A 57671-nucleotide genomic window follows, 5' to 3' on the forward strand; every position below is an offset into this window, starting at 1 on the left:
TAGCACCGGTATGATCCGAAGCAATTTCAGATGCTCCCACTTCGCCGCCTCCGCCGTCCATGTCGCCTCCGCCACTTTCTTCGGCGCCACCACTAGCACCTTATTGACCGCGAAACGGTTATACTTCAAGTCATTGATTGCGGTCAGGGTGATGACCGTTTTTCCTAACCTAAGCCCATATCCAAAAACAGCCCTAAAGCCTCGTCCGTTATAAGACGATTGATGCAATAACGTTGATAGCTGAATGGAATGAACTTCATTTGGCATCACCTCTCTTCCCGATAACCGGCAAGCAACTCATCCACCTGCTCCAGGCTGTCGATCACCCGCACGTCGCAGCCCAGCGCGCGGAGGCGCTGATGCTGCGCCAGTTGCAGTGGCGTCGGTTTCCGGCCGGGCGCCTTCAGCTCGACAAACACCACCCTGCCGCCGGGCAGCAGGACCAACCTGTCAGGTACTCCCGCATTGCCAGGGGAGACGAACTTATACGCCCGCCCTCCCAGCGTTTTCACGCGGTCACGTAAATAGGCCTCGATATCGCGCTCACGCATGCCGCTTACCTGTGACTTGTATGCCAAAGAAACCACACCCTTTCACATTGCCGCCGTGTTGCCCCGTTCCGCCACGGTGGGTTGCTGTCGTTATAAAACCATGCGATGTAAACTACGTTTTTGTCGAACCTGGAACTCTGTGCTTCTTGTGTCAACCTTACCCCGTTGCGAAGAAAGACCTCACACAGCCACTGCGGAGACGCATCCCTGCGAGAGGCTAGCGTTTCGTACCGCCGGTTGAAAAGTTCAGCCGTCCCGTCTTGAAATACCCGAACACCGTATGGCAATTCCGATCGAAGGAACTCAATCCTGTCACTCCTTCGCATTGTGAACACCTCCGTGCAACAAAGTCACAACACATTTACGCGTGTATAAAGATCTTTCAATTAAAGGCTGTAAAGGATTTTAAAGATATTTCTATATTCTATACGTCTTTAATTTTTGTATCTCTATAGATAAGATGTTGTCTTTGTGTCTTATAGCCTATAAAGGCTTGATATATAAGGGTTTTTAGCGCAACATTCCATGCAACATTCCTGGAACATTCCTTTCAGGATGTTGTGTTTCCAGCATTTTCAAATGTTGCGCGTAGTGGTAAAACGACGCCGCTCCCTCGTGCGTCACTGCTTATGGAGGCAACACCTACGGCCCGTCTGAATCCTCGTTGCCTACCGTAGTCCGCTCCGAATTTCATGGGCTCCGCCCTGGTCCATCCGGGTATTTGTTGCAAGGCATCGTTGATTCGCTTAGCGTCCGCCTTGGTCATGGTGCGACGTTCACCAAGGCATTCACGCCAGATCTCCAACGCGCATACGCGATCACGCGGCACCAGCTTTGTGTTACTGGTCTGCATTTGACCGTTCCAAAACATCATTCGGCGTCCGAAGTCCCAAGACAGCCAATTTTCCGGGATAAGCCGTTCAATGAACTCTTCAATCTGTCCGCGAAGCGGGTCAGACTCCATGTGCGATTCTCGGCGCCGATTGGCTTCGTCCTCCATCTCGTCAGAAAGATAGACCGGTTCACCCAAACGCCACCGCATGACCGCCTCAGCCCATATCTGGTCCACTTCCGTCTCACTTAAGTCGTTAAACACGGACTTCGTTGGTTGCTGAATCATGGCGTCGACGGGCCAGAACCTCCGGTTTCCTGTCGGGTCCCGTAAGTACTCGTGGTCGTTCGTGGTCCCGAAAAATACGCACCTGCGGAGTTGTACCTTAACGTGACGTCCGTAGGCGGCCCTATACTGGTCGTCAATCTTGCTGAGAAACTGCTTGATGCGGTTCACGTCGACTTTGTTAAATCCTTGCAGTTCCGCAATCTCTACGATCCATCGGCCTTGAACAAGCTCTTCTGCTTCTTTTCCTTCGAAACTCTTGATGCTGTCGCTGAACCACTGTCGGCCCAGTTTGCGGAACAGCGTACTTTTACCTATTCGCTGCGGCCCGCATATCACAGTCATGTTGTCGAATTTAACGCCGCTGTCCGTCATCGCGCGTGCCACGGCGGCCACAAAGGCCTTACGTGTGACCGTTCGCACGAACTGGCAATCCTCTGCCCCAAGGTAGTCGATGTAGAGTGTGTCCAGCCGCGGCACGCCATCCCATTCGAGGCTTGTCAGGTACTCAGCCACAGGGTTGCGCGCGTGTTTAGCAGCGTGGTCTCGCAAGGCCATGCGCACCGTGTTGGTGTTCGACATCTTGAGCAGCGCTTCGAGATAGACGCAGAGGCCATCATCGTCATAGTCATCCCAGACGAACGGCCCCGATTGCTCCCTCCGACGTCCCCACGGCAGTGGTGCGATGCCCATGATCCGGTCAGCAAATGAGTCCAGGTAGATTCGACCCCGCAGGGCCGGGTCATGCTCGAGGACGATCTGCACGTTGCGTGCGCTTTTCTCCGGCATCCCGGTGTTCGGGTTTCGGTCTAGCAGCCGCAGCCAGTTGGTACCGTCGTCCGCAGCACTAGCGCCGGTCGTGCTGCCGCCGGTATCAGCACCAAACACCTCTTGCACGCGTTCATAGCGTTCTTGGTCGAGAAGCGCTACCACTCGTTCGTCCTGTAGCGCCAGGCGCTTCATCTCCGTGTAGCTCGGGAGCTTCGCCGTCGGTGTTCCCGGGGCGGCGTCATCATCCAGCTCTCCGAATTTGTGAATCCGCACCAGGTCGAAAGCGTTCACCAGCCGGCCGCTCACCGGGTCCGTCGCGTGGTGGCTGTATAGGAACCGCCCGTCGTCGTACACGATGGCCCCGGCAGTCGTGCTGCCGCCGGTGTAGGTATAGCGGGCCGGCGGATAATTGGTGTCCACCGACTCGTACACCCCGGACAGGAACGTCTCAATGGCTTTGTGTACGTCGTAGATCCGGCAGAACGCTCCTACGACGCCTTGCTTCTCTGTCGGATCACCTTGTTTGGCTCCCAATTTGGCACGGGCTTGTTTTGCTCCGGGAACTTCCGGCCATTCGTCCACGTTGCGCCAGTCGGCATACATGGCAAGAATTCCGTCTGCGCTCACAAAAGGCCGGTCCCGGTAATCATAGACATATTGGCTGTCCGCGCAGCAGCTCGGCCAGTACATGAGCCGGTGTACTTCGAAAGTGGACGGATCGCACCACTCGATGCCGATGATGTCGGCTAGCCTCCGGGCGATAGGCTGGTATTCGTCGGCGGTAACCGTCCTGTCGGTCGGGATGAGTACACGGAGGCGCGGTGCTGCCTCATGGTGCTTGCGCGTGCTGTAAGTTACGTAGGCGCACCCTAGGGCGTCTAAGCGCCGTAGGGCATCCGCCGTGCCGCCGGCGGGGATGTTGTCGAGGTCCAGGGTGACGATGTCCCGCCCGGTCACGGCGGCTGCTTTACGTCGGTTCCCGGTCAGGGTTCCGCCCACGAATCCGCCGATGTCTTTCAGGTCGTCCTGCTGCGACTTCGGCAACTTCAGGTACTCGGCCAGTGTCTCGGTACCGCGAACGGCTATTCGGAGCCGCTCGACCATCTCAGACCACCATAGGGTCTGAGACGGCCAATAGGTCGCTTTTCGGCTGCCGGCTGTGGATATGGTTAGGAGTCTGTCGTTTTGCAAAGTGAGCACCCTTTCGCGATTAAGTGTATCACTGATCCTTAGTCGCTTTCCTTCATGTCGACTATCGGCAAATCGCCGAGTAGTTCAATTTGATACGATGGCAATTCATATAGCTCGATGTCTCCGTAATGCTCATCACGATGATAATGAATAATTAGGTATGCCTTTTCGAATGTCCGTGCGACGCACACGGTGCGATGCCAAATGCGCGGATTCAAATTACGATCCAGTTTTTTCAACAGGTCGTAATCGAGATAAATCCGATCACCGTCGACGTCCACAATAACTGGCCGCCCCTTGATGGGTTTCAGTTGCTCCAGATTTTTAGCTAATTTATCCAGAATTGCTTTTTTGAATAACAGGTCATCCTGTTTTTGAATGGCGATCATTCTCTCTTTGATCTCTTTTTGTTTTGCTTGGATAAACTTGTTGGCGGCGTTCTTGGCTGTTTTGATCTCGGCCAATTCGTCGCTAGTAAGTGCTCGAAGCAACATTTCCTACTTTCCCTCCATTATTAGAGCGGTTTAGCCGCTCTGATCATAACCTCTTTCCTCCGTGACGGCGGTCAAGGGATTCAACCAGTGCCACTGCTACCGCGGCAACTTGGATTGCTTCCTTTCTCATGTTTTCGTAACCGCCTTTCTTCCGTTCCTGTGTGCCGTTATCGAACCATGTTTCGTTGATTGCTTGGCACAATTCGCCGAATTCCTCCCCGAGAATACCGATCCATGTCGACGGATCGTGGTCTTGTACACCCCATTTGGCGTCCTGCCTTTTCCGCTCTTCAATCACGCTGAGTATGGCCGGCGTTAACAAAATTTCGTTCATACGTTACCACCCTCCTTGTTAATTCTTTGATCTCCTTCTGTAGTTTTTGGGCTTCTTCGGTATTGCCGGCAATTTTTGCGTCGGCCAGCTTAATTTGCAATTGTTTAATAAGCTCTTCGTTTTCTTTTTCTTGTTGGGCCTCTTGAACTGCCATGCGCAGATTGTTCACGGCCATCCGATAGTAGCTCTCCTTGAGCTCGATCCCAATGAACCGGCGCCCCATTTTGATCGCTTGATACCCCTCGCTGCCGATGCCGGCGAACGGGCTGAATACGATGTCCCCCGGGTTGCTCCATAGCTCAACGCCGCGTGCGATGACATCGAGTTGCAGTGGAGCGATGTGCTTTTCGTCCTTTTCTTCCCGTGCAGATTTGTATTGAAGCGTGTAAGTTTGACGAATATCCATCCAGACGGGTGATGCATATCTTCGCCATACATGGTGCGAATATACTGGATCTTCTTTTGCTAACGAGATGGTTTTGTGTACTCTGCTGTCTTTGAGTTCCGGTTCCTTTTTAGGCGCGTCTGGCTCGTTTTCTCCAATGAATCTTGTAAAGCCATCGGGATGGGCGATGGGTTCGGGATTTTCTCCCGGTTTCCGCATAGTAAGGAGGTAATCCGGAAGCCCTTGCCGGCACATTGCCGAATCCTTGACGATCTGTTTGTGCATAAGACCGAGAGCTTTGGTTCTTGTAGCTTCGATCAGTGGGTCTTTCCAAATAACCATCTTGGAATGGTAAATGAATCCCTCTTCCTCGAACGCTTGCCGGAGCTGCGCCGGGAAGTCTTTCAGTCCGATGTATCCGTCTCTGCTCTTCATGGCTGGAATATCCATGCAGTGAATGGATACAAGCCGCCCAGGCATGATGATCCGATACAGCTCTCGGATCAGGAACCGGAAATGCTCAAAGAACTCGTCGTCGCTCCGGCAGTTTCCCATGTCCCGGTCGCTGTTGCTGTAAGTGTAGAGCGAAGCGAACGGCGGCGAGAAGATTGAATAATGAATGCTGTTGTCCGGCAGTCCGCGGGTAATATCCACACAGTCACCGTTGTAGATGGCGAATTCAGGTTCAATGACTTGATCAATAACGTTAACCTGTTGTTGCAAATGCCTCACTCCTTAACCACGATGGGATGATAAGTTGCTTCCTCGCGTTGTACTCAGCCATGTCGCGGTCCGCCTGACGAACTGCCTCGGAAGTGATGCCCTTGGTATGTTTGACCATTTCCTCAATCATTCGGCGGAAGTCTGCCTCTTTTCGCTTGATATTATCCGCCACAGCGCCCTCCCGGCTGGTCGTGATTAGGTACGCGTTGACCGGCCGAGTCTGACCAAAACGGTAGCACCGCCGGATAGCTTGAAACACTTGCTCAAAGCTATCCGACAACCCGACAAAAGCCATATCAGCGCAATGCTGCCAGTTCATGCCGAATCCGGCGATGGACGGCTTTGTGATGAGCACGCGGATTTTGCCGGCGGCGAAGTCGAGCATTGCTTGTTCTTTGAACGCCGGCTTGTCGCTCCCTTTCACCTCGACAGCGTTTGGGATGGCCGCCGCTAGCATCTCACTCTCGACGTTCAGATCGCACCAGACGAGGAACGGTCGATCCGTCGCGTTCACGATCTCAGCGGCCGCCGCCACCCGTTCAGTGACAGTTTCCTTGCGGGCCCGTTGTCGCTTCGAAAGCGTCTTGGCCGCCTCCCCTGGAACCTCGATAACGATGTCGTGAATATTGAGCGGCGGCAGAATATATCCGTCGTCCGGATATCCGAGATCGGACGGATTTTCGAGCATAACGCCCCAGGAAGCAACCCATCGCCAGAATTCTTCTTCAGCATGGCCTTTCAGGCGCCATTTCTGCGTTTCGCCGCCGTCGTGGACGAAGAAGGTGGACAGCATCTCCGTCCGGCTCACGATACCCAGGAACTCCGCGTGGTTCCCGAGCTCCATATAATCATTTGGCGCAGGCGTCGCAGTGCAGGCGAGCCGGTATGGCGTGAAGGCAAAGGATGCGATCAGCTCAGTTCGCGTTTTGCCTGTAAAGGATTTGAGAATGGAGCTTTCGTCCAGGACAATTCCCATGAATTTTAGCGGTACGAATTTGTGCAACAGTTCGTAGTTTGTGATGTTGAGTCCTGGCCGAACGTCATCTTGGCTGCGGCACATCGTAATCTCGTAACCAAGCGCTGCACCTTCTCGGACGGTCTGGGCGGCCACAGCCAGCGGCGCCAGCATCAGCACGTCGCCACCACTGAGCCTGTGCACATTCATCGCCCACTCGATCTGCATGCGGGTCTTCCCGAGGCCGGTGCCGGCGAATATGGCCGCGCGGCCTCTCCGCAGCGCCCATCGGACGATATCGCGTTGGAAATCGAACAGGCTGGGATGGAGTGTATCCCGGTTGACGTGGAACCCGACCGGAGGCATCATTGCACGCTTGGATTGGATGAATTCTTCGTATGAGGTCACGTCAGCATCTCCTTCCTACCAGGAAAACCGATTTGTGCATCTCTGGATACATAGTTCCGGCAAATTAGCCCGGACCAACGCCTTTGCAAATGGCGGCGGGACTGAATTGCCGCAGCGGGCCACCTGCTCCGATTTCGGATATTTCCGGCCGCTTGCGTCCCGGTTGATGATGTAGGATTTCGGGAATCCTTGAGCCGCGAAGAGCTCGTGAGGCTCTAACATCCGCATGCCGATGTCGATGATTTGGTAGTCAACACCATGTACTGTTACAAGTCCGAATCGGTCTTTGGTCGGAATCGTGTGTAGCGGTTCTCTCAAATCCTGCCCCTCACCGGTACCGTAATACTTCATCAGGAACACCCGGACTTCTCCGAAGTGGTTACCGCCAGCGGTGATCGTCTGCAACGGTTCCGTCACGGGCTGCCCGATGTTTGTCCCTTTCATCTTGATCAGATGCGAAGTAACCAGTGCGAATCGGTTAGAAGTGTCTTGCGTCAGCAATGGCTGATCCAGTGTTTGTCCTCTGGCGTCATGAGTGGTTTCGGTGTGGTATTTGGCAAGGAATGTGGCCACCGATTGGCTTTTCCCCATTCCTCCCGCTGTGATTGTTCCGAGAGGATCGTCCACTCCACGATCAATGGATTGTCCAAATTGCCGAGCAATTATAGGAGCGACTAGACCCCATCCGTTCTTCGCAGTTATCGTCTGCATGGGCTCGTCAATGCGTTGTCCTCTGAAGTTGCCGTCTGCAGAATGGTTGACTTTGATAATAAACGGCCGGGGGTTGTTGATTACAAACTTGAATATACCTCGGGCGATTCGCCGTAGTGTGTTTTCTGCCAGCGGCTTCTTCCGTTCAAAGATGCTTGGGCAAGGAAGCGACCAGTCGATGATCTCCGCCGCCGTCTTCCAAGGTTTTAACTTCCCTGACCGTACTTCCGGGCTGTTTGGATCGCCATGTGTCGGTTTCGGCCAGACGATCGGTCGGCCATCACACCGTGCGATGAGGAACAGGCGTTTTCGGATCGTCGGCGCGCCGTAATCGCACGCTCGGAGCTCGCGCCACTCGACCGCGTACCCATGGCGACGAAGCGCATTCACGAACGACCGGAACGTTCGGCCCTTTTGCTTCTGGTTAGGGAAGCCGTCCGGTGTGAGTGGCCCCCAGTCTTGGAACTCCTCAACATTCTCCAGGATGATCACCCGTGGCCGCACCGTCGTAGCCCAACGAACAGCTACCCAAGCGAGACCGCGGATCTTCTTGCTCCTCGGCTTTCCGCCCTTGGCTTTCGAAAAATGAGTGCAGTCCGGCGAGAGCCAGCACAGTGCCACTGGGTGCCCATTCGTCACTTTCCGGGGATCCACGTCCCAAACCGATTCGCAGTAGTGCTCCGTTTCTGGGTGATTTGTCTTATGCATCGCGATGGCGGCCGGATCATGATTGATGGCGATGTCCACCGGGCGACCAATTGCCATTTCAATACCAGTGCTTGCACCGCCACCACCGGCAAAGTTATCCACTATGACTTCTTGCATCCCCATCAATCCTTCATGTAGTAGTCCGCCGCGAACCCGGCGGCCTTGAGCGGCAGCCCTGGCGCCCAGTCGATAGGGGCGCTCATGATATCCTCCACGGTTTTCACGTCGGCCAACTCCTCCGATACTTCCAACACTACTTCGTCATGCACGTGCATGACGATCTTGTACTCCTTGGACGTAAGCCGCATCATAGCCTCGGCCAGGCAATCCCGGGAAATCGCTTGAACGATATTTTCCGTCAGTTTTCCGCCGTAGGTCGATACGATTTCCCACTTTCGGGTTTTTTGGTTTACTCCGTGGTAGTACAGGGCTTCCTTGCCCAATTCGTTTTGATTCAGGAACGGCCGGGCATAGAACAGTTTCCGGCCACTCGGTAGTGTGGTCGTGAGGAAGTCTTGTCCGTTCGCAAGATCCCCCTCTCGGGAAAGGAGCAGGCCGCGTATCCCAACTGGCTGCCCAGTGCGCATAACCTCGAGCGCGGCATTTTCGAGGCTGTACCATAGGTCGACAATACGCCGATTGGCGTTACGCCAGCGGTAGACAATATCCGGTAGCTCGTCCTCAGTCAGTCCCATTTCGAGCGCTCCCATGTTGATCAATGCCCCGGGGCCGCCCTGGTAACCCAGCGCCAACTCCGCAACCTTCCCCTTCTGCCGTAGATCGGAGCCCTTCGTGATTTCCTCGATCGGGACGCCGAACATTTGACTAGCTGACGCTTCGTAGATTTTCCCGTGCGTCCGGAAGACTTCGAGCCGCCACTCCTCCCCGGCTAGCCAGGCAATAACGCGGGCCTCGATCGCAGAGAAGTCGGCCACGACCAAGCGATGACCGGGGGAAGGGATGAACGAGGTTCGGATGAGCTGAGACAGTGTATTCGGAACGTTCCCATAGATCAGTTTCAGCGCGTCCACTTTCCGCTCTTTGACAAGGTCTCTTGCATGGGACAGTGTTTCCAGGTAGTTGCGCGGGAGGTTCTGCACCTGAACCAGCCGGCCAGCCCACCGCCCGGTCCGGTTGGCGCCGTAGAACTGCAGCAGTCCCCGGATCCGGCCATCCAAGCAAACCGCCTCGCGCATGGCTTGATACTTCTTGACGCTCGTCTTGGAAAGCTCCTGGCGGATCTCCAGGACGCGCTTCGCCTTTCCGTCGTCAATTGATTCAATCAGCTTTGAGACCGTGCCCTTCTGCAGGTTGTCTATCTCTTCGCCGATCTCCTCGGTGAGCCACTCGGTCAGTTGTTTTACGCTCTTGGGGTTCTCCAGCCCGGACAGCCGGACGGCTTCCTCCATCAGCTCCGCTGTCACGATTTCATCGATAGCGATGGCCCCTTCCACAACGCCCATGTCCACGGCCACGCCGTAGGCATTAATCCGTTGATCCAGCTCCCACAACCTTTGCTCTTTCTCCGGGACCGGGAACGCCGCCAGTCGGCGTTCGATCTCCATTTCCGTCACCACGTCCTGAGCGCAGTATTGCTTAAACAGTTGCCACTTCTCCGGCTCATGGTGCGGAAGGGTTCGCGTGCGGAATCCGTTTGACTTAGTGGGTTTACAAGGCGTGCAGAACAGGCGAATGAGTGCTGCACCGACGCTCATTTTCCGTTTATCCTCGGGCAACCCCAGAGCGGCAGCAGTCGCGGCCAGGCCGGCGGTGTACCCACAATACAACCCGTGTACCATGGTGCAGCGCCACTGCTCCAGCGGTGAGTACCAAAACTTGTTGATGCAATACCACTCAAACGCGGCGTTATATGCGTGCTTGATGACGAACGGGTCAGCCAGCGCGGCGACAACATCGGCCGGCAGCTGTTCCCCCTGGGCGAGATCCACGACGTGTACGGGACCGTAGTCGAAAGAGTAGGCAAACAAAAGGATTTGAAAATCGGGGGCCTGTACGTACCGGTATAGGCCCGCTTTTGTAATGTCTACGCTGCTGAACGTTTCGATATCAATACTGAGATGTTTTATTCGAGCTCCGTTCGTGTCGTCCGCTTGCTGTACCGGATCCTGAATCAGTTGTTCCCGTTCACATCGAGCCAATATGAAGTCGAAAAATCGCTCGGCGCTGTCTGGATGTTTCCACACCCAGGGAAACGCAAAATATTCGTGATACCGTTGGAAGTAATCAACCTTCTGCGGGCCCCAGCTGGTCGGCCCGTCTTTCTCGACGTACCCTGAATCGCAAAATCCCATTACGTATTCGTCTCCGGTTTGGATCACAGCAAAATATGAGCTCCAATGTGTGCGATGGTATCCGACGCACTCGCCGTCGAATAATTTGGATAGTTTTACGAATATCGGGTCATCTGGATTACACCGCATGGTTTTCTGCAAATCTTTGTATTCCTGTTCGTTCACGGATCATTTCCTCCTCTCCTTGGGGTGGGTGGGAAAGGGGTTCTTTCGAACCCCTTTTCTACTTTTACAACCCCATAATTCCGCCTTGCAGCGGTTTTCCAGTAATCGGGTCAATCTGCACCGGGGCGGCCGGTTGCCGCGGATAGGCTTGAGGAGGATACGTGGGAGTCGGATAACTCGGGTATACGGGGGGTTGTTCGGCCGGAGCTGGTGGATATCCCGGGTATGCCGGCGGCTGCCCAGTTGGAGTCGGTGAATATCCTGGGTATGCCGGGGACGTCGGCTGTGTGACCTGCGCAGCGCCGAACGCCTCTTCGGCCGTCGGAGCGCGTCCGCCAAGTGGTTCACCGTCCGCCACTTTTTGCACCGGGCCAAGGCCAGCGCCAATTCCGCGGTTTCCGTTTCGGTTGAACGCGAAGAAATTGACGCATACCTTTGCGAACATGCCGGAGTAGATCTCAGTCGGGTTAATGATTTGATTTAGATTCAAGTCCACGATATCGACGGGATCTCTGCTGGAAGCCGTGAACACCCAATGCCCTTTACATTCTGGTCCGAACTGCTCACCGTTGGGCCGCACTCCGTCGCCATCGTAGATCGGCGTTTTGATCTGCGGTGGGCGCACCCCGTTCCACACTTTGGACACGCCTTCTTGGATTGCTGCTTCGATGGCGGCGTCGATACGTTGTTTTGTCGCCACGTCGGACTTCGGCAGGAGGATAGTTACGCTGTACCGTGGTTCTTGTCCTTCGCGTGCGAATGGTCTCGTCAGATGTACATAGCTCAGTCGGACATTTCCGGTCGTGATAGTTGTCGGTTTCAATGCCATTGGTTCTTCTCTCCTTTTCATTTTATTCGCCAAAAGCTTCGGCTGCCGTGATACGGTTTGTGATCGCTTCACGCTTATCCGAGATTGGCGCGAGTGTCGGTTTGCCGGGTTCCACCTTGACGAGTCCCGGTTCTTCGAGTAGCCGTTTGTAATCCGCTTTGCCGAGTACCTTTTCGATCTGAGCCACAGTCAACGGCTTGCGCTCGTACAATATCGCCTCGTCGATGCCGGCAGCTTTAAGCGCGGCGAACGCCGCGTCCTGGTCAACGTATTGCCGCGAGCTTCGTCCTTCAACGGCTTTCCATCCGGGAATTTCGTTGCCTTTAAGCGATTCGGCCAGAGCATATTCTTCGAGATCGGATACCCATTTCTCAAGCTCCCGGGCCCGCTCGAGGATCCGCCCTACCTCCTCATTGGAAATGAGCGGGGGAATCATCTTTTTGAAACCTTCCAGCTCCAGATAGTACTGTGCCCGGGCCCGACAAAGTGCCTTCGCCCTACAGAATCTGCAATGCTCCCCGGGAACGAATTCCCCTTCCCCGGCGTAGGCTTTTGTCGCGATCGGCTTCACCCATTCGCCCCATTCGAGGAGCTCTTGAATAGTGATTTCGTCCTCGGAAATACTGTCGAGCCGTGGCTGGACGATTGTCATACGCACGCGATCAATCGGGAACAGGAAATTGTATGCCGCCCATGCCCCCAGCGCGTACAATCGCATTTGCGGATTGCCTTCTGCTGACACCGGTACGCCCTTCCCGTACTTCAGGTCGACGATGCGGAGCGTCCCGGAGCCGATGATGATACAGTCTCCGGTCCCGAATCCCTCCGGAACCCACGCGCTGAAATCGAGACGCTTTTCAACTGCAATGTAGGGCGGTGTCGTGAAGCCGTGGACAATGCCCTGAAGGTATTCGGTGTACACGTCTGTATGCTTCATCATTTCGTCTTGATACAGTCCGTTCGATTGCAACTCTTTCAGCTTTTTGTTGAAGGTCCTCACATTCATCTGCTCGATGAAATGTTTCCGGAGCTTCAGTTCAGCGATAGCATGTGCCAGCCTGCCTTCTTCGGCGTATTCGGATTCCCGTTCCGGCAACGTCGCTTCAAGCCGGGCACTCGGGGTGCATGCCAGCCAGCGGTGGGCCCCGCTGGCGGAAAGGATCGCGTGGGCGCGTTCGGCTGTCATACCCTACACCCCCGTTGATTGAGCTGTTCGAGGAGCATGGCGTTTTCCTCTCGGAGACGGCCAATCTCTTCTTCCAGTTTCATTGCGTAACGGATGGTTTGCGGCCAACCTACGCGGGCTTCAGCGATGAAACGGGCGTTTTCTTTACCTTTTGGCTGTTCTTTTCCGAAATCGCAACCAGCAATCCATACTACTTCGGCGTCGTTCCTGTCTTGTAAAACAAGCTCAGGATCAATGGCAACACTCCATGGCCCTGGCGTCGCTGCTTCGCAAATCTTAAGGTCTTTTCCCAAGTCACGCCACATCAAATCTTCGCCCCCATCTGCCGGAGCGCCGTTGCAAAAGCTCCATACTGCTCTTTCGGGAGCGCCGTCAACGCCTGTACTCCAAACTGCTGCAACAATTGAACCAGCTCTTCACGCCGCCCCGCATCTACCAACTGAGTCGCAGCAACGGCCAATTGGTCCAGGGTGTAGGTTTGCGCTGCCGTGGGCACTGCTGCAGGTGCAGGAGGTTGTACTGGAGCGGCAGGTGCGGTCGGTGCAGCTGTCGGTATGGTTGGTGCTGTGGTCGGTACGGTTTGCGTAGCGGGCGCTGCTGTCGGAACTACGGCAGGAGGAGACGTTGGAATCGGTGTGGATCCCTGCGTATAGGATGTAGGCACAGGTACCGGGGTGGGAGCCTGAACCGGTGATTGGGAAACGGTCGGCGAAATCGGAGTCGTTGTAGCTGGTTCAACGGCTGCAGCCGTTTGCGCTGGTTGAGCGGCTACGTTGATTGCCTTTCCTGCGATGGCCGCTGCCAAGGATTGAACGGCTTCAACCAATTCGGGGGAGTGAATGCGAACGTCAATCGTAACGTGCATGTATGATTACTCCTTTCATTTTTTGGGGTATACTGATAGATAGGGTTTTCTTATGCAGTCGTCCTTTGCGACGGTTGCTCTTTTTGTTTGAGCCGCGATACACAACGCTCAAGTTGCCGATGGTAAATTCTCAAAGTTCGCTTTGATTTCGAGATCAACATCAGCTGCATGAGACTTTGACAAGTGCGGATCCGCTGTTCTCGGGTCATGACTGGTTCACCTCCTCCCTAAGCCCGTTTTCAGGTTCGTCCTGGACGAGCGTTTTCTCGGCCTGCTCCTTGGCATAACATACCGGCCCGAAGCCCAGTTCTCGACTTTTTTCTGACCGAAGTTTCCGGCCGCAACGTTCGCAGTGTTCTTTTTCCACGGCTTTTTTCACCTCCTTTCAATCCGATCCAGTTCCGCGCAGATCTCATGGTGCCATTCGACATCGCCCGCTTGGTATGCCATCAGGGAGAAGTTTTTCAGCTGCGCCATCTTCCATTGACGGTTGACCAGGTATAAGTACGATTCACGAAATTCTTTCATTTCTGCTGCAGTCAGTGGCCGGTAATGCTGAATAACCGCAAGTTCGATAAAACGCTCGACCACGACGTTCATCTGGCTATCTCCTTTCCCTTAGCCATTCGAGAAGAAATTTTTTCGTCTCCTGAGCTGGGAAGTACCACTTCCCACCTACCTTGAATTTTGGAAACCGCTGGTCGAAGAAAAATTCTTTCTGGATCGTGTTCCAGGACATGCAGGTACGGCGCATGAGTTCTTTGCTATCCCAGAACACGAGTTCGGTATCGGCTTCTTTGACAAGCTCGGCGATTCGCTGTCGGATTTGTTCTTGGACGGCAACTTCGTCGATTTGGACGGTTAGCATGCGGAACCTCCCTTCACGCAATCCTCTTCAGTTTCATCCGCTCGTAATGCTGCGCCAGTATCTGTTTCCGCTGCTCGTACTCCGGCACGGCTATGATCAGACCGATGTCCACCCGCTGGAGTGTTTCGATCGCGTGAATCTGCTCAGCGGTCAGGTATGGGCGGATGACTTCCCCTTTCGGCAGCCCGTATTTCTCCCGGAACGTCTTGGCGTCCATCCCGATCACGATCCGATAGATCATGTTGATCTCGTTGGAAAAGTGGTAGTGCTTCGGTTCATCGTGCGCTGCCATGATCGCTTCCGTGAAGGCCGGGAATTCCATTTTTGCCGCCTGGAGCGAACGGATGAACTGCTCCATTTCGTTGAAGCGGCGGATGTAAGCTTCTTTGAAACGGGCGGCCTTTTTGCCGCGGTATCCCATCACAAGGAAGGTGAAACCGTCTTTTGTTATGAGGTATTCTTTGTTCCACTTGCCGGATGGGTCTTTGTATTTACTCACTTCAAAATTGAGGGCAGTAAATTCGGCGCTGCAATCGAGGTTTTCGATGTCACGGAGCACGTTGTAATGCTCTTTTCCGAACTCCTCCGCCACTTGCCGGCTACTGCAGAACGCTATGCCGTTCCGTTCGTAAAGGCGGTATTCCGGATTTAGGACGAGTTTAGGCAAACTTTTCACCTCTTTTCTGTTATTTATACTTGCGTTAATTTAACTAACGGTATATAATTACTATCGTCGAGGCACTTCGCGCTCCGCTTGGGCAACTAAATCAGGAAACAGTTCTTCTGGTGTTGTTTCAAAATACTTTGCTAGCTTAAACAGAAGTTCAGCGCTTGGATTTCCACGCCCTGATTCAATATTGCGGATTTGCGTTTCGCTAACATTGAGATCAAGGGAAACGCGCCGTTGAGAAACATTAAATTTTTTTCGGAGTGCTTGAAATTGCTTTCGGCGTTGAAGAGCTGTCGACACTTTAATCATCTCCTTTCGCGGTAATTTAGTTCACATATTCATTATAACCGGTAATTTAATCACCGTCAAGAGGGTAATTTAATTTGCTGTTGGAGGTTATTCACTTGAATGCGAATGAGCGGAAAGAAATGGGGCGCAGAATAAAAGCGGCCAGGGAAGCAATAGGACTGACACAAGATGACTTAGCGGAAAAATTAAATATTAAGAATAGAGCTACGATCTCGAGTTACGAATCTGGAAGGGCTTTACCACCGAGCGATATTTTACGCGAGCTTGCAGATATACTCATGGTTTCCGCAGATTATCTTCTCGGCCGTGATAAACCGCAAGCAGTAGATTTGGGGATAGCAGATATTGGTTGGGCTGTTAAAGAAGAGCGACAAGAACAGGGATTAACCCAACAACAATTAGGTGAAGCCGTTGGCGTTTCGCAAACAACGATTTCTCAGTACGAACGTGGGTTAATTTCAATACCATCGGATATTGCCGAAAAGATTGCAGACGTATTCGGAATGTCCTTACCAGCTTTTTTACACAAATACAATATGTTTGATGAATACATCCCTCCTGAATTTGACGGTGACGTGGATAAATATTTAGCGTTTAAAAAAGCCGAAGAAGAGGACGCAAAACGAGATCCCGGTTACGACATTGAAACCATCGCCGCCCACCATGATGGAGAAGATTGGACAGAAGAAGAATTACGAGAAATTGAGCGTTTTAAGGAGTTTTTACGTTCCAAAAGAAAATCCTAATCCCAGGAGTGACAGTATGGTCTACGAACATCTACTCAGGGAGGCAGAACATCATGGGTTAGACATCTATGAGAAGCCTATGACGCTAACAGTTAAGGGTCTCTACGCTGATGGAGCAATCTGGATAAACAAACACATCCCTAACACCGCCGAAAAAGTCTGCATCCTTGCTGAAGAATTAGGGCACTACCACACATCGGCTGGCAATATCTTGGATCAAACCAAAATCGTGAACCGCAAGCAAGAACAGCGGGCACGAACCTGGGCGTATGAGAAATTGATTCCCTTATCGGTCTTTGTAGAAGCCCACAAACAGGGTATCCAAAACCGATATGAGTTCGCCGAATATCTTGGCGTGTCTGAACATTTTCTTGAATCAGCCGTGCAACGCTATAAAGAAAAATATGGTCTGTATGTATCGGTTGATGGGTATACAATTAGTTTCGAGCCTTTAGGAGTGATTGAATTTTTCGAGTTTTAGGAGGTGGACAAGCCTATGGCCAGCTTTAGAAAGCGAGGTTCCTATTGGGAATACCGAATCAGTTACGTGGATCGTCGAACCGGGAAGTACCAGCTGAAATCGAAGGGAGGATTTAAGACCAAAAAGGAAGCGGAACTGGCAGCAGCTGCCGAAAAGATACGGATTGAAGAACGTGGGTTTGCGGAAAACGGGAATGAAACGATTACCGTATATATGGAAAAATGGCTAGAGGTTTTTAAACGCCCGGCCGTGAAGCTTAACACATACCTTGTCCAGGAACGAACTGTCCGGCGGAATATCCTTCCGCGTTGGGGAAATTACCGGTTAAAAGACATTACCAGAACTGAATACCAGGGGTGGATCAACGAGCTGCGAGAAAAGTACAGTGAAGGGACTGTTAGGCGGATTCATAGCATTTTTTCCAGTGCTATTAACGATGCGATCCATGAGTTTGGGATCCTACGTGGCAATCCCCTGCAGAAAATCAAAATTGCTAAAGATGAAAGTGAGGACGCTGGAAAAATCAAGTTTTTCTCGGTTGAAGAATTGAATCGTTTCCTGGCCGTCTGCGTACCAGCAAAACATGCAAAATACCAGCACTCCCGCCATTATACGGCGCTTTTTACACTCTTGGCTCGCACAGGCCTCCGGATCGGCGAAGCACTCGCGCTGACTTGGGACGACATTGACTTAGTCAAAGGCACGCTTAGTGTCAATAAAACGCTTATTTATCCACTCAACACGGATCCGCGCGTAACCACACCGAAAACCAAATCCAGCATTCGCATAATTAAGCTGGACCCTGAAACTGTGCGGGTCATGAAAGAATACCGGCTAAATCAAAAGGAGACGATCCTCCGATACAGCTTTAAGCGATCCGAACTCAACTTGGTTTTTCATCAGCAAGACGGCCGCTGGCTTCGAATTAATGTCGTTCGCGAATACATGAAGGAAGTCTGCAGGCGCATCGGTCTTCCGCAGTTGTCACCGCATGCCCTTCGCCACAGCCATGCCGTCCATCTGCTTGAAGCTGGTGCAACGATTAAATATGTTGCTGAGCGGCTGGGGCACGCTTCTATTAAGACGACGGAGAAATACCTCCACGTCACGCAAAAAATAGAAAAGGACGCACTGGCTCTGTACGAGCAGTACGTCCGCTAAGAATTTTGGTCCGATTTTGGTCTTGAGCCCTTCTCAACCCCTGACAATCCGCACAAAATCAAGCTTATCCTATACTTCCCTCCATCTCGAACTTGATGAGCCGATTCATCTCAACGGCATACTCCATCGGCAACTCCTTGGTAAAAGGCTCGATAAAGCCCATGATAATCATCTGCGTTGCTTCTTGTTCACTTAATCCCCGACTCATCAGATAGAAGAGTTGATCTTCACTCACCTTAGAGACGGTGGCCTCATGTTCCAGCGTCACATTTTCGTTCAAGATTTCATTATGAGGAATCGTATCGGAGGTAGACTTGTTGTCAAGGATGATGGTGTCACACTTCACGTTGGCCTTGGACCCATCGGCATTCTTTCCGAAAGAGACCAGACCCCGGTAGGTCGCCTTTCCCCCATCTTTGCTTAAAGATTTGGAAGTGATGGTTGCGGTGCAGTTCGGTGCAAGGGCAATCACTTTTGCTCCCGCATCCTGATGCTGCCCCTTTCCGGCAACGGCGATGGAGAGAACGTCCGCTTTTCCTCCCTCTCCTTTCATGATGACGGCAGGGTATTTCATGGTGAGCTTGCTGCCTATGTTGCCGTCCACCCACTCCATGTGGCCCTCTCTTTCGGTCACGGCCCGTTTCGTCACCAAGTTATACACATTGTTGGACCAATTTTGAATGGTGGTATAACGGCAGCGGGCCCTTTCCTTCACGATGATCTCTACGACGGCGCTGTGAAGAGAATCGGTGGTATAGATGGGAGCGGTACAACCTTCGACATAATGGACGAAGGCATCATCATCAACGATGATCAATGTCCGTTCAAATTGGCCCATGTTTTCCGAATTGATGCGGAAATAAGCTTGAAGGGGGATATCCACCTTTACCCCTTTCGGAACGTAGATGAAACTTCCTCCCGACCAGACGGCGCTGTTTAGGGCCGCAAATTTATTGTCGGTGGGCGGAACGACGGTGCCGAAGTACCGCCTAAACAGATCCGGATGCTCCTTTAAGGCGGAGTCGGTATCCATGAAGATGACGCCGCGGTCTTCCAATTCCTTGCGCATGTTGTGGTAGACCACTTCCGATTCATATTGGGCGGAAACCCCAGCCAGGAATTTCTGCTCCGCCTCCGGGATGCCTAGCTTATCGAACGTGTTTTTAATCTCTTCCGGGACCTCTTCCCAACTTCTCCCCTGTTTCTCGGAAGGTTTTACATAATAGGTGATGTTGTCGAAGTCGATCTCCTCCAGATTTCCACCCCACTTGGGAAGGGGCTTCTGGAAAAAGATCTCCAGGGATTTCAATCGAAATTGGGTCATCCAATCCGGCTCCCCCTTCATCCGGGAGATTTCCAGTACTACATCCCGGTTTAGACCCCGCCGGGTCCGGTAAACGGACACGTCCCGATCATGGAAGCCATATTGGTATTCGGATAAGACCGGAGCTTTCTTTGCCATCCTTCATTCCTCCTTTTCCTGCAATCCTTTTTCCAAAGCCTTCCAGGCTAATGTGGCACATTTGATGCGCGCCGGGAATTTGGACACCCCTTGCAAGGCTTCCAAATCCCCCAAGTCCTCCACCTCTCCTTCCCCCATCATCATACAGGAGAATTGCTCTACCTTGCGAAGGGCTTCCTCCTTCGTCAATCCTTTCACCGCCTGGGTCATCATCGATGCGGAACTCATGCTGATGGAACAACCTTCTCCTTCAAAGCGTGCCTCTTTTACCTGATCCCCCTCCATTAGAAGCTGCAAGGTAATTCGGTCTCCGCAGGAAGGATTATGGAGATGAACTTGAATCCCTTCATCTGATTTAATTCCTTTATTTCTCGGATGTTGATAATGATCCATAATGACGCGGCGATAGAGATCATCGAGTGACATAGTCGAAGTACTCCTTTACTTTGGCAATTCCCTCCACCAAGCGGTCGATCTCCTCTTCCGTATTATAGAGATAGAAGCTGGCCCGTACCGTTGCAGATACGCCCAGGGCACGCATGAGGGGTTGGGCACAATGGTGGCCCGCCCGCACGGCGATGCCTTCTGCATCGAGAACCGTGGCGGTATCATGGGCATGAACCCCTTCTACATTAAAGGTGACGAGGCTGTGGCGATTCTTCGGAGAACCGTAAAGAGCAACCCCAGGAATCTCCTGCAGACGCTCATACGCATACTTTGCCAATCTCTCTCCATGGGCGGCGATCTCCTCCATCCCGATTTCAGAGAGAAAATCGACGGCGGCTGAAAGCCCTACCGCCTCTGCGATCATGGGCGTGCCCGCCTCAAAACGCCAGGGGATCTCCCTCCAGGTCGAATCATAAAGCTCCACCACATCGATCATCTCTCCGCCGTATTCCACGGGTTCCAACTTCTCCAGCAGCTCTTTTTTCCCGTAGAGAACGCCTATGCCTGTAGGGCCACACATCTTATGCCCTGAGAAGGCGAGGAAATCCGCCCCCAGCTCCTGAACGCGCAGGGGAAGATGGGGAGCGCTTTGTGCGGCATCCACCACCATGATCGCCCCGTGTCGGTGAGCCAGATCCGCCGTCGCCCGGATCGGATTGACGCATCCTAAAACATTGGAGAGATGAGCCATTGCCACCAGTTTGGTTCGGGGGGTGATCGCCTTCCGGATCTCCTCCATCGAAAGGGTCCCGTCCTCCCCCAAAGGGATGTATTTCAACGTGGCCCCCACCGCTTTCACCGCCTGCTGCCAGGGGATGAGGTTGGCATGGTGTTCCATGGGCGTGAGGAGGATTTCGTCCCCCTCCCTCAAGAAACGCCGGGCATAAGCATGAGCCACCAGATTGAGAGCGGAAGTGGTTCCTCGGGTGAAGATGATTTCACGAGAGCTCTTCGCCCCGATGAAACGCCTCACCTTCTCTCTCGCCTCTTCATAGGCTTCTGTCGCTTTATTCCCCAGGGTATGAACGCCCCGGTGCACATTGGAGTTATATTCCCGATAATAAAGCTCCATCGCCTTCAGCACAGAGAGAGGTTTCTGGGAAGTAGCACTGCTATCTAAATAGACGAGGGGATGATCATGAATTCTCTCCTGCAAAATGGGGAATTGTTTGCGGATTTCTTCAATGTTCATCCTCCCAGCTTCCCTTCTATGGCTTCTTTCAGCATCTGCCGAACCCTTGGAAGAGGAATTCCCTCTACGACCGGATTTAAGAAACCGTGGATAATGAGGCGTTCCGCTTCTTTCCGGGAAATTCCCCGGGACATGAGGTAATAGAGTTGGGTCTCGTCCATGCGGCCAACGCTGGCTGCATGTCCGCACTTTACATCATCTTCATCGATGAGAAGAATGGGATGGGCATCTCCCCGGGAACCTTTGGAAAGCATCATGAGACGTTCCGTCTGTTCGCCGTTCGCCTTCGTCGCACCCTTTTCAATCTTGGTAATCCCACTGTAAACTTGAGTGGCATGGTCCAGGAGAACCCCTTTTTCCAAGATATCGCTCTCTGTATTCTTCCCATGGTGGATCACCCTGGAAATGAAGTGTCCCTGCTGCTCCCCTGTTCCGATGCCAATCAATTGAGATCTTGCCGAACTTCCGTTCCCTAAGAGAAAGGTTACATTTTCCGAGAGGGAATTCCCCCTCCCCATCTCTCCCAGGTTCCATTCCACCTGGCCATCCCGTTCCACCCGAGCCACTTTTTTATGATAGTCAACCGTCCCTTCTCCGAAACGGTATACCCCGGCAAACTGAATCTTTGCCCCAGGACCCACATAAAGCTCCGTTATGCCGTTATGAACCGCACTTCCTCCCTCGGAAATCCTTGATTCCACGTAACGGATGAGGCTGTTTTCCTCCGCCACGAGGATGACATGGGGAACCATTCCAACCCCCTCTCCCGTCAGGTTAAAGAGGGCAAGAAGAGGCTCTTCAATCATCACGTTGGCGGGAACATATAGGAAGATCCCTCCGCTCCAAAGGCTTGCGTGAAGGGCGGTCAACCTGTCATCCCCTTCGGATACGCCCGCCTTCATGAAATAACGGCGTACCAAGTCGGAATGTTCGATGAGCGCCTCCTCCAAGCTCATGAATAGAACCCCTTGCTCCTTTAGCTTTGGGGAGATCCTATGGTAGAGCGTGCTTCCATTCTCCTGAATCAGCAGGTTCTCGTCTTCTTCCCGGATTAGTCGGGCCAGGTCGGAGGGGAGATTCTCCTCAATCCTTCCCCTTTCACCCTTCACGAAAGGAAGAAAACGGGAAAAATTCCACGTATCCACCTTCCTCTTTCCCACGTCGGGTAGGGGGAGGGAAGAGATCTTAGAGAACGCCTCAAGACGAAGGGAACGCATCCATTCCGGTTCCCCCATCTTCTCGGAATAACGGGAAATCTCCCCTTCACCATAGGTTGCCTCAAAAGGAGGAGTGATGCGATCTTTAATCATCATGATTTCACCCCCTACGCTTCCTGGCCTACGGTTTCATCTACGATGCCCAACTCTTCCTTAATCCAATCGTACCCTTCTTTCTCCAGCCGTTCCGCAAGCTCAGGCCCACCCGATTTGACAATCCTTCCTTGCATCATAACGTGGACAAAGTCAGGTACGATATAATGAAGGAGCCTTTGGTAGTGGGTGATGACCAACAAGGCGAGCTCCGGAGACCGAAGGGAATTTACACCGTTCGCCACCACTTTTAGGGCATCAATATCCAGTCCTGAATCGATTTCGTCCAGGATGGCGACGCGAGGCTCCAACATCATCATTTGCAGGATCTCATTCCGCTTCTTCTCCCCGCCGGAAAAGCCCTCATTGAGGTAGCGGTTCGCCATGCTGGAGTCCATCTCCAGTTGATTCATTGCTTTCTCCAATTGGCGAACAAATTTCATGACGGAGATTTCATTTCCCTCTCCCCTGCGGGCATTGATCGCTGTGCGAAGAAAATCGGCATTGGTTACCCCACTAATTTCGCTGGGGTATTGCATGGCGAGGAAAAGACCTTTCAGGGCCCGTTCATCCACGGACATCTCCAACAGATCTTCCCCATCCAAAGTAACCTTTCCCCCTGTCACTTCATATTTAGGATGCCCCATAAGCGCCGAAGCCAACGTGCTCTTTCCTGTACCGTTCGGCCCCATGATGGCGTGGGTCTCTCCCCCTTTCATCGTTAAATTTAAACCGCGTATAATCTCTTTTCCTTCGACACGAACGTGCAAATCTTCAATGATCAGATGAGGGGCTGTCATTTATGTCCAATCCTCCATTTGCCAAAATAGATCTTTTCTTAGCATAAAGCAAAGCTAACTAATTATCAATTGATTCTCAATCGCTATATCCTTATTATAGAGGAAGACCGGCCTCTTTTCAATCATTATTTTCTATTTCAAAACTTATTATATGTTTTTGTTTATTAAATATCCACAAAAAAAGAACCGGCATTTAACCGGTTTAAGATGAAGGGGATTGCCTCCTTCATCCATTGGAAGTCCTTTCGATCATGGCCGTATAAGAGCGGCTTAAATGTTTAAGGCGGTTCTTTAGTTCCTGCTCCCATCTCTCATCTTTCACTCGTTTTGCCTGCATGAGGAGGTCTAACGCATGATCGATTTGCATCTTTAGGAGGGAAATGGAATCCCCTTCATCCCAAAAGAGGGTATATCGCTTTAAACGCTCCCAATCTACATCGATAAAGTCCGTAAAGGTGATGTGGGAGGCTTGATCCCCTTCGGCAAATTCCTTTAACAGCTCAAATTCCTCCGAGACATAGGGATGCACCATCACAGCCTTGCAAACGGGGCAATAGAGGATGGGAACCTGGTCCATGAAGACTTTCTCCGTCCGTATCGCTCCGATCGACCCCGTCATTGATGCGCCGCAGCAAAAGAAATGATCCATCCTCTTCACCCGTTCCCGAACCATTCTATCCTAATGGTCACGAATATGTTCTTCGTATTCGTCGGCGCTTAAAAGAAGGTCCAATTCCGACGGATCGCTCATCTCGACGGCCACCATCCACGCCTTCTCATAGGGAGATTGGTTTACCCATTCCGGAGAATCGGCCAATTCCTGGTTGACCCGAATCACCTTGCCGCTTACGGGAGCGTAGATGTCCGACACGGTTTTTACCGATTCCACGCTGCCGAAGGATTCATCCCGGGTCAATTCGGTCCCTACTTCAGGAAGCTCCACGAAGACAATATCCCCCAGCTCCGATTGGGCAAATTCGGTGATACCTATGTAGGCGATATTCCCTTCGACGCGCACCCATTCATGCTCTTTGCTGTACTTTAGATTTTGCGGAATACTCATCCTTAGCCTCCTCCCGGCTTTTTTGGTTATTTTCCTGTGCTTGGCGTACATCCTAATGATACTTTTCTTGAGCAGATTTTTCAATCGAAAAAAGGAAGGGGGCTTTCCCCTTCCGGATCGATTTCTTGATCAACGTAGTGAACGGATAGAATGGAAAACAAAAAAGTGCACCTTGTAAAGGCACACTTTTTAACGATCGATGGGTCTTCCTCTTATTTCGCCACGAGGTGTTTCTGACCCGGCTTCCAATCTGCGGGGCAGAGTCCTCCGGATTGGAGAGCCTGAAGGACACGGAGAGTTTCCTCGGCACTTCTCCCAACGGCATCATCGGAGACGACTTGGTAACGGATAACCCCTTCCGGATCGATGATGAAAAGGCCGCGCATCGCAGTCCCATCCGGCTCAAAGTACACCCCGTACTCTTTCGAAACTTGGTGGGTATTATCGGAAGCGAGGGGATATTGTATCTTCCCAAGGCCATTCTCCTCAACCGGAGTTTTAATCCAAGCGCGATGGGAGAACTTGCTATCCGTCGATACGCCGAGAACCTCGCAATTTAATTTTTTAAATTCATCATAACGATTGCTTAATGCGGTAATCTCCGTCGGACAGACAAAGGTGAAATCCATCGGATAAAAGAAGAAGATGAGCCATTTCCCCTTGTAATCCGACAAAGAAACCTGACCGAAGCTTTCCCCGTCCCCCGATACGGTTTCCATAGTAAAGGCTGGAGCGGGTTTGCCCACTAACCGTTCTGCCATCCTGTACTCCTCCTTCTTTTCAGAAAATATGTAGGTGGTGTTTTCACCCATAAAAAAGAATAGCGAACTTTCTTGTTAAAGTCAATACTTATTTAAAATTATTATTGATAAAAAATCAAACAATGAGTTGTTCCAAAAATCGCTTCATCTCGCCCATGCGTTTTAAATCTACTTCATAGCATACCCAGGTCCCCTGCTCTTCCGCCACAACCAAACCGGAGTTTTTCAGGATCTTTAAGTGATGGGAAACGGTTGACTGGGGCAGGTTAAGTTCCTGAACCAAATCGCCACAAAACTTCTTCCGTTCCAAGAGGAGGCGAATGATGGCGAAGCGGGTTTCATGCCCAAGGGCTTTACAAAGTTGGACAAAATCTTCCTCTCTTTCCTTTTGTTGATTCATTCTTTAATACCCCACCCTCTATGCATACCTTGGCATCATGATTTTTTTTCTTTGTGCCATGTCCGTTGAAAAATTTCTTCATCGAATCCCACTGTCACCTGTTCCCCATCGGTGATGATGGGGCGTTTCAGCAGCTTGCCCTGGGTTGAGAGGAGTTCCAACTGTTCCTCTTCGCTTAAGTGGGGAAGTTTCTCCTTCAGATTCAGCGCTTTATAGAGTTCCCCGGAAGTGTTGAAAAATTTCTTTAAGGGGAGGCCACTCTGCTTCCAATATCGCCTCAGTTCCTCTTTTGAGGGAGGGTTGTTTACGATGTGAATTTCCTCAAAGGGAATGCCATTGTCCTGCAACCATTTTTTCCCCTTTCGGCTTGTCCCGCATTGTGGGTAGAGATAAGCTTTCAGCATCCTTCAATCCTCCATCATCATAAATTCTTTCTCATACGTCGTCCGTCCAGCGGATCAGATAACCGGCATATTTCTTTGCATGAAAAACTCCTTTGCTAAAGATGAGGTACTGGGCTTTCATCCCGATGAGCCGATCACGAATTTCCCCCTCTCTCTCCAAGTGAAGGGAGACGAGATTCTCCGGAATTTTTTCCCGCGGATAATCAAAAACCCTCTCCTCGCCCTCCATCACTTTATAACGATCATATTCCGGAGGAAAAAGACGGTGTACTTCTTCCCGCAGCCGCAAAAGATCCTTCTCCTCCATCTCCCCTTTTAACATTTTCCGCCAATTGGTTTTGTCCGGAAGATATTGAGATAGATGCCATTCCAACTCCCCCGCTTTCTTCCGTGTCGGTAATTCCGCGATGGGGATGGCTTTAACCGCCCCTTGATCAATCCATCGTTTTATCTCATTCGTTTTCCGGGTCAAACCCACTTTCACATCGCTGGAAACGGCTAAATAGACATAGTGGGGAACCATACATTGGCTCTCACCGAAGGAAGGATCACGGCAGGTTCCCTTCTCATAGTGGCATTCATGGGGTTTTACAATGCAAAGATCGTTTTCCGGCAGTTGAGTAAAGCAAGGATAGCAATAGCCGTTGTTATAGGTCTTTTTTACCTTCCGCCCACAGGCGATACAGCGAATCTCTCCTAAATATTGGAGAGAGATCTCTTTGCCCACATATGGGTTTAGCATGATCTGCTCGGTGGTTAAGTTTAAGGTATAGCGGACAGGTTGATCATATTGATGGGAGAGCCCCTGCAAGATCCCTTGTGCCTCCATCTTTCTCCCCCTTTTTTATTCTTCATTCCAGGCTTCATCTCTATCCGCCCCCATCTCGATGAAACGTGGGTTGAAATCCTAGGGTTCATAAATCATTTTTTTCGTCATGCCCCCATCGATGATGAAGTTCTGCCCCGTAATAAAATCATTCTCTTCATCGGTCAGGAAGAGACAAGCCTTGGCGATGTCGGTCGGCTTCCCCACTCTCCCTGCCGGATGCTGGCGATGATCCATCTCCCTAAGTGATTGGTAATTCCCGGTTTCGATCCAGCCTGGGCTGATCGCATTTACCCGTATCCGGTCGGGTGCGAAAGAGATGGCTAACGCATGGGTGAGAGCAACAATCCCCCCCTTGGAGGCCGAATAGGATTCGGTGTTGGGTTCCGACATGAACGCTCGGGTCGAAGCGATGTTGACGATCGCCCCCCCTCCTCCTCCCCTCATCCGCTTCGCAGCTTCCCTGGCCATCAGAAAAGGGGCGCGCAGGTTAACGTTTAGCACCTCATCCCATTCCTGTACCGTTAATTCATAAGGCGACTTCCATATCCCAATTCCCGCGTTGTTGATTAAAATATTGATTCTGCCAAATCGCTCCACCGTTTTCTCCACAACCAACGAGATCTGGTCAGGATCCCCCAAATCGGCCTGGATTGGATAGGCCACCTGCCCTTTTCTCTTCATCTCGGAGGCAAGGGTTTCTATTCCTTCCCCGTCTTTATCCACGAGAGCCACGTAAGCAGCCTCTTCCCCATAGGCATATGCCACCTGCCTTCCGATTCCCTTGGCCGCGCCTGTGACGATCACCACTTTCTCCGCGAAGGACATTTCCATTCCCTCCCCAATCATTCCTTCTCTTTATTCTACCATACCTTTTCCTGTGCAAAAACTAGAAAGAACGATGCGAAAGCCGCTTTCTATACATTTCGTTCCACTTGGGATAAGTCTTGTCCGCCTGATCCATCTCCTCTCCCGGATGGTGAAAAAAATCCAACACTCCCTGTGAAGAGATAGAGAGCCCCTAAAAAATAAAACATCAGGGAAGGGTAGGAATGTTCCAGCATCAGCCCATTGACTCCTGCCCCAATTATGCTGCCCACGCCAAAAAGAAGGCTGGAGAGGATATTGGCTTTGGCGATCCGCCTACGAGGGAGAAGATCGGCCGCGAATGCGAGACCTAAGGAATAGCTGGACCCAACGAAAGACCCGGAGATGAAAAAGAGAAACAGGAGAAAGAAAAAGGAACGATCTGCGATCGGGATCAGGAGAAAGCTCATTCCACCCAAAAGAAAAAGAACGACCATCATCCGTTTCCGGCCCCAGCGGTCACTCCATATCCCCAATGGAATCTGAAAAAGAAGGCCTCCCACAATAAAGGCGGGAAGAAGGAGGGAGATCCACGCCGGAGTAATTCCTTCTCTCAGGGCATAAACAGGAAAATTATTGTTTAACGTGGATTCCAAATATCCATATAAAAAGGCGGGAAGAAGGGCAAACCAGCCCCATAAAATGGTTTCCTTATATTCACGAAGGAGCGCTTTCCTACCTCTAGAGGGAGACGGGGGAGAAACCCCTCCCCTCTGATCCCCCTTTTTCCCCCCGGAAACGGGATGGGGAAACTCGTTCTTTAAGCGAAAGACCCAATAGGCTACGATAAGGTAGGATAGAAAGAGGAAGAGAAAGGGAAACCAAGGATGAATCGCATAAAGGTTAATCCCAAGGGGGCCGATCCCAAATCCAAGTCCATAGGAGAAGCCGTAAAAGGAGATTTTCATTCCCCTCTCCGCTTCTTTCGTCGTGGTAAGAATCCAAGTTTGGGTGGCGAAATGAAGGAGGCTATCCCCCACCCCAACCAGGAAGCGAAGACCCATCCAGAAGAGGAAATTCTCCCACACCGGGAAGAGGATGGCTCCTGCTCCCATCATGGCGAGACTTAGAAGAAGCGCCCATTTATATCCAAACATCTTTACAGGGCGTTCCATGAAAGGGGAGGAGAGAAGGACGCCGATATAGATGGCAATGGCATTCAGGCTGTTGGCCGAAGCCGTAAGTCCCTTCTCTTCGAGGATGATGGCGAGGAGAGAGAGGAGAAGACCCTGGCTTATCCCTGATGCGATGACTGCAAAAACAAGTGTATAGTAACGGCTGTTTTCCATATATTTTCTCCTCATAGTATCTCCTTTGTGTAAGGGGGCGTTCACGCTCTTTATAATGAAATGCAAGCCTTTTCCGCTTGAAACACGCTTGAAGTTCTCTTCGCTTTGGCCACTTTCAATGATACTAGGAAACTGTTCCTCTTTCTATATTTTTTTTGGTTATTGCCCACAACTATTTAAACTCCAGCGAATAGAAAGCGGGAGCATCCGTTGAGCATTCTCCTCATGTGGAAGTTTAAGTTTATGTAAATTTTTATGGCTAGGTTTTGTCTAGGCCCTCAGGAAACAGGTATAATCATACTGTTGGGGATTCCGGCCAAATCATGAAAAGAGAAGCTGAAAATCTCTGTTTTGTCGGGATCAAAATGGTCAGGGAAAGCGGGAAGAGAATGATTCAATTTGTGAACGTGTCGAAAGTGTATGGAAATGGTACCGTGGGATTAAAAAATATTCATCTCCACATTAAAAAAGGAGAATTTGTGGTCATTGTGGGCTTGTCCGGAGCGGGGAAGTCCACCTTACTCCGTTCCATCAACCGCCTTCATGAGATTACCGAAGGGGAAATCTTCATTGACGGGAAGTCGATCACCGCGGCAAAAGGAAAAGAATTGCGGATGATGCGCCGGAATATCGGGATGATTTTCCAAAACTTCAATCTGGTCAAACGATCTACCGTTCTGCGCAATGTCCTGTCCGGCCGGGTGGGATATCATTCAACGCTGAGAACGATCTTCGGATTCCCCAAAAAGGATATTGAATTAGCCTTCCAAGCTCTGGAACGGGTCAACATCCTGGAAAAGGCCTATTCCAGGGCCGATCAGCTATCCGGAGGTCAGCAACAGCGCGTGGCCATTGCCCGGGCATTGGCCCAGGAGGCGAAAATCATTTTGGCCGATGAGCCGGTCGCCTCGCTGGACCCCTTAACCACCCATCAGGTGATGGACGATTTAAAACGAATTAATCGCGAATTGGGGATCACAACGGTTGTGAACCTGCACTTTATCGATTTGGCGCGTGAATATGCGACGCGCATCATCGGCCTTAGGGCTGGGGAAGTGGTTTTTGACGGTCCGGTGGAAGAGGCGACGGATGAGGTATTTGCTGAGATTTATGGCAGGCCGATTGCGAAAGAGGAATTGCTGGGGGTGAAGGGATGAGATCAAATCACCCAAGCAGGCCCCAAAAACCTGGCCGTATCAAAGGTTATTTTACCGTGATTCTTTTATTCCTTCTCCTATGGGGAAGCGCATATAAGATTGAGGTCGATCTTCCGAAGTTGTTTTTTGGAATCCCCGAAATGGGCAGGCTCTTAAACGAAATGTTTCCCCCGGATTGGACCTATTTCCCGAAAATCGTTGATGCCATGTTGGAAACAATCCGCATCGCCGTTCTGGGAACCACTTTCGGTGCGATTCTTGCCATTCCCATCTTCTTTTTATCGGCGGAAAATGTGGTCAAATCACCCATCATCTTTCTTCCTGCCCGGTTTTTGATGAACCTGATTCGCACGATCCCCGATCTTTTGTTGGCTGCAATCTTCGTGGCGATTTTCGGGATCGGCCCGATCGCCGGGATCATGTCATTAACCCTATTTTCTTTAGGACTCATCGCCAAATTGACCTATGAATCGATTGAAGCGATCGATCCGGGACCCCTCGAGGCGATGACGGCCGTGGGGGCCAATAAACTGCAGTGGATTTATTTTGGAGTGATCCCTCAGGTATTGCCGCAATTTATCGCCTATTTTCTCTATACATTTGAAGTAAACGTTCGCGCCGCTGCCGTACTTGGGCTTGTCGGCGCAGGAGGAATCGGTCTTTATTACGAACGAACGCTTGGTCTTCTTGATTACGACAAGACCTCTACGATTATTCTCTTTACCTTGGCGATTGTCTTAATTATCGACTTTATAAGTACGAAGATGAGGGAGAAATTGTTATGAGGGCTGAAATGGTGCAAAAACCAAAAAAAGGATGGAATCGATGGATCATCGGCCTTGCCGTGTTCGGGATTTACCTATGGGCTTTTTCAGGCATACCGCTACAAGGAATCAAAGAGACGGCCTGGCAGGTTACTAGAAGCATTCTGGATGGTTTACTCCATCCCGATTGGGGTTATGTTTATCTTCCCGATGGAGAGGACTTGCTCCGCGGCTTGCTCGATACGTTGGCAATCGCCATCCTGGGCACCTTCATCTCGGCTATTCTAGGCGTTCCCTTCGCATTCTGGGCGGCAAACAACTTAAGCCGTTATCCATGGATTCCCTCAACCGGAAAGTTTCTCTTAAGTTTTATCCGCACCTTCCCGGAGGTGGTGATGGCGCTTCTTTTCATTGTAGCCCTTGGCCCTGGAGCATTCGCCGGTGTTATGGCGTTAGGAATTCATTCGATTGGAATGTTGAGCAAGCTGTACGCGGAAGCGATTGAGAATATGGATCGAGGGCCCATGGAGGCGCTCACGGCTGCAGGGGCCGGCCGTCTGCAGGTTCTTTGGTTCGCCGTGCTTCCGCAAGTGATGCCGGAGTTTCTCTCCTACACCTTATATCGCTTTGAGATCAACATTCGTTCTGCTGCCATTCTGGGCGTGATCGGCGCAGGAGGAATCGGCACTCCGCTCATATTCGCTTTGTCCACGCGTTCATGGGATCGTGTGGGGATTATATTGATCGGGATTATCGTCATGGTCACTCTCATAGACCTCATCTCCGGCTATCTCCGTAAAAAGCTCGTATAACATCATGACGCAAGTGTGGTGTGGCATTGCGTTTGCCCCGCCGAAATGAGAAACCGACCAGGTCATCATCCTGGTCGGTTTCTCTCAAGTGGTTTCATGCACGTTTGAATTACTGATTTCCAATCTCTTTTTGGTACTCGCGAACAATATCAAACTTGCTGTCGTCCGATTTGGCATACCCTTTGTGAGAGTAGATGTCGTAAATCACTTTTTGGCCTTCCGGATCTTTGCCAATTTCAATAAAGGCGTTTTGGATCTTCTCAATCCATTCTTTACTCATATCGGAACGAACGGAAATGGTATCGTTGGGGATCGGCTGGGTGAAGAAGACCACTTCCGTTTTGTCGAAGACATCCGGATAATCTTTCTTCACCGTATTGCGTGCATCTTCAAAAATCGCAGCCGCATCCACATCACCGTTTAACACTGCGAGAACTCCTTGGTCATGGCCTTTCACGGTAACGCCTACCACATCTTTCTCGGGATCGATCCCTGCTTTCTTCATCTCAACGGCAGGCCATACGTAACCGGCGGAAGAGGTAACGTTCTGCCATGCGATTTTCTTCCCTTTTAGATCTTTCATCTCTTTAATTCCTGAACCTTTCTTGGTGATCACCATGGCCCGATAGTAGTCCACCAATTGGTCGCTCTCCTGCCCGCCAGGTTGTTTTACTCCGAAGCGCAGCGCCTGGAGAATCACCTCCGCAGCTCCTTTTTCTTTTGCCAATACATAAGCGGTGGGAGGTAAGAAGCCGACATCCACTTGTTTGGAACTCATGGCTTCGATGATGGTGTTGTAGTCAGTCGATACGCTTACCTTCACCGGGATTCCCAATTTGTCTCCTAAGAGTTTTTCCAGTGGTTTCGCCTTTGCTTCCAGCGTATCTGCATTTTGGGAAGGAACGAACTGGACGGTCAATTCTTTCGGGACATATCCTTGGGAAGAGGCCCCGCCGCCGTTCCCACAGCCCGCTAAGGCGACGAGCGTTAAGATCGCGATGAGAATAAATGCTAAACCTTTCTTCACCATGCTTTTCCTCCGTTTGTATAAATTTGAATATGCAGAGATGATCCTTAAACATTCTAGCATAATTCCCCTCGGAAGGTTTGTTAATTTTACGTAAAGAATGTAAATTTTTGTCGCACATATAGGCAACGGTTTAATATAAGATATAATCCAACATAGAGAATTGAAAGGGGATAAACCGATGATCCATCGATTTCCATGGCTTGAACAAATTGAAGTGATCATTTTCGATCTCGACGGCACGCTTTATCAAGACGAACGATTTATCGGGCGTTATCTTGCGCTTGGGTTAAAAGGCTCCACAGAGGAAGGAAAACTCTCGCACTATCTTTCCACCGTTTTTCAGGTTTTGCATGGAGAACATAAGATGAAATTGGGATATTTTTATGATACGGATACGGATTTAGTTTTCCATTTAAAGGGTCAATCTGTGGTGTCGGGATTCGATCGATCTGGAACCCAGGTTCCTCCGGAACATTTGGAAAAAGTGAAGCGTACCCTAAAGCCTGAGCATCTTCGCTATCTGGGCGATCCCTGGAGCGTGGTAGGGATGGTGCTTAACCATGCCCAAATTCCCGAATCGCGAAGGGAAGAGGCTTTCTATCGCGTCCGTGAGGAGATGCTAACACATCCGTCTTACCGAATCCAAGGAACCGATCCTCTCTATCAGACGATTGGAGCGATGACCTGGCTGAAGAAAAAAATAGTAATGACCAATACACCGGAATCCTCAGGCCTGCCTTTCGTTCGTCACCTTGGATTGGAACACATTTTTGATCGGATCTATTTCGGGAGCGGAAAACCTGCGGGGATGAAGAGAGCAGCCAAGGAATTGATTGAGGAACTTAATCTTACACCTTCTCAAATTCTCACGATCGGGGATCATCCATGGAATGATCTCGCACCGATCAAAGAGCTTGGGGGATATGCCGTTTATCTTTCCCCATATCCCAATGGGGGGGAGCGATTTTGGGATCTTCATCTGAAGGATCTACATGAGCTAAATGAATTGTTCTCACAGCTTAACCTCATCCACAATTAAAGTGAATGTGAATCGCCGGCGTCGTTCATCCAAGCACAGTGCGTTTGGTGCAGCAGATTGTTGATTCCATTCCAAAATGTTGATCGGAGGAGATTCTATGAACCATATTTCCAAGACACCTCAACCACCCTACTATGCGGTGATCTTTACGTCTGAGCGGACGGAAGGAGACAAGGGCTATGGACAGATGGCAGATCAGTTGGAAAAGTTGGCGTTTCAGCAACCCGGTTTTTTGGGCGTAGAAAGCGTCCGTGACGTAACCGGACTCGGAATCACCGTCTCTTATTGGGAATCCTTAGAAGCTATAAAGAATTGGAAAGAGAACGCATTACATAAAATTGCTCAGGATAAGGGGAAAACGGTATGGTATAGGCAATTTGCCTTGAGAGTATGCAGGGTGGAAAGAGATCATTTTTTTGAAATATAAAGGATTTCTTTTTCCCCTACATTTTTCACCACCTAAAGAGGGCGGGACCTCTTAGCAGATCGTTACCGATATTACGATCCGGAGGATTTACCCATATTCCATGTTCATGATATAATATTGCCCTCATACTTAAGTTCTGAAGAGCGTACATTATGTCCGGTTATATCCGTGATTTGCAGCTCAAGGAAGGGAATGCCTGATGAAGACCAAAAGGGAAGAAATGTTGCTCATCATCACCATCGCTTTGGGCACACTTCTCAATCCCCTTAATTCCTCCATGATTGCGGTGGCCCTGTCCCGGTTGCAGGAGGAATTTCATCTCACATTCGCCGATGCTTCCTGGCTGATCTCCACCTACTATTTGGCCAGCGCGGTCGGGCAGCCTGTCATGGGAAAGCTGAGCGACGCCTATGGCCGCAAGCGCATTTTTTTCTTCGGTCTTTCACTGGTGGCCATCGCCTCGATGCTGGCTCCCTTCTCTCCGGGATTTTGGTGGCTCATCGGTTTTCGTGTCATTCAATCGTTGGGAAGCTCCGCCCTTTTTCCCGCAGGAATGGGAATCATACGCAACGTAATCACCACCCGCCAGGCCCGGGCCCTCGGAATCCTCTCTATCTTTTCTTCCACCTCCGCCGCCTTCGGTCCGTCCATCGGAGGTTTCCTGATTCATGTCGGCGATTGGCCTGCCATTTTTCTAGTCAACTTCCCGTTTATTCTTCTCTCTTTTCTATTGGCCCTTAAAATTCTGCCCAGCGAACCCTCCACCGCGACCAAACCGACCCCCCATATGGATCTCTTGGGAATCGGACTCTTCATGGCTATGATCATCAGTTGGATTCTCTTTTTTCTCTCCCTCGAGCGCACCATCGATGGGTGGAAGCTTCTCCTCAGCCTCATCCTGACGGTACTCTTTTACCGGTATGAGTCACGGATTCAGGACCCCTTCGTCAATGTTCAGTCCCTACGGCAGAATCTGAATGCCGGTTTGATTTATGTACAGTTTATTTTGGTCAATATTATTTTCTACTCCATATTTTTTGGAATACCCTCCTATTTGGAAAAGGTCCATCATTTAGATGCAAAAACGATCGGTATTGTGATGCTTTCCATCGCCGGATTCGGCATCATCGTCGCTCCTCTGACCGGCCGTTGGGTGGATCGAAGCGGTTCCAAGCCCGCTTTGTTGATGGGGTCGATCACCCTTCTCCTCGGCAGCATGCTCCTTCTCACGCTCCAACCGACTTCTTCTGTCCCGTGGATCTTTTTTGTCCTCTCCGTGCTTGGATTTAGCAACGGATTTAATAACCTCGGTTTACAAACCGCCTTATATTTCTTTGTCCCTCCTGAAGAAACCGGCACCGCATCCGGTTTATTCATGACCTCCCGTTACATCGGCACCATTCTTTCCTCCAGCCTGCTCGGGATCTTGTTTGGGAAGAACATTACGGCAGGTGGTTTGCACATGATGGCCCTCGTCAGTTCTGTTCTAGGAGGTGTCATCCTGTTGCTTACCCTGCGAATGCCTCCCACTCGAGGAAGACCGGCCGCGTCCGGAAACCATTAATCCGATGCTTATTTCCGCCATGCCAAAGGAGGACGCCGGTGGGCGGATGCCGCTTTCAGAAGGTCTTACTTCCCAAGCCCATTTCATCGAGGAGTAACAAATTCCTGCGTGTAGAGATCTTCTTTTACCCCCACTCCCAGCGTGGTGAACTCTTTTTCCAAGATATTACGGCGATGCCCTTCGCTATTCATCCACCCTTCATGAGCCTCGACGGCATCATGATATCCTTTGGCGATATTCTCCCCCGTCATCCGGTAGGAGATGGCGGCCTGCTCGATTCGATCCGCCGGAGAAAGTCCCGTCGTCGCCGAAACATGAGCAAAGAAATGGTGTTGCCACATGTCGACACTATGACCGCGCGCCACCTCGGCGGCTTTCTCATTCCAGGAGAGGGTGGAAAGTCCGAAGCGAGCTCGGACCACATTCACCAAGTCGAAAATGATGCGCTCATTCCCCCGATCCACCGCTTCCTGTTCCTGGGCGGAAAGCGTAGGAGGAGAAATTTCCGGGGCTTTTGTATAGTAACTGTACTTCATCGTGAAGAGTTGACTGCGTACCAAGGTTTCCAGGCTAAGCTGACGAATCGCCGTGACCCGATTCCGATTATGAAGGTCGAGATAGAGAATGGTGGCCACTCCGTTCTGTACCAAGAGCCGTCTCTCATTGGAATTGTTTTCGATGGTAAAGGTAGCCCCATCGTAGGGGAAAGTAACCGTATTTTGCGGTTGTAAACCCTCGACCACCGATTTCTCCGAACCCACTTTTACCCCTTGATACTCCCACGTGGGTGCATTGGAATAAAGATCGACCACTTTCCCATTCATTACACCCACTTGTACATATCTCTCCAGATCCCGATTATAGATCCACCATTCATACTTCAGTCGACTGAATTCCTTTCGATTCGGATTACCCAGGATCGCCGTCACTTCCTGTGCACTCTGTCCGATATGGATGCCATAAACCCCTTCTTTTTGCGCCGGGATGTTCTTCGAAGGCGTGGAGAGCTCGGCCGGGCGTTTCCCCACCCAGATAGATTGGGTGTTGGGATCGTAACCCACCTCTTTCCCAAGTTTTTCTCCGATGTAACGAAGGGGCACATAGGTAGTCCCTTCATAGTTGAACGCGAGGGGAACCTCCGTCTTGCCGTTAAAGAAAGTTCCGGATAAATGCTCCAAATCTTTCATTTCGTCAAAGAAAAAGGTGACACGGGGCAACGCTACCCGAATCTGTTTCATCAGCCCATCCGCGATGGAGGTAGAACTGAAAAGGAGGAAAAGTACCAAGACGATGAGGATCTTCTTCTTCATTTGAACGCCCCCTCCAGGTCATAAAGATATGCACACTCTTCGACTGAGCAATAATACCGTATTTCCTATGCCTTTTCTATGCAGCAGCATCTTTAGTCCTATTTGCCGCTGCCGGACGGACACGGCTCATTGCGTCCCTCTTTATCGTCGGTTGAAGCGAAAACAGTCCCTAACGTCAAAAACCAAGCGCAATCAATAAGTTAAAAAAAGAATGGAACACAATAACCGACCAAAGCGAGCCGGTTCGCTTGAATGTATACCCCCAGATCAGAGCCAAAAGAAAAATCACGATAGAATTTGAGATAAAAGATTCTAGCGTCTGATTATTGGCAATCCAGATCGGGAAATGAATGAGAACAAACAGGAATGAAGTCAACAGATTTGCTTTGTAAAACTTCATAAACGCCGACATCTTTTGTAAAATAAATCCTCTAAATACGATTTCTTCTATGATGCCCGCGAGTAAAACGCCATTCAGCCAATAAGATAAACCTTTGAATATACCAAATTCAGCATCCCCTAAAAGATGATCATTGATATACAAAAGGATTGCCGTGATGATGATAGCACTCCCTGTCCATAGGTTCGCTTTCGGCTTTTTGTTCAGCTTCAAATACAATATCGGATTTGTCCGATCCAAAGTACGCAAAAAAACGAATACGGGGAGGACCCAGATTGCGATCTTGACGACTGCTTCGAGCAAACTAGCTGGTATCGTATCTACACCGGGCTTCACCCAAAATAATCGGGCCGATGCCCATGCAACATAAAACAAAATGAAGTAAGAGACGAAATACCGCTTATGTTTGGATTTGTTCACATTCGGATCAATGTTTACGTTGATTTGTGGTTCCAATTTTACATCTCTCCTTGAATAGGTAAATTTTCCTAATTTTTCAGCAGAGGTCGGTCCCATGAACCGCAGTTCTCTTCCAATTCCCTCTGTTTTCTCTGAAACAACAGCTCCACTTCGGTTCCCACATTCACTTTGGAATGGATGCGGATCACGCCGCCATGCGCATCGACGATCCAACGCGCGATGGACAAGCCAAGGCCCGAACCACCCAGGCTGCGGGAGCGTGCTTTGTCACCACGGTAAAACCGCTCGAAAACATGCGGAAGATCCTCCTCCGCAATTCCACAACCGGTATCTGCTATACGGATGTAAACGGAATGCGATTGATTACGGCCGGTTACCTCGATCCGCCCCGATGGAGGAGTGTATTTCAACGCGTTATCCAGCAGAATGACGAGAAGCTGGCGGATTCTGCCCTCGTCCCCCCAGAGAAGCAAAGGCTTCTGAACATCGGTGGTGATCTCGATTTCCCGGGTGAGCGCCAACACCCGAAACTGGTCGGTTATCTCGGACAGCAAGGCATCCAAGGCGATTTTCGATGGATGGATCTCCAGTTGATTCGAATCGGATCGGGCTAGTGTCAACAAGTCGTCCAACAACTTGCCGAGCCGTTTGCTCTCCTTTAAAATAACGGCAATTTTAGGGCTCTCCTCTTCGATGGAATGCGCGGGATGCCGGAGAAGCAATTCCGTTTGAGCCTGGATGACCGCCGTCGGCGTCCGCAGCTCATGAGAAGCATCCGCCACAAAACGCTGCTGTTTTTCCCAGGAACGGCGGATGGGGACGAGGGCTCGTTCCGCTAAAAACAACCCTGCAAAAATCGAAATGATCAGGCCGACGATAATTCCCGCGATAATGTCCCGCAGTAACGAACGGAGCGTTCCGTCCAGATCCTCCTGACTTCTTACGATCCCGACAGAGGCAATCGGGCCCCAATTCCGGTTCTGAGTCGGAAATTGGAGCACGCGGTAACTGCGATGGCCGACGATAACCGTCCGAATGGCCGGTTCATCATTTGGCGTTCGGAACTGATTCGCTATCGACGAAGAGAGCGACTGCTTCGGCGCTTGCCCGATCAGTCGGCCTTGCGCATCCCAGAACAAGTACGTCGTCTTTTCGTCCTGCTGAGGATCCGGGGAGTCGGATTGCAGCCATTCCGCCAGGTTATGAACGGATTGAATTCTTTTTTCCGCTTGTTTCAATACCTCATCCGACTCGTGAAATAATCGGTAACGCATATGAAGATACAACAACGTGCTTAACACAACGAGAATGAGCAGAAAAACCGCGGCGTTCAGTACGACCAATTTTCTTCGGGTTTTATTGAACATCGGCCTCTCCCCTAAACAAATAGCCGACACCCCGCACGGTGCGGAGAAAATCACCGGCGCCATGGGCCACAAGCTTTTTGCGAAGATGATGCACATACACGTCGATTGCTGTCAGGGCGGAGCTCGAATCACCCCCCCATACCCGATAAAAAATCTGCTCGCGGGTCAAAATCTGATCTTTATGGCACATAAAAAATTCCAGCAATTCAAATTCCGTCTTCGTCAAATGCAACGGGGTTTCCCCGCTGAAAGCCTCCCTTGTCGCACGGACCAACCGGATGGGACCGCAGGTCAGATCACCCTCTTGACCGATCGCCCCTCGTCTTCTGAGTACGGCTCTTACCCTTGCCAGCAATTCCGAGACGGCAAACGGCTTCGTTACGTAGTCGTCCGCGCCTGCGTCCAGACCTGCCACCCGATCCGTCACCGCATCTTTGGCCGTCAAAAGGATGATAGGGGTCCACACGGATTGGGCTCTTAATTTTTTTACGATTTCCACGCCGTTCATCTCGGGTAGCATCACATCGAGAAGGATCAAATCATGAATGGCCTGTTCGGCCAAATAATAACCTTCATCGCCGCTTTCTGCGGTGTCCGTCTGAAAAGCTTCCCCCTCGAAAATATCGCGGATCACTTTGAGCAAGGAGGCATCATCCTCCACCACAAGCACGCGCACGCTTTTCCCGCCTCTCCGAAAAAATGTAAATCACTTTCATTTTATCAGAAAGAGCGACTGAATGGCTGATTTTAAGAAAATTTTAAGGTTGTCAAATTATACTTTAGTACCGGATGAAAGAAAAACAACGGCGAACGGGTACAACCGAAACAGATCATGATTTATCGTGGGATTTAGCGATTGTAAGATCAGATTGGAGGAATGACGATGGCAAAAATGGGAAAAAAGTGGATCTTCCTTTGTTCTGCAGCCCTCGGAGCGATTTATGCCGCCGAATATGTCATAACGGAGGCGCCTCCGGATACACAGAATAGGTCGAATGCAGAAGAGAACATCCAAAGTCTACCGCAACCTTACCAAGAAAATTTGCAAACCGAAAACGTACCAAGCGACAGTTCAGCATATAGTCACTCACAATCTGAAAACACGCTGACAGACAACCCGCAAACTGAATACAACAAAGCCGAGAGAAATCCGACCCAAAGCACGAACGTTCAAGGCACACAATCCGCGGACAAACCCACCCAAAGCACAAACGTTCAAGGCACACAATCCGCGGACAAACCGACCCAAAGCACGAACGTTCAAGGTACACAATCTGCGGACAAACCCACCCAAAGCACAAACGTTCAAGGTACACAATCTGCGGACAAACCCACCCAAAGCACAAACGTTCAAGGCACACAATCTGCGGACAAACCGACTCAAAGCGTTCAACCCAAAAGGGTTTATCAAGACGGGACCTTTACAGGGATGGGAAGCAATCGGCGCGGGTCGATTCAGGTGTCCGTTACGATTAAAAACGATAAGATTACGGACGTTGAAATTGTTAATTTCGCCATGCATTATTCGGAGAACGACATCATAGGGCTGCCTGACGAAGTGCTTAAGAGACAAAGCGCGCAGGTAGACAATGTATCCGGCGCGACGTACAGCACGCGCGCGTTTGAAGATGCCGTGCAAGATGCGCTCGATAAGGCGAAAAATGCATGACGAAAATAAAACGGGAAAAATCCAAATTGTATATGGATACCGTCGTCCAGATACAGGTCTTCACCGAAACATCAAAGGATGAGGCGGAAGCCAAAATCAATCGGGCTTTTGAGGCTTTTCAAAAAATCGAGCGGGCTTGCAGCCGTTTTAACCCTGACAGCGAATTGATGAGGGCTTGTAGACAAATTCAGCGACCGGTTCAGGTTAGCCCGTTTTTATTCGAACCTCTCAAATTCGCATTGGAAATTGCCAAATGGACGGACGGCATATTTGATCCTACAGTGGGAAAAGCGATGGAAGAGCAAGGTTTTAACCGCCAGTATTTAACCGGAAAGTTTATGGAAAGTCCCGCCTCCGTTTCGGCTACGTATCGGGACATCGTTTTAAATGAACGGGACCGCACGGTGTATTTACGAAAACCGATGGTCATAGATTTGGGAGCCGTGGCCAAAGGGTTCGCAATTGATCTGGCGGTAAACGAATTGAAAGATTTGGAAAGATTTTGCGTCAATGCAGGTGGAGATCTGTTTGCGGGAGGAGCGGAACCCGGCGCGGGCGTTTGGAAAATCGGCATCCGGCATCCAACGCAGAATGACCGTATCATCCATACCGTCGAAATATCCAACGAGGCGATTTGCACCTCCGGAGGTTATGAGCGCAAAAGTCCAAAAAGAAAAGGCGTCCATCATCTGATCCTCCCTCATACGAAACAATCCCCGAACGATTGGATTAGTTGCAGTGTCATCGCCCCTTTTGCCATGCTGGCGGACGCATTCTCGACCGCGGTGTTTCTGTCGGGGGTGGAACGCGGGAAATCGCTCATCGAAGAAGCGGAGCTAAAAGGAATCTTGATTACATCCGGATTGCAGATCATGAAGGTGGGAGGAATTTAAATGAAGGCGCGTCCGGGCGCACAAGAAAAAACCGGCTGCTGTCGACTTGACGGCTGCCGGCAGTTTCCCTTTTTCGGCATTTCCTGCAGGGAATTCGATCCTGTCGTCTTTATCGGAGCGTCTCAACTTTCCGCCAACGGTCAATCAACGGGGGGCGCCGGCGGAGACGGATTGAAGGAATCCGACGGGGAAGTGCGCGCCCCCTGGAGCAACTTCGCACGCACAAACATGATCGGAGCGAGCCCGAACGCCCAGAATCCGATCAGGACATACCGCAGCCAATCCCAGACGGGACCGGACGGGAAGGCGGCTTTCAGCCCCACCCTTAACACCAGTATGCCGACGAACCCGATCACGATGGCGAGGACCTTCCGAGGAAGCTTGCCACGCTTTGGGTCCAATTCGGTCACGCTCGCCTCGAGGAGGTGCCCGAGCCCGCCACCGAGCAGAGCACCCGACACCTTCGTGCCGACGTTCCCCAGGAAGAACGCCATCAACGCAGCGAAGACACCGACCGCGGCCGCTTTAAACGCAATCGGCCGCGACTCCATAGCCGGTGCGGCATAGCGGGCTACGACGACGGTGAGCGCGCCGAGCGCGATACCGCCGAGCACATCGGTCGGCCAATGCAGCCCGTTGTACAAGCGGGACAGCGCCACCAAGGCCGTGAGAACGGCGGCCATCCACCAGGCCCACCGGCGCCGCACGGCCAGCGCCATGAAGCCGAACAGGGCCGCGGCCGATTGCGCATGGAAGCTCGGGAACGAGTCGTTCGGGTAATGACTGTCCACCATCGCCGATTCGATCTCTCTTGAATGCACGCCCTCGACTCCGACCGGCCGAGCCACACCTAGCCCGTCCTTCAGGATTATGTTCACGAACAAGGTCACCATCAGCACATAAAAAAGTTGAATGCCCGTCTTCCGGGAAACGGTCCAAAAGACAGCCGGGATGACAAGGAGGAAGAAGTCTTCTGTTCCCATAAACGTGAAGATTCCAGCCAATGCGTTCCATATGGGGCCCTGCCCGGAAGTCACCCAGGCAAGGAACTCTTGCTCCCAAGAACCTACATGCAGCATCGTTCCACCTCTTCTATCCTAAGGGAATGGATCGCTTTGAGTACTCGAACACATCTCATTGTATCAGAAAGAGCGAGCGAATGACTGATTTTAAGGAATTTTTAAGGTTGTTAAATTATAGACAAACAACTGGCAATCTGATTGAAGAAATGGAACTAAAAAGAAACTTGATTACATCCGGATTGCAGATCATGAAGGTGGGAGGAATTTAAATGAAATTTAAACAATGGTTTAAGACCCCGAAGGCTTATGTTCTGTTAACCTTGGTTGCTTTGCTTATCATCGCTTCCCTCGGTTCCCAAGACATGAGAGGCATCCTGCATGCCGGTGTTGCCGTCGTTGTCTGTGTCGCTTTGGACATCATTTGTTCCCTTATCAAAAGAAGAAAGCGAATCATGCCGGACGGGGCGATCATTACCGGATTGATCATTTCCCTGATTTTAAGCACCACTTCAACATGGTTCATCGTGATCGCCACCTCCATTTTGGCCATTTTGTCCAAACATATTCTGGTTTATCGAAAAAAACCGATTTTCAATCCTGCGGCAACCGGTTTGTTTCTGTCCATTCCCCTCTTTCAATCGCAACAAAGCTGGTGGGGCGCATTCGGGGATCTTCCGGATTGGACCTTGGCGTTTGTCTTGATCGGCGGTTACATCGCCACAAATCGGGTCAACAAATTCCCCCAAGTGTTTTCGTTTCTTGCCATGTATTTCGTTTCTCTATACATCATGGCCTTTTACTTCCACGTCGGAGATATTGCAGATGCGCTCCGCCCTCCTTTTATTAACGCGACCCTTTTCTTCGCCCTGTTTATGTTGACGGATCCGCCGACTTCGCCGGCCAAAACCGGAGATCAAATCGTTTTCAGCCTCCTTGCCGCAGCGGTGAGTGTGGTGGTCTATGGGTATTTTGGCGGTTTGATGTATTTGTTTATCGGCTTGTTTGTCGGAAATCTTTATCAAGTGTGGAAATCAAGCTTGTCCGGTAAAACCGTTAAGCAAGTTCGCCCTGAAATCAAAAAGGGCCATAATATGCCCTTTTAAAATATGTATTAACAAGCAAGCGAATTTGAGCCACCCTGTGATCAAAAGCATGAATCCCTCCAAAGTTGTTTGGTCGTGCCCATTTTACTAAATGTGTGGATACTGTGCATTCCACGTGGCTCTACCCTGACATCTGAAATAAAAGCATACCTGTACCGATATCCTCTCCCAGAAGGAAATTCTTAAGCTTGTTACTTATGGGACTGTCCCGCCTGTCGTTAGGAGCTGCTCTTGGTTGAAAAAATCTCGATCATATCGATGATTTCATGCTCGATCCTCTTGAAAAAACGGCATAAAAAAAGGAGTTTTTAGTATTTTTTATTTGATCGATTTTGTCCAATCCATCTTTGCATAGATTACGCGGTGGATCTCAACTATTTTCTCCTCTTCCCGAACAACGTAAAAAACCGTACAATTTTTCACAGGCAGCATTCGATCATCTTCTCCCAAAGGCTTAATAGAGCGGTATATCTTGTGTGCATAAGGAAAATCCCTTAACAGGGAGATAGAATGCTCTAATCATCCAGCAGATCCATTGCCGCCTTTGGCGCGTTTAACTGGTCGGATTTATACAGGATAATGTCCGTTATATCCTGTCTAGCCATCGGAAGGTAAATGAATTCATACATTCCCGCCGTCTACCTTTTCCTGCAAATTTTTCCTCAAACTGTCGAAAACCTCTTTATGGGAAAAACGCTGATGGGTTTGTTTTGCTTGCAGTTCCGCTTCCTTCAATTTGAAATACACTTCACTTTCAAATTGTAGCTTTTCATATGCTTCAAAACTCATCACAACCATGTCTCCATATCCATTTTTTGTGAGAAAAACAGGTTCGGAAGTTTCGTGAACGACCCTGGAAATCTCTGCGAAATGATTTCGCAAATCCGATACCGGCCTAATCTGTGGCATGAATAACACCTCACATTTTATGTAGCATAATTTTATGCTAAATTATCAAGGCGCCGCGATCAATCAGTTAAAATGTTACCGAAAGGAGATTGGATCACTCACATCGAAATGTTACCGAAGGGATGTGTTTTGAAACTAACCATGAAAACACGACGTGAAGTGATCCATGCCTTGGATGAACAATATAAGAAAGCGAAAACGCGTCATGAGAAATCTGCAAAACTGGTGGCTTACCAGGAGGCCATGCCCGTCATTCAACGTGTTTGGGAGGCCCTGGATTATCCTTGTGCCGAACGCCTGCATCCGGTTCTGCTCGAGACAGCCCAGACCCTTGCCCGGCATGGTCATCTGCACCTTACCGATCCCATCATATCGCAGCTGCAAGAGATGAAACCGATAGAAGTCCAAGGACAAAACACTATCGGCATAGAAGTGAAGTTGCCCAAGACAACATTGCTTACGGTGACGACCGAAGCCCCGGCAATCCGGGGCATTGAAAATACTTGGCGGTTAGCGTCAAGACTGAGGGACGAGCGTGCGCAGTTTGTTCAACGTTTCTCGGATGAACGCCGGTTCGTCGGCCGGCATCCGCGACGAAACGTAGTTGCCGTCGACGACCACCTCCTGATCGACGTAGTTGGCGCCCGCATTGATCAGATCATCCTTCAACGGAGGGTAGCACGTCAGTGTCTTGCCTTTGGCAAGACCCGCGCTGATCAGGATCTGCGGCCCGTGGCAGATCGCCGAAATCAGTTTGCCCTGACTGTCCATGTCTTTGACGAACTGTAATATCTGCTGGTTGAGACGCAGATTTTCCGGTGACGATCCGCCCGGAATGACGACCGCGTCAAATTGGTCAGCCTTCACTTCGTCGATGGAAGCATCGGTCGTATACGTTGCCTGCTTGTTCTTGCCTGTCAGTTTTTCACCTTTTTTCAGCCCGATAATGACCGTTTGGTGGCCGGCCGCTTTGATCGCATCGTACGGTTTTTGCATTTCCGAATCCTCAAATTCGTTGGCCAGCAGGAAAGCTACTCTCTTCATAGCTGTTTCACTCCTCTTTTGAATGGATATTGTTATATTTCCCTGATTGAGATTCCCGCAAACAAAAGGATTCCGTACTGAAAAGCCTAATTCTGCCGTTTCTCCTGCTCCTCCAGATGCTTACGCATTTTGTGAACATAGTCCGGCGCATCCATCGGATCGCTTACCATCATTTCAATCATGCACAGTTTATTCGCATTCTGTGTCTGTGCCTGGTTGATCGCTTCGTCCAATTCCCGGTTCGTCCGTACCTCCACCGTAAAAGCATCGCCACTGAAAACCTCAGCCAGTTTCGTATAATTCCAGTGCGGGACCTGGTTGTATTTCTGATTTTCCGTCTTCACATTCAAATACTTTTCAATCGTGTACACTCCATTGTGAAGAACGAAAATGATCGGTCTGCATCCGTTTTCCAGCATCGAGCTGATCTCCTGTGCCGTGAATTGCAGCGAGCCATCACCGGTAAAGAGGAGGACGCGCCGGTTTTTCGCCGCAATACAAGCGCCGAATGCGGCCGGAGTCGCGTAGCCGACGCTCTGCCATCCCCCTTGGGCGATGTATATCACCCCTTTAGGCAGTCTGATCTGCGACATGCCATAGATCAACGTTCCCGTTTCCACGATGACAATATCGTTATCTTTCAGCATCCTTTGGATACGAGGGTAAAAAGACGCTGCGGCAATCGGTTGCTCCGGCCCGCCACCAACGGCATCATACGGAAAGCTCACGGCAGGGATAGGCTTTGTCTGTCGGTACCCGATGGTTTGCAGTGCGTTCAGCATATCCTCCGCCCTAATGTTCGTATACGTGGCTTCGCCTATTTTAGCCGAGTTGGACTGAATGTCTACGGTTTTCAGAGGATTCAACTTTGCGGTAAAGATGGCCGTGTTGCTGTCCGACCATATAAGTCCAACCGCAATAACGCAATCAGCCCCTTCAACGATGCTCCGCACATCCCCGCTGGCGAATGCGCCGCCATACATTCCGATATATTGGGGATGGGTTTCATCAAAAGCGCTTTTGCCTTGCATCATCGATGCCACGGGCACGTTCATTTGTTCGGCCAGCTTTTGGACGTGAGCTTGGAGTCCGTAACGGAGCGTGTTCATATCCACCAGAATGACCACGTTTCGCGCATGTTTCAGCAATTGACGCACATGGGCAATCGCTGATTGAAGTGAGTATCCGTTCGTTTGAGCAGGCTCGTCAGTCTGCCCGTTGCGCCGAATGACCGGTTTCGTGACGAGATCGAGAGCGATGGTCAAGTATACCGGCTTTTTTAACAGCTTGGCGATCTGAATGGCCTTTGGGATTTCCATCCCGGCGTTTTCCGGTGTCAACATCGCCGTGTAGCCGGTGATGGGCTCGTATACTTTGCGAAACACATCATAATCTCCGTCCATAAGGGTGTGATGCAGCAGCCTGTGCGCCTTCTGTTCCATCGATTTGGGAGAACCCACGATATGGATGATCGGCACATTCTCGCTGTAAGCGCCGGCAATCCCATTGCAGGCGCTCATTTCTCCGACTCCGAAAGTTGTAATAAGAGCCCCGATTCCTTTCACCCGGGCGTATCCATCTGCAGCATAACCGCAATTCAGCTCGTTTCGTCCACTGATCAATTGGATCCCCCTCATATTTCTCAAGTACATCGAGCAGATTGAAGTTATAGTCGCCCGGTACGCCGAAGATCTCCGTAATGCCTTCCTGTTTCAGACAGTCGAACAAATACTGTCCAAGAGTCTTCTGTTCGGTCTGAATCCGGGACAGTGCCATTGGTTGTGTTAAAGTGGACAAGAATCATTTCCCCTTTAATCAAGTTAATGGTTCACCCTCTTTTTCGGGGCCTAATTCGCGTAAAGATACGATTTGACGTCTTTCCCGACAAAGGCTTTCCAAATGACCATGTTGTACGGATAGTCCCAATTGATTTCGTCCTCAGGTGCAAACATCTCGTGAAGCCGATTGTTGTTAAAAATAATGTACCCCTTTTGATCGAATGCCACCCCATCTACCCACAACATCCGGTCATCCGACACGAAACGGCGGAATTGATTGCTCTCAGGACTATAGATGCCAACTCCCTGTCCTTCCAACATGGTGTAAAAAACATTTCCTTTATTGTCCGCGTGCATCCCGTCGGTGTTTGTCCCTTTGCTGCCCATCGCTTGAACGGCGTCATTAATCTTTTCCAACGGCGTATTAAAATTTCTTAGCAGCGCCGTATCGATCGCATATAAATTACGGCCGGTCACCGGGCAGTAGTACAAGGTTGAGCGATCGGCGGACAATGCTATGCCGTCGGCACCTATTTTGAGGGGTCTGTCCTTAAAGACCGGTTTGCCCATAATGGAGAAAACAAACCCGGGAAAATCCTGCGTGCTGTCATGGCGGTCGAGCACCCGTCTGAATGTTTTCGTCTTCATATTGTAGACAATGATTCCGCCGACGACGCGGCCTGTCCAACCCTCTCCATTTCCGGAGTCGGTAATGTAGACGAAACCGTTTTTATTGTCCACGACCAAGTCGTTTAAAAAGGAAGTTCGATATGATGCGATCTCGTTCGGAATAGGAATGGAGTCGATCAATTTATTGGTATTCAAATCCCATATGACCAGCTTCTGCGAACCTTCCGGAGAAGGAGCAAAGGCGATTTTTCCTTGATCCAGCAGCCACATCCGGTTCCGTTCGTCGATTTCATATCCCAGGACGGATTGGAGAACTTTAGGGTTTCCTGCCTGGTTCCATTCCCAGCTCGGAAAAGCTTCCAACAGCGGTTTTCCGTTTTTGATGACAATCCGATTCATGGTAGCGGGAATGCCCTGGGCCCAACGGGGAACCGAAACGTAATAGTTGCCTTGTTGATCGACCTTGACCCCGGCAGGCATAGCCTTTTTCCAATATTGATTGGCCTCAAATTGCTGCTTCATCTTTGGGTCCGGAAAATTCCAGTCCAAACGGTTCCAATGGAATACTATTTGATATCGACCTATTTGTGTCGGTGCGGATTGTTCCTTTTTTTGAACGAAGGTACCCTGACCTTCCCATTGAAGTGCACCTGGAGCCTGCTGATTGACGGGATGAGCGGTCGCGGTGTGTGGATTGCCGATGTACGCGCAAAGCATCGCGAACAGCATCAGAAATGGCGTTTTGGCACGAAATCTCACAATGTATTGGAACCCCCCTGTAATTTACTACACCTTGGTTTTGTCCCACAGGTGTTATCAATTAGGTAAGATTCCCATTGTATATTTGGATTATTCAGCTTGAAGATCGTTGCAACAACTGTGGATAAAATGGACATCCATAGGCAGTCACCATCTGTTTCATTCAAAATAACTTATGGCTATAAACACATGGAAGAGGTGAAGGTCATGGCTGTTTGTCAAAGCCAGAGAAAGCAATGTTGCGCTTTTGGCCAGGCTGCTTCGAGCCTAGGCGGAGGGTGAAGGAGAGTACGGTATGTTGCTCGTCGGCAATGTGGACATTAACCGGGTAAGTGCGAATTGTCTTGATTTTATAGGAATACGCACCATTCCGCAAATGATATTTCAGCCGCATGCTTTTGAAGCCGTTTTATATGGTTATTTTTATCAAAGAGCGAGGGAACGGGAAAAACGCCTGGCTCGCAGGTGCATTAACGGAGAGAGGCACTGGCCTGCAAAATTCAGTTTGTGGTATTTTCTGCATGACGCCAGCCCTTACGCCTGGTTGCAAGACCGGGAACTGAACTCACACTGCATGGCGCGTTCGATGACGCCACCGGGATCGTCGTTTGTACCGTCTTTCGCCCGACGGAAACACGGGAAGGCAATTTCGCTGTCATGCAGCAGACTATTGAGCAATACGGCTTTCACCTCGATCTTTACAGCGACCGCCACATCATCTTCCGTTCGAGAAACCTGGACATTGGAGCAGGAATGGGTTGGAGAGCCAAAGCCGTTGTCGCATTTCGGCAAAACGATGGCCGAACTCGGGATCACTCAGATCAAAGCCTTGACTCCCCAAGCCAAATGTAATTAAATTGGCATATGCTTCCCCAGTGCCAGTATTGTCTTCTACACTGTATGAATAATTGTTTTCAGTAATTATTATTTTCGGTGAGCGTCTGCCATCTTTATGTACTATTTTGTTACAATCCTCGACCTTTGCATTAATAATGTTACATATTTCATGAATTATCTCTCCCTTTACTAATGATAATTCGTCTTTAGTTGTTTTTAATTCCTCGGCAACTGACTGTTTTTTATCATAAATTAAGTTCTCATTCTGTTTTTGTGATAATGCAGTGGTTAACTCAATTAATGGGGTCAAGTCCTAAATGTGGTGTAAATTCTCCCCTCCCCGGTGATTGCATTATGTTAACTAACCTTTCGGACGCTCTGCTGTGACTCCGCCACCTCCTTCTTCCTACGCTCCTCCCGCCAGACGTAATAGTCTTCCATGTCAAAGTACCGGTGACCAGATTGCCATTTCTCGTCAATCTCCATCAGCAAGGCACCTAGAAGCCGTATCGCCGAGTCTCGATTCGGGTAGATTCGAATCACCCGATCTCGCCTGCGGATTTCCTCATTAAGGCGCTCCTGACCGTTGGTAGTACGCAGACGTTTCCTGTACCGTTCTGGTAGCTCCAGTACTGCCGTGATGTCATCAAAGCCCGACTCGAGGATATCCACAGCCTTACGGGCTTTATCACTGTAATTATCCACAACCTGCTCCATTAATAAACGGGCTGTCTTCACATCCGGCGCATCAAGGATGGCCCGCATTTTCCCATACAGCTCCTCCTGTAAACTCTTAGGCACGGCGTCCAAGAAGTTGCGCATAAAGTGCGTTTGGCATCGTTGCCAGGTACAGCCTTGAAACTGGGTGTGTAGGGCTTTCACAAGCCCGCTGTGGCTGTCAGAGACAACGATATCCACACCATGCAGTCCTCGGTCTTTCAACCAGCCGAAAAACGCACTCCAACTGGCTTCAGACTCGCTATCCCCGATCCGCATTCCTAGCACTTCACGGTATCCGTCTTCACCCACACCAGTAGCAATCAAAGCAGCCCTCGAGCGCACTCTGCCATCCTCACGAATCTTTAGCACCATGGCATCCACGATCACAAAGGGGTATTCCTTGTCCTTCAGGCTTCGTTCGTTCCATCCTTGGACAACGGGGTCCAATCGTTTACAGAGCTCCGATACGGTAGACTTGGAAAACTCTTCACCACATAGCTCCTCCGTGATGGCAGCTACCTTCCTTGTGGATACACCATTAATAACCATCTCCATCATCGCCAGTAAAAGTGCCTGTTCACTGCGCTGATAACGGGCAAAAAGCTCTGTGGAAAACTTGCCGCTACGGAGTCGTGGCACCCGCAATACCAGCGTACCGACGCGGGTCGTAATGGGATGGGGGCGAGTACCATTGCGATAACCCTGACGATCTTCAGACCGTTCGTAGGGCTCCGCATTCAACTGGTCCGTGGCCTGGGCTTGAAGAACCTGATTCAGCACCTGTTCTAGTAAGACAGCCACCCCCTTATCTCCAGAAAATAGATCTTTCAAAATTTCATCGTTCAAGGTAATATTATATTGTGCCATCTCCATACCTCCCTGTAGATTTTGTTCACAAACTCATTCTACCAGAGAAGGGCGGGGGTGGCACCTGTGTATTATGTCACCCAGCTGAACGATTGATTTTACACCAATTATACGGACTCAACTCACTTTTTAATTTTTTCAAAACATCCAGTGATTTTACCTTTTATATCATTCTCCGGGTTCAGCAGATTCATGGAAGTGTATATGTAATGGATATTAGATATATCAACTTCGTCATGCTGTAATTCCGCTTTGAGAGCGTCGCATATCTTTTTTTGTGTAGTGGCGTCTAAATCGGAAAACTTCAAGGTTTCTACATCAGAATAAATTTTCTTATCGATCTGAAAGAAAGCATTTGACACCAGAGCGACTTTTATACTAACGTTTTCACCAGATATATTTTTTAGAAGATATAATCTCCCTATTATAGATTTACCGGTATTTTTGTCTGGCTTTGAGATTACGGTAAACTTATACGGTGATTGAACTTTATGAGTCTTTATTTGATAAAACTCCAGGGAATCGTTAAAATGTATTTCTACGTCGCATTTATAATCAAATACAACACAAAAATCCGGCTTATCATATAAGTCGAACATTTTGCCAATTCCCCATAGCATTTCAAGGCGGAAACGATTTTTACTCGCCGCCCCGGACAGATCATGCGGTATTGAATTGTAAACGTTTCTCACATCCAAGACAGCCACCGCCCAAATCTAATTATCTGAAGAATATCTACTGCATACTTAAATCTATTGATACTTTAAAAATATGTCAGTCTACTCTTAAACTCTTAATACTCTGTTAAAATTACTTTTGATGCTACCCTTAATACTTAGAACGGCTAAGTTCTATTAAAATTCATTGGATTATAGAATATTAACTTGTTCCGTTCTTACTTCAATGGAAATTATTTTATCTTTAAATGCCACTACTTCATTGTCATTAATGGTAGGTTTCTCATATAACGCACGGTATTCTTCAATAACTCCCATAACAGTCACCTACTTTACTCTATCTTCAAAATCGTCATAGATACATCATGCTCATAATTTCCCCGAGTGCACTCGTAAACAATAGCATTGCTATATGATTGGCCAAACCATACAGAGCCAGGCGAAAGATAGAACTGCTTTTGATTCTGCTGATATCGAATCGCTCTGTATGCATGACTTTCTGTGGGAATATTCTTTACTGCTTTTCCAAACCTCTTGGCTGCATTTGAACATTTAATTGCGGTAATGGATGTCCCCTTCGAGCATATAAGAATATAGGGTTCCTTCATAAAGTCCAAAATTCTGTTCGCGCACGCATGCTTTGATACATAAAACTGGTTTACCAAACTGCTCATTAAGGTAAAATCAAAAACAGTTCCTGCTAAAAGTGGCTTAAAAAGCAACTCAGGCATTAATAATTCGACAGCGAATTGATTCGCCTCAGCTTCTATGGAAGAATAGTCTTCTACAACTTCCATGTCTTGATTTGAGCATCTGAAACTTGACTCCCCATCCAATACATATGGAGGTTTATGCTTTAAAAAATAATGGCCAAGCTCATGGGCAAAAGTAAAGTTTTGGCGTCCGATGTTTTCAATATATGTATTGATAAGGATACCTTTCATTCCACCTCTATATATCAGCATCCCGCTCAAATCCTTTTCTGATGGCAAAGAGCATCGTTTTACTTTTATCTTCTCCTGACGCGCGATATCATCAAAATATGGAGCCGGAACCCCCTTTATACCCATTGTTTCCAAAACCCATTTTGCTTTGGCCGACGGAGTGTTCGCGGTAAACATCATTAATCCCCCGCAAACATATCATCAATCGCTTGCATCAGTTCGGTGGAAGACTTTTTACTTATTTCACCACGAGCTGCTAACTGGAGTTGCTCATCTTGTTTTACCGCCGGGAAGTCAATAACCTTGTTAGTATCCCTTTGTTCAATGGGTTTAGTTTTTACCGCTTTTATTTCCTTACATAATGCCATTAATTCATCCACTTTGGCAACAATGCGCTGTTGCTCGGCAAGAGGGGGAAGAGGAAAAAGCATGTTATGTAATTCCTCAATTGAAATACCCTTAACTGTTGTACCCTCACCTCGGATACTTAGAGTTTTATAGTATGCGATAATATATCGCAAATCAATGTTCATTCTTGAAATAATTAGAGCCCTTAAATCTTGGTTGATTGCCACAGGAATTGTATTAATAGCTATTTTACCTAATCCCATACGAGTACAAACAATAATATTATTGGCAGGTATAAGGTTAGATGAGCTTTCTTTTAACCCTAACTCAGTTATACAATCTTGTGTTTTGTCTAATATTGGCCCTGTAAGATCTTTTACACTCGCCCATGGTATATTACCATTCCAATACGCTAGGTTTTGCTTAGAAGGTGTTCCTCCACCGATATTTTGGATAATAATATCCCCTAACCTACACCAAACCCACCCCTCCGGCAAATCATAGGGGATTTCATCCTCCGTAATAGGTGGCAAAGGTTTTTCTTTTTTGATCTTCCCTTCCTTAACAAGTCGTGCTTTCTCAGCACGGATGCGCTCCAGCAAAACCGAAGCCAGTTCGTCATGTATATTCTGAGGCACAAGTTTTCCTTGTACCGCCGCTTGAAGTATGGATTTCGGTAAATACTCTTCAAAACGGTTCTCAAGAGCATCCAGTTCCTGCTCAGCTTCTTCTAATTCATCGCATAATGCCATTAATTCATCCACTTTGGCAACAATGCGCTGTTGCTCAGGAAAAGGAGGAAGAGGAAACGGCGTGGACAGGAAATCTTCTTGAGAAACACTCGGTGAATTAAACCCGGAAAGTAATGATAAATAATATGTCTTGACAAATGGAGACAAAAGAAAACTAATGAAATAATTTGTCTCAATTTTAATTGGCTTGAACACAACAAAACCCGTACTGCCAATATAGTTTTCTTTTTCGTCCTCAATTACTGCAATATTATTTAAATACGGACGCACGAGAGAATAAACAATAAAGCCCTTTTGAAGCACCCTTCGCGCACGAGACGAGAGACTTTTGACAGGGATTTGCTTTACGTTCTTTATACAATATTTTTTATTATCAATTGCATCAATATCAACATAATTTACCAATGTATTTTCGGGTAAGTTTTTATGAATATTATTGTTTTCTGCTATCTGGATAAGTTCTCCTATCCTGCACCAAATCCACCCCTCTGGCAAGTCGTAGGGAATTTCATCCTCTACAATAGGAAGCAAAGGCTTTTCTTTTTTTATTTTCCCTTCTTTCACAAGACGAGCTTTTTCGGCACGGATGCGTTCCAACAAATCCGAAGCCGGTTCATCATGAAGATCTTGAGGTACAAGCCTTCCCTGTACCGCCGCTTGCAATATAGACTTACGCAATTCCGCTGCTTTCATAGCACATCCTCCTGTGCCAAGGCTGTTTGGATCTTTGCGAGAATACTTTCAATTCTCTCTGTTAAAATCGCCTTCTCATTGCGATATTGCGCAATAAATTCATCCGGAGGCAAAATTTCCTCGGTTTCATGAGGAAAACCACAAAAATCCAAATTATACTCCGCTGCAATGATATCCTCCACCGGAATATATTGAGATACATCGCTCTCTTTGCGATTGTTCCACCATGCACGCACAGGCGCGAAGTGCTCGTACAACATCGGCTTTGTTTTTGAAAAATGCTTATAGCCTTGAGGCATTTCCAAGCGGTAAAACCATACGCCTTGTGTGGGTTTCCCTTTTGTAAAGAAAAGCAGGTTTGTATTTATGTTGGTATATGGTGCAAACACGTCCTTAGGCAAACGGACAATGGTATGCAGATTGTTTTCCTCCAGCAGCTTTTTCTTGATAGCAGCTTTTACGCCTGTTCCAAATAAAAATCCATCCGGCAAAACCATGCCACAGCGTCCGCCGTCTTTAAGAAGCGCCATAATGTGTACCAAAAACAGATCCGCTGTTTCCGTGTTTCGTAATTCTGCTGGTACCGACTGAGAAATGGCTTTCTCTTCCGCCCCTCCAAAAGGCGGATTGGTAACAATCACGTCTACCTTATCAGCCAAGCTATAATCTGTTGTCGGCGTACGCAAGGTATTGTCGTGCCTAATCAATGGCACGTCAATGCCATGGGCAATCAAGTTTGTGACGCACAGTAAAAAAGGAAAAGGCTTCTTTTCGATGCCCCTAATGGTTTTTTGCAATGTTCTATACTCATCAGCCGTCTTGATATTAAAACGGTCAATGACACTGGTTAAAAATCCGCCGGTTCCACATGCCGGATCAAGGACAATTTCACCTAACTGAGGGTTCACCATATCTACAATAAATTTGGTAACGGGCCTCGGAGTGTAAAATTCCCCGGCTTTGCCAGCGCTTTGCAGATCCTTGAGCATGGATTCGTAAATGCCATTGAATAAATGAGCGGTTTTTACTTCATCAAAGTTAATATCAGCGTTTATTTTATTAATAACTTGCCGTAAAAGCGTTCCTGATTTCATGAAGTTGTTTACGCCTTCCATGACATCGCGGACAAGAAATTTCCGCGGATCTCCATCCGAAACATCCAAATTGCGCAACGTCCGGAACATATTTTCTACATGCTCAATCAGGGCATCTCCGGTAATGCCTTCATCGTCTTCAGCCCAGTTTCTCCATCGATATTGCTCGGGAATAACCGGAACATAATCATCCTCTAATTCCCATTCCTGTTCTTTATAATCAAATGCTTTTAGGAAAAGCAACCAGGCAATCTGTTCTATGTACTGCGCATCGCCGTTTATACCCGCATCGATACGCATAATGTCTTTCAGTGCTTTTGTCGTATTTGATATAGCCATTTGGCTTACCTCCTCAAATTATGCGACATAAAGTTCTTGCTCTAACTCCCGTATAGCCTGTTTGAATTTTTCTTTTCCCCCAAAAATTTTGTTGACAATAAACTGTGGGGTTCCAAACTCTCTTATGGGATTTACTTTTAAAACATCCAAACTCTCTATATTGGAAATGCCCGAATCGGAATATTTGTCCAACAATGCGTCCAAAACGGCCGCCGCTTTTTCCCCGTATTTAGCAAAATAATTTCGTTTTTTTACATTATTTGCCCTTTCGCGTCTTGTTAAAGGGGGCTGGTCAAATACAATATGACACAGCAAATCAAACGGATCAAATTCACGCCCGATTTGCTCCTGTAATTCCTCGATTAAGACGCCTTGTTCGGCAAGCTCGTCTAGAATGGCCTGCTTGCGTTCCGCGCTGTTCCAAACACGTAAAAAATCATGCAACGTGGCATACTTACTCAAAACATTTCGTTTTGTATAGTCTGTAAGAGATTCCGTAATCAGTTTCCCGTTTTTATCGATGTATTGAACTCTTTGCTTTAAAACAGATACCTCTACATCACCCACATAGTATTTCTTACGTTTGCCAGACTCCAAATCGTTATCGATGGTGTAGTCCTTAGGATCCTCTTTTACAAATTCGCTATCGGAATCAGAATCATGTATATTGCCGTTTTCATCAGGCATATATTCATCATCCTGTTCACAGGGCCCGTCAAAGTCCGGATCGGCAAACAATCGTGTAGCATCTCTAAAATCAAAAATAGTAAAGAACACTTTCCCTAAATCTTCACGAATCCGGGTGCCGCGTCCAATAATCTGCTTGAATTCAGTCATACTGTTGATGTTGGTATCCAACACAATATATTTGACGGTCTGTATATCTACGCCGGTTGTCAACAATTTTGACGTTGTTACTAAAACAGGATATCTGCTGGACACATCGCGGAAATTGTCAAGTTGTTTTTTCCCGATATCGTCATCACCGGTAATTCGCATCACATAGCGCTCATCTTCTTTCACCAAATCGCTGTTCTCGTTAATTAGCGCCTGACGCATGCGATCAGCGTGTTCTGTATCCACGCAGAAAAAGATGCTTTTATCCATTCGAGCGTTATGCGCTTTTAGATAATTGGAAACCACTTTTGCCACAACTTTAGTGCGTTGCTCCAATACCAGTTCTCGGTCAAAATCGGTAATGTTATATTCACGATCCTCTATAATATTTCCAAAACGATCCGTCTGCCCAAGATAAGGACGGAAGCCTTCGGCATCCTTATCAAGTAAGACTCGAATCACCCGATATGGAGCTAAAAATCCGTCTTCAATACCTTGTTTTAACGAATATGTATAGACTGGTTCTCCAAAATAATCAATATTAGAAACCTCTTTCGTTTCTTTGGGCGTTGCTGTTAAGCCAATTTGCGTAGCAGATTTAAAATATTCCAAGACCTCTCGCCATTCGCTATCAGCTTTGGCGCTGCCGCGGTGGCACTCATCAACGACAATTAAATCGAAAAAAACTGGACTAAATTGACGGAA

The 57671-nt window shown here is 49.3% G+C and carries 59 protein-coding genes and 4 pseudogenes (2 of these 63 cut by a window edge); 14 read left to right on the plus strand and 49 right to left on the minus strand.

Going from position 1 to position 57671, the window contains the following annotated elements; all coding sequences use genetic code 11:
* The 18 genes from THEAE_RS21215 to THEAE_RS0115080 all read right to left on the minus strand — a co-directional run.
* Positions 1-267 carry the beginning of a DEAD/DEAH box helicase gene (locus THEAE_RS21215; protein WP_156920646.1) on the minus strand. Its footprint begins 1110 nt before the window's first position, so the window shows 267 of its 1377 coding nt (coding positions 1-267); its start codon is at positions 265-267; its stop codon lies off the left edge, out of view.
* On the minus strand, positions 267-578 hold the full coding sequence (locus tag THEAE_RS0114995; protein ID WP_342665762.1) for a PDDEXK family nuclease: 312 nt from the start codon (positions 576-578) through the stop codon (positions 267-269). The genes THEAE_RS21215 and THEAE_RS0114995 overlap by 1 nt, the downstream gene beginning before the upstream one ends.
* Positions 579-1101: 523 nt before the next feature.
* Positions 1102-3543: a virulence-associated E family protein gene (locus THEAE_RS21220; RefSeq protein ID WP_245605572.1), complete on the minus strand. Its 2442-nt coding sequence runs from the start codon at positions 3541-3543 to the stop codon at positions 1102-1104.
* A 125-nt stretch (positions 3544-3668) separates the two neighbouring features.
* The gene (locus THEAE_RS0115005; RefSeq protein WP_028988045.1) at positions 3669-4124 is read right to left on the minus strand and encodes a hypothetical protein; all 456 of its coding nucleotides are present in this window, start codon (positions 4122-4124) and stop codon (positions 3669-3671) included.
* A gap of 43 nt (positions 4125-4167) precedes the next feature.
* Positions 4168-4458 (minus strand): nucleoside triphosphate pyrophosphohydrolase family protein, encoded by a 291-nt coding sequence (locus tag THEAE_RS0115010; protein ID WP_028988046.1) that lies wholly within the window; start codon positions 4456-4458, stop codon positions 4168-4170.
* Positions 4415-5566, minus strand: coding sequence for a DNA-methyltransferase (locus THEAE_RS21225; RefSeq protein ID WP_084213579.1), 1152 nt, complete (start codon positions 5564-5566; stop codon positions 4415-4417). The genes THEAE_RS0115010 and THEAE_RS21225 overlap by 44 nt, the downstream gene beginning before the upstream one ends.
* Positions 5550-6929: a DEAD/DEAH box helicase gene (locus tag THEAE_RS0115020; RefSeq protein WP_028988047.1), complete on the minus strand. Its 1380-nt coding sequence runs from the start codon at positions 6927-6929 to the stop codon at positions 5550-5552. The genes THEAE_RS21225 and THEAE_RS0115020 overlap by 17 nt, the downstream gene beginning before the upstream one ends.
* A gap of 15 nt (positions 6930-6944) precedes the next feature.
* Positions 6945-8465, minus strand: coding sequence for a DNA cytosine methyltransferase (locus THEAE_RS21230; protein WP_084213663.1), 1521 nt, complete (start codon positions 8463-8465; stop codon positions 6945-6947).
* A gap of 5 nt (positions 8466-8470) precedes the next feature.
* The gene (locus THEAE_RS0115030; RefSeq protein ID WP_028988049.1) at positions 8471-10435 is read right to left on the minus strand and encodes a DNA polymerase; all 1965 of its coding nucleotides are present in this window, start codon (positions 10433-10435) and stop codon (positions 8471-8473) included.
* Between the two features lie 454 nt (positions 10436-10889).
* Complete coding sequence (locus THEAE_RS0115035) at positions 10890-11654, minus strand: DUF2815 family protein (protein WP_028988050.1); 765 nt, start codon at positions 11652-11654, stop codon at positions 10890-10892.
* 22 nt (positions 11655-11676) lie between these two features.
* Entirely contained in the window at positions 11677-12840 is a 1164-nt protein-coding gene (locus tag THEAE_RS0115040) for a DUF2800 domain-containing protein (RefSeq protein ID WP_028988051.1), read from the minus strand.
* The gene (locus THEAE_RS0115045) at positions 12837-13145 is read right to left on the minus strand and encodes a hypothetical protein (RefSeq protein WP_028988052.1); all 309 of its coding nucleotides are present in this window, start codon (positions 13143-13145) and stop codon (positions 12837-12839) included. Before THEAE_RS0115045 ends, THEAE_RS0115040 begins: the two co-directional genes overlap by 4 nt.
* On the minus strand, positions 13145-13705 hold the full coding sequence (locus THEAE_RS22220; RefSeq protein ID WP_052330058.1) for a hypothetical protein: 561 nt from the start codon (positions 13703-13705) through the stop codon (positions 13145-13147). Before THEAE_RS22220 ends, THEAE_RS0115045 begins: the two co-directional genes overlap by 1 nt.
* A 205-nt stretch (positions 13706-13910) precedes the next feature.
* A complete protein-coding gene (locus THEAE_RS23110; RefSeq protein WP_156920647.1) occupies positions 13911-14072 on the minus strand; it encodes a DUF6011 domain-containing protein in 162 nt (53 codons plus the stop codon).
* A gap of 8 nt (positions 14073-14080) precedes the next feature.
* Positions 14081-14305, minus strand: coding sequence for a DUF7667 family protein (locus THEAE_RS0115065; protein WP_028988053.1), 225 nt, complete (start codon positions 14303-14305; stop codon positions 14081-14083).
* 4 nt (positions 14306-14309) lie between these two features.
* Positions 14310-14573: a hypothetical protein gene (locus THEAE_RS0115070; RefSeq protein WP_028988054.1), complete on the minus strand. Its 264-nt coding sequence runs from the start codon at positions 14571-14573 to the stop codon at positions 14310-14312.
* A 13-nt stretch (positions 14574-14586) separates the two neighbouring features.
* On the minus strand, positions 14587-15240 hold the full coding sequence (locus THEAE_RS0115075) for a Rha family transcriptional regulator (RefSeq protein WP_028988055.1): 654 nt from the start codon (positions 15238-15240) through the stop codon (positions 14587-14589).
* A gap of 60 nt (positions 15241-15300) precedes the next feature.
* Positions 15301-15543: a helix-turn-helix transcriptional regulator gene (locus THEAE_RS0115080; RefSeq protein ID WP_028988056.1), complete on the minus strand. Its 243-nt coding sequence runs from the start codon at positions 15541-15543 to the stop codon at positions 15301-15303.
* 128 nt (positions 15544-15671) lie between these two features.
* Between THEAE_RS0115080 and THEAE_RS23595 the strand changes: the two are divergent.
* From THEAE_RS23595 to THEAE_RS0115095, 4 genes and pseudogenes are all read left to right on the plus strand, one after another.
* Positions 15672-16055: pseudogene (locus THEAE_RS23595) on the plus strand (helix-turn-helix domain-containing protein); the annotation flags it as partial.
* Between the two features lie 135 nt (positions 16056-16190).
* Positions 16191-16298 (plus strand): annotated as a pseudogene (locus THEAE_RS23600) (helix-turn-helix domain-containing protein); the annotation flags it as partial.
* Between the two features lie 16 nt (positions 16299-16314).
* Positions 16315-16779: an ImmA/IrrE family metallo-endopeptidase gene (locus THEAE_RS0115090; protein ID WP_028988057.1), complete on the plus strand. Its 465-nt coding sequence runs from the start codon at positions 16315-16317 to the stop codon at positions 16777-16779.
* 15 nt (positions 16780-16794) lie between these two features.
* Positions 16795-17940 (plus strand): tyrosine-type recombinase/integrase, encoded by a 1146-nt coding sequence (locus tag THEAE_RS0115095; RefSeq protein WP_028988058.1) that lies wholly within the window; start codon positions 16795-16797, stop codon positions 17938-17940.
* Between the two features lie 64 nt (positions 17941-18004).
* On the opposite strand, the gene sufB is transcribed toward THEAE_RS0115095, so the two are convergent.
* From sufB to THEAE_RS0115165, 13 genes are all read right to left on the minus strand, one after another.
* The gene (gene sufB / locus THEAE_RS0115100; RefSeq protein WP_005587987.1) at positions 18005-19402 is read right to left on the minus strand and encodes a Fe-S cluster assembly protein SufB; all 1398 of its coding nucleotides are present in this window, start codon (positions 19400-19402) and stop codon (positions 18005-18007) included.
* Positions 19403-19405: 3 nt separating this feature from the next.
* Complete coding sequence (gene sufU, locus THEAE_RS23420) at positions 19406-19828, minus strand: Fe-S cluster assembly sulfur transfer protein SufU (protein WP_028988059.1); 423 nt, start codon at positions 19826-19828, stop codon at positions 19406-19408.
* On the minus strand, positions 19815-21041 hold the full coding sequence (locus tag THEAE_RS0115110; RefSeq protein WP_028988060.1) for a cysteine desulfurase: 1227 nt from the start codon (positions 21039-21041) through the stop codon (positions 19815-19817). The genes sufU and THEAE_RS0115110 overlap by 14 nt, the downstream gene beginning before the upstream one ends.
* The gene (gene sufD, locus THEAE_RS0115115; protein ID WP_005587983.1) at positions 21038-22354 is read right to left on the minus strand and encodes a Fe-S cluster assembly protein SufD; all 1317 of its coding nucleotides are present in this window, start codon (positions 22352-22354) and stop codon (positions 21038-21040) included. The genes THEAE_RS0115110 and sufD overlap by 4 nt, the downstream gene beginning before the upstream one ends.
* An 11-nt stretch (positions 22355-22365) precedes the next feature.
* On the minus strand, positions 22366-23151 hold the full coding sequence (gene sufC, locus THEAE_RS0115120) for a Fe-S cluster assembly ATPase SufC (RefSeq protein WP_005587981.1): 786 nt from the start codon (positions 23149-23151) through the stop codon (positions 22366-22368).
* Between the two features lie 226 nt (positions 23152-23377).
* Positions 23378-23800, minus strand: coding sequence for a hypothetical protein (locus THEAE_RS0115125; protein WP_039945324.1), 423 nt, complete (start codon positions 23798-23800; stop codon positions 23378-23380).
* Between the two features lie 30 nt (positions 23801-23830).
* Positions 23831-24214, minus strand: coding sequence for a glycine cleavage system protein GcvH (gene gcvH / locus THEAE_RS0115130; RefSeq protein ID WP_005587979.1), 384 nt, complete (start codon positions 24212-24214; stop codon positions 23831-23833).
* A gap of 212 nt (positions 24215-24426) precedes the next feature.
* A complete protein-coding gene (locus tag THEAE_RS0115140) occupies positions 24427-24975 on the minus strand; it encodes a peroxiredoxin (protein WP_028988063.1) in 549 nt (182 codons plus the stop codon).
* A 115-nt stretch (positions 24976-25090) separates the two neighbouring features.
* Positions 25091-25375, minus strand: a complete 285-nt coding sequence (locus THEAE_RS0115145; protein WP_028988064.1) for an ArsR/SmtB family transcription factor — start codon at positions 25373-25375, stop codon at positions 25091-25093.
* A 35-nt stretch (positions 25376-25410) separates the two neighbouring features.
* Positions 25411-25779, minus strand: coding sequence for a Spx/MgsR family RNA polymerase-binding regulatory protein (locus THEAE_RS0115150; RefSeq protein WP_005587977.1), 369 nt, complete (start codon positions 25777-25779; stop codon positions 25411-25413).
* 31 nt (positions 25780-25810) lie between these two features.
* Positions 25811-26608, minus strand: coding sequence for a DUF2797 domain-containing protein (locus THEAE_RS0115155; protein WP_028988065.1), 798 nt, complete (start codon positions 26606-26608; stop codon positions 25811-25813).
* Between the two features lie 78 nt (positions 26609-26686).
* Positions 26687-27433 carry a glucose 1-dehydrogenase gene (locus THEAE_RS0115160; protein WP_005587975.1) on the minus strand — a complete coding sequence of 249 codons (747 nt, stop codon included), beginning with the start codon at positions 27431-27433 and terminating at the stop codon, positions 26687-26689.
* A gap of 89 nt (positions 27434-27522) precedes the next feature.
* Positions 27523-28761, minus strand: coding sequence for an MFS transporter (locus THEAE_RS0115165; RefSeq protein WP_052330061.1), 1239 nt, complete (start codon positions 28759-28761; stop codon positions 27523-27525).
* A gap of 389 nt (positions 28762-29150) precedes the next feature.
* Between THEAE_RS0115165 and phnC the strand changes: the two genes are divergently transcribed.
* From phnC to phnE (THEAE_RS0115180), 3 genes are read left to right on the plus strand one after another with little or no spacing between them, the layout of a single operon-like run.
* Complete coding sequence (phnC, locus tag THEAE_RS0115170; RefSeq protein WP_028988067.1) at positions 29151-29918, plus strand: phosphonate ABC transporter ATP-binding protein; 768 nt, start codon at positions 29151-29153, stop codon at positions 29916-29918.
* On the plus strand, positions 29915-30703 hold the full coding sequence (gene phnE, locus THEAE_RS0115175) for a phosphonate ABC transporter, permease protein PhnE (RefSeq protein WP_005587972.1): 789 nt from the start codon (positions 29915-29917) through the stop codon (positions 30701-30703). Before phnC ends, phnE (THEAE_RS0115175) begins: the two co-directional genes overlap by 4 nt.
* Entirely contained in the window at positions 30700-31494 is a 795-nt protein-coding gene (gene phnE / locus THEAE_RS0115180) for a phosphonate ABC transporter, permease protein PhnE (protein WP_005587971.1), read from the plus strand. The genes phnE (THEAE_RS0115175) and phnE (THEAE_RS0115180) overlap by 4 nt, the downstream gene beginning before the upstream one ends.
* 109 nt (positions 31495-31603) lie before the next feature.
* Here the strand turns inward: phnE (THEAE_RS0115180) and THEAE_RS0115185 are convergent, their stop codons facing one another.
* Entirely contained in the window at positions 31604-32524 is a 921-nt protein-coding gene (locus THEAE_RS0115185) for a phosphate/phosphite/phosphonate ABC transporter substrate-binding protein (protein WP_005587970.1), read from the minus strand.
* Positions 32525-32702: 178 nt separating this feature from the next.
* Here THEAE_RS0115185 and THEAE_RS0115190 point away from each other — a divergent pair, with 178 nt between their 5' ends.
* From THEAE_RS0115190 to THEAE_RS21245, 3 genes are all read left to right on the plus strand, one after another.
* Positions 32703-33563 (plus strand): HAD family hydrolase, encoded by an 861-nt coding sequence (locus THEAE_RS0115190; protein WP_028988069.1) that lies wholly within the window; start codon positions 32703-32705, stop codon positions 33561-33563.
* A 97-nt stretch (positions 33564-33660) separates the two neighbouring features.
* Positions 33661-33990: an antibiotic biosynthesis monooxygenase family protein gene (locus THEAE_RS0115195; RefSeq protein WP_005587968.1), complete on the plus strand. Its 330-nt coding sequence runs from the start codon at positions 33661-33663 to the stop codon at positions 33988-33990.
* 199 nt (positions 33991-34189) lie between these two features.
* Complete coding sequence (locus tag THEAE_RS21245) at positions 34190-35554, plus strand: MFS transporter (RefSeq protein WP_039944498.1); 1365 nt, start codon at positions 34190-34192, stop codon at positions 35552-35554.
* Between the two features lie 83 nt (positions 35555-35637).
* Here THEAE_RS21245 and THEAE_RS21250 read toward each other — a convergent pair whose 3' ends face one another.
* The 4 genes from THEAE_RS21250 to THEAE_RS0115225 all read right to left on the minus strand — a co-directional run bounded on the left by THEAE_RS21250 (position 35638) and on the right by THEAE_RS0115225 (position 39727).
* Positions 35638-36864: a CAP-associated domain-containing protein gene (locus tag THEAE_RS21250; protein WP_005587966.1), complete on the minus strand. Its 1227-nt coding sequence runs from the start codon at positions 36862-36864 to the stop codon at positions 35638-35640.
* A gap of 175 nt (positions 36865-37039) precedes the next feature.
* Entirely contained in the window at positions 37040-37720 is a 681-nt protein-coding gene (locus THEAE_RS21255; protein WP_052330063.1) for a CPBP family intramembrane glutamic endopeptidase, read from the minus strand.
* 32 nt (positions 37721-37752) lie between these two features.
* Positions 37753-39051 (minus strand): sensor histidine kinase, encoded by a 1299-nt coding sequence (locus THEAE_RS21260; RefSeq protein WP_052330064.1) that lies wholly within the window; start codon positions 39049-39051, stop codon positions 37753-37755.
* Positions 39041-39727, minus strand: coding sequence for a response regulator transcription factor (locus tag THEAE_RS0115225; RefSeq protein ID WP_028988070.1), 687 nt, complete (start codon positions 39725-39727; stop codon positions 39041-39043). The genes THEAE_RS21260 and THEAE_RS0115225 overlap by 11 nt, the downstream gene beginning before the upstream one ends.
* 207 nt (positions 39728-39934) lie before the next feature.
* Here THEAE_RS0115225 and THEAE_RS23605 point away from each other — a divergent pair, with 207 nt between their 5' ends.
* Positions 39935-40720 carry an FMN-binding protein gene (locus tag THEAE_RS23605; RefSeq protein WP_245605573.1) on the plus strand — a complete coding sequence of 262 codons (786 nt, stop codon included), beginning with the start codon at positions 39935-39937 and terminating at the stop codon, positions 40718-40720.
* Positions 40717-41613 carry an FAD:protein FMN transferase gene (locus THEAE_RS0115235; protein WP_028988071.1) on the plus strand — a complete coding sequence of 299 codons (897 nt, stop codon included), beginning with the start codon at positions 40717-40719 and terminating at the stop codon, positions 41611-41613. Before THEAE_RS23605 ends, THEAE_RS0115235 begins: the two co-directional genes overlap by 4 nt.
* A 140-nt stretch (positions 41614-41753) precedes the next feature.
* Here the strand turns inward: THEAE_RS0115235 and THEAE_RS21270 are convergent, their stop codons facing one another.
* Positions 41754-42692 (minus strand): phosphatase PAP2 family protein, encoded by a 939-nt coding sequence (locus tag THEAE_RS21270; RefSeq protein WP_052330066.1) that lies wholly within the window; start codon positions 42690-42692, stop codon positions 41754-41756.
* Positions 42693-42904: 212 nt separating this feature from the next.
* Here THEAE_RS21270 and THEAE_RS0115250 point away from each other — a divergent pair, with 212 nt between their 5' ends.
* Positions 42905-43738 carry an RnfABCDGE type electron transport complex subunit D gene (locus THEAE_RS0115250; RefSeq protein ID WP_028988072.1) on the plus strand — a complete coding sequence of 278 codons (834 nt, stop codon included), beginning with the start codon at positions 42905-42907 and terminating at the stop codon, positions 43736-43738.
* Between the two features lie 318 nt (positions 43739-44056).
* On the opposite strand, the gene THEAE_RS23910 is transcribed toward THEAE_RS0115250, so the two are convergent.
* From THEAE_RS23910 to THEAE_RS0115280, 5 genes and pseudogenes are all read right to left on the minus strand, one after another.
* A complete protein-coding gene (locus tag THEAE_RS23910) occupies positions 44057-44245 on the minus strand; it encodes a type II toxin-antitoxin system RelE/ParE family toxin (protein WP_425426431.1) in 189 nt (62 codons plus the stop codon).
* A 114-nt stretch (positions 44246-44359) separates the two neighbouring features.
* A complete protein-coding gene (locus THEAE_RS0115260) occupies positions 44360-44647 on the minus strand; it encodes a type II toxin-antitoxin system Phd/YefM family antitoxin (protein WP_028988073.1) in 288 nt (95 codons plus the stop codon).
* 516 nt (positions 44648-45163) lie between these two features.
* Positions 45164-45691 (minus strand): type 1 glutamine amidotransferase domain-containing protein, encoded by a 528-nt coding sequence (locus THEAE_RS0115270; protein WP_028988075.1) that lies wholly within the window; start codon positions 45689-45691, stop codon positions 45164-45166.
* A gap of 86 nt (positions 45692-45777) precedes the next feature.
* Positions 45778-47467 (minus strand): annotated as a pseudogene (locus THEAE_RS21280) (alpha-keto acid decarboxylase family protein).
* A 71-nt stretch (positions 47468-47538) separates the two neighbouring features.
* On the minus strand, positions 47539-48621 hold the full coding sequence (locus THEAE_RS0115280) for a major royal jelly family protein (protein ID WP_245605631.1): 1083 nt from the start codon (positions 48619-48621) through the stop codon (positions 47539-47541).
* A 532-nt stretch (positions 48622-49153) separates the two neighbouring features.
* Between THEAE_RS0115280 and THEAE_RS23725 the strand changes: the two are divergent.
* Positions 49154-49705, plus strand: a pseudogene (locus THEAE_RS23725) (cell wall hydrolase); the annotation flags it as partial.
* A 347-nt stretch (positions 49706-50052) separates the two neighbouring features.
* Here THEAE_RS23725 and THEAE_RS0115290 read toward each other — a convergent pair.
* The 7 genes from THEAE_RS0115290 to hsdR form a co-directional block, all read right to left on the minus strand.
* On the minus strand, positions 50053-51282 hold the full coding sequence (locus tag THEAE_RS0115290) for an IS256 family transposase (RefSeq protein WP_028988077.1): 1230 nt from the start codon (positions 51280-51282) through the stop codon (positions 50053-50055).
* Positions 51283-51404: 122 nt separating this feature from the next.
* On the minus strand, positions 51405-51974 hold the full coding sequence (locus THEAE_RS21295; RefSeq protein WP_245605632.1) for a dsDNA nuclease domain-containing protein: 570 nt from the start codon (positions 51972-51974) through the stop codon (positions 51405-51407).
* 177 nt (positions 51975-52151) lie between these two features.
* Positions 52152-52277, minus strand: coding sequence for a hypothetical protein (locus THEAE_RS23730; RefSeq protein WP_281169583.1), 126 nt, complete (start codon positions 52275-52277; stop codon positions 52152-52154).
* Between the two features lie 14 nt (positions 52278-52291).
* Entirely contained in the window at positions 52292-53080 is a 789-nt protein-coding gene (locus THEAE_RS0115305; protein WP_028988078.1) for an ImmA/IrrE family metallo-endopeptidase, read from the minus strand.
* Positions 53081-53082: 2 nt separating this feature from the next.
* A complete protein-coding gene (locus THEAE_RS0115310; protein WP_028988079.1) occupies positions 53083-54696 on the minus strand; it encodes a restriction endonuclease subunit S in 1614 nt (537 codons plus the stop codon).
* Positions 54693-56129, minus strand: a complete 1437-nt coding sequence (locus THEAE_RS0115315; RefSeq protein WP_028988080.1) for a type I restriction-modification system subunit M — start codon at positions 56127-56129, stop codon at positions 54693-54695. Before THEAE_RS0115315 ends, THEAE_RS0115310 begins: the two co-directional genes overlap by 4 nt.
* A gap of 18 nt (positions 56130-56147) precedes the next feature.
* A protein-coding gene (gene hsdR, locus THEAE_RS0115320; protein WP_028988081.1) for an EcoAI/FtnUII family type I restriction enzme subunit R crosses the window boundary here: on the minus strand, positions 56148-57671 show its 3' portion. The gene runs 816 nt beyond the window's last position; 1524 of the gene's 2340 nt are visible here — the last part of the coding sequence; the start codon falls outside the window, past its right edge; it ends in the stop codon at positions 56148-56150.

This window comes from Thermicanus aegyptius DSM 12793 (assembly GCF_000510645.1).
GTDB classification, from domain to species: Bacteria; Bacillota; Bacilli; order Thermicanales; family Thermicanaceae; genus Thermicanus; species Thermicanus aegyptius.

Bases quoted from the DNA above. Each gene is read 5' to 3' on its own strand.
- THEAE_RS0115190 (WP_028988069.1), top strand. From the start codon at position 32,703: ATGATCCATCGATTTCCATGGCTTGAACAAATTGAAGTGATCATTTTC.
- THEAE_RS0115280 (WP_245605631.1), bottom strand. From the start codon at position 48,621: ATGAAGCAGCAATTTGAGGCCAATCAATATTGGAAAAAGGCTATGCCT.
- THEAE_RS0115260 (WP_028988073.1), bottom strand. From the start codon at position 44,647: ATGCCACAGATTAGGCCGGTATCGGATTTGCGAAATCATTTCGCAGAG.
- THEAE_RS0115305 (WP_028988078.1), bottom strand. From the start codon at position 53,080: ATGTTTACCGCGAACACTCCGTCGGCCAAAGCAAAATGGGTTTTGGAA.
- THEAE_RS0115070 (WP_028988054.1), bottom strand. From the start codon at position 14,573: ATGCTAACCGTCCAAATCGACGAAGTTGCCGTCCAAGAACAAATCCGA.
- THEAE_RS21245 (WP_039944498.1), top strand. From the start codon at position 34,190: ATGAAGACCAAAAGGGAAGAAATGTTGCTCATCATCACCATCGCTTTG.
- THEAE_RS0115045 (WP_028988052.1), bottom strand. From the start codon at position 13,145: ATGTGGCGTGACTTGGGAAAAGACCTTAAGATTTGCGAAGCAGCGACG.
- THEAE_RS0115005 (WP_028988045.1), bottom strand. From the start codon at position 4,124: ATGTTGCTTCGAGCACTTACTAGCGACGAATTGGCCGAGATCAAAACA.
- THEAE_RS0115160 (WP_005587975.1), bottom strand. From the start codon at position 27,433: ATGTCCTTCGCGGAGAAAGTGGTGATCGTCACAGGCGCGGCCAAGGGA.
- THEAE_RS0115315 (WP_028988080.1), bottom strand. From the start codon at position 56,129: ATGGCTATATCAAATACGACAAAAGCACTGAAAGACATTATGCGTATC.
- THEAE_RS0115095 (WP_028988058.1), top strand. From the start codon at position 16,795: ATGGCCAGCTTTAGAAAGCGAGGTTCCTATTGGGAATACCGAATCAGT.
- THEAE_RS23730 (WP_281169583.1), bottom strand. From the start codon at position 52,277: ATGGGAGTTATTGAAGAATACCGTGCGTTATATGAGAAACCTACCATT.
- phnC (WP_028988067.1), top strand. From the start codon at position 29,151: ATGATTCAATTTGTGAACGTGTCGAAAGTGTATGGAAATGGTACCGTG.
- THEAE_RS0115185 (WP_005587970.1), bottom strand. From the start codon at position 32,524: ATGGTGAAGAAAGGTTTAGCATTTATTCTCATCGCGATCTTAACGCTC.
- THEAE_RS0115110 (WP_028988060.1), bottom strand. From the start codon at position 21,041: ATGAACATTGAAGAAATCCGCAAACAATTCCCCATTTTGCAGGAGAGA.
- THEAE_RS0115040 (WP_028988051.1), bottom strand. From the start codon at position 12,840: ATGACAGCCGAACGCGCCCACGCGATCCTTTCCGCCAGCGGGGCCCAC.
- THEAE_RS0115010 (WP_028988046.1), bottom strand. From the start codon at position 4,458: ATGAACGAAATTTTGTTAACGCCGGCCATACTCAGCGTGATTGAAGAG.
- sufB (WP_005587987.1), bottom strand. From the start codon at position 19,402: ATGGCAAAGAAAGCTCCGGTCTTATCCGAATACCAATATGGCTTCCAT.
- THEAE_RS0115290 (WP_028988077.1), bottom strand. From the start codon at position 51,282: ATGGCACAATATAATATTACCTTGAACGATGAAATTTTGAAAGATCTA.
- sufC (WP_005587981.1), bottom strand. From the start codon at position 23,151: ATGACAGCCCCTCATCTGATCATTGAAGATTTGCACGTTCGTGTCGAA.
- sufD (WP_005587983.1), bottom strand. From the start codon at position 22,354: ATGATGATTAAAGATCGCATCACTCCTCCTTTTGAGGCAACCTATGGT.
- THEAE_RS21260 (WP_052330064.1), bottom strand. From the start codon at position 39,051: ATGTTCAATAAAACCCGAAGAAAATTGGTCGTACTGAACGCCGCGGTT.
- gcvH (WP_005587979.1), bottom strand. From the start codon at position 24,214: ATGAGTATTCCGCAAAATCTAAAGTACAGCAAAGAGCATGAATGGGTG.
- THEAE_RS0115195 (WP_005587968.1), top strand. From the start codon at position 33,661: ATGAACCATATTTCCAAGACACCTCAACCACCCTACTATGCGGTGATC.
- THEAE_RS0115035 (WP_028988050.1), bottom strand. From the start codon at position 11,654: ATGGCATTGAAACCGACAACTATCACGACCGGAAATGTCCGACTGAGC.
- THEAE_RS22220 (WP_052330058.1), bottom strand. From the start codon at position 13,705: ATGCACGTTACGATTGACGTTCGCATTCACTCCCCCGAATTGGTTGAA.
- THEAE_RS0115235 (WP_028988071.1), top strand. From the start codon at position 40,717: ATGACGAAAATAAAACGGGAAAAATCCAAATTGTATATGGATACCGTC.
- THEAE_RS21270 (WP_052330066.1), bottom strand. From the start codon at position 42,692: ATGCTGCATGTAGGTTCTTGGGAGCAAGAGTTCCTTGCCTGGGTGACT.
- THEAE_RS23605 (WP_245605573.1), top strand. From the start codon at position 39,935: ATGGCAAAAATGGGAAAAAAGTGGATCTTCCTTTGTTCTGCAGCCCTC.
- phnE (WP_005587971.1), top strand. From the start codon at position 30,700: ATGAGGGCTGAAATGGTGCAAAAACCAAAAAAAGGATGGAATCGATGG.
- THEAE_RS0115090 (WP_028988057.1), top strand. From the start codon at position 16,315: ATGGTCTACGAACATCTACTCAGGGAGGCAGAACATCATGGGTTAGAC.
- THEAE_RS0115140 (WP_028988063.1), bottom strand. From the start codon at position 24,975: ATGGCAGAACGGTTAGTGGGCAAACCCGCTCCAGCCTTTACTATGGAA.
- THEAE_RS0115065 (WP_028988053.1), bottom strand. From the start codon at position 14,305: ATGAACGTCGTGGTCGAGCGTTTTATCGAACTTGCGGTTATTCAGCAT.
- THEAE_RS0115155 (WP_028988065.1), bottom strand. From the start codon at position 26,608: ATGGAGGCACAAGGGATCTTGCAGGGGCTCTCCCATCAATATGATCAA.
- THEAE_RS0115250 (WP_028988072.1), top strand. From the start codon at position 42,905: ATGAAATTTAAACAATGGTTTAAGACCCCGAAGGCTTATGTTCTGTTA.
- THEAE_RS21220 (WP_245605572.1), bottom strand. From the start codon at position 3,543: ATGGTCGAGCGGCTCCGAATAGCCGTTCGCGGTACCGAGACACTGGCC.
- THEAE_RS21230 (WP_084213663.1), bottom strand. From the start codon at position 8,465: ATGCAAGAAGTCATAGTGGATAACTTTGCCGGTGGTGGCGGTGCAAGC.
- THEAE_RS0115310 (WP_028988079.1), bottom strand. From the start codon at position 54,696: ATGAAAGCAGCGGAATTGCGTAAGTCTATATTGCAAGCGGCGGTACAG.
- THEAE_RS0115150 (WP_005587977.1), bottom strand. From the start codon at position 25,779: ATGCTGAAAGCTTATCTCTACCCACAATGCGGGACAAGCCGAAAGGGG.
- THEAE_RS0115165 (WP_052330061.1), bottom strand. From the start codon at position 28,761: ATGGAAAACAGCCGTTACTATACACTTGTTTTTGCAGTCATCGCATCA.
- sufU (WP_028988059.1), bottom strand. From the start codon at position 19,828: ATGTCACTCGATGATCTCTATCGCCGCGTCATTATGGATCATTATCAA.
- THEAE_RS0115145 (WP_028988064.1), bottom strand. From the start codon at position 25,375: ATGAATCAACAAAAGGAAAGAGAGGAAGATTTTGTCCAACTTTGTAAA.
- THEAE_RS0115270 (WP_028988075.1), bottom strand. From the start codon at position 45,691: ATGAAGAGAGTAGCTTTCCTGCTGGCCAACGAATTTGAGGATTCGGAA.
- THEAE_RS21250 (WP_005587966.1), bottom strand. From the start codon at position 36,864: ATGAAGAAGAAGATCCTCATCGTCTTGGTACTTTTCCTCCTTTTCAGT.
- phnE (WP_005587972.1), top strand. From the start codon at position 29,915: ATGAGATCAAATCACCCAAGCAGGCCCCAAAAACCTGGCCGTATCAAA.
- THEAE_RS0115125 (WP_039945324.1), bottom strand. From the start codon at position 23,800: ATGGATCATTTCTTTTGCTGCGGCGCATCAATGACGGGGTCGATCGGA.